52 protein-coding genes (2 of these 52 only partly in view) are annotated in these 57342 nt (G+C 63.3%); 19 read left to right on the top strand and 33 right to left on the bottom strand.

The window, feature by feature from the left end:
- The 6 genes from P3T18_RS31865 to P3T18_RS31890 all read right to left on the bottom strand — a co-directional run.
- A protein-coding gene (locus P3T18_RS31865; protein WP_429304016.1) for a 3-hydroxyacyl-CoA dehydrogenase family protein crosses the window boundary here: on the bottom strand, window positions 1–136 show its 5' end (the start). It extends 740 nt beyond the left edge of the window; only the first 136 of its 876 coding nucleotides appear in the window; its start codon is at window positions 134–136; its stop codon lies off the left edge, out of view.
- 200 nt (window positions 137–336) lie between these two features.
- Entirely contained in the window at window positions 337–630 is a 294-nt protein-coding gene (locus tag P3T18_RS31870) for a hypothetical protein (RefSeq protein WP_429303948.1), read from the bottom strand.
- Between the two features lie 447 nt (window positions 631–1077).
- Window positions 1078–1236, bottom strand: coding sequence for a hypothetical protein (locus tag P3T18_RS31875; RefSeq protein ID WP_429303949.1), 159 nt, complete (start codon window positions 1234–1236; stop codon window positions 1078–1080).
- Window positions 1237–1425: 189 nt separating this feature from the next.
- A complete protein-coding gene (locus P3T18_RS31880) occupies window positions 1426–1734 on the bottom strand; it encodes a hypothetical protein (protein WP_429303950.1) in 309 nt (102 codons plus the stop codon).
- A gap of 199 nt (window positions 1735–1933) precedes the next feature.
- Entirely contained in the window at window positions 1934–3295 is a 1362-nt protein-coding gene (locus tag P3T18_RS31885; RefSeq protein WP_429303951.1) for a hypothetical protein, read from the bottom strand.
- A gap of 132 nt (window positions 3296–3427) precedes the next feature.
- Window positions 3428–4114 (bottom strand): MgtC/SapB family protein, encoded by a 687-nt coding sequence (locus P3T18_RS31890; protein WP_429303952.1) that lies wholly within the window; start codon window positions 4112–4114, stop codon window positions 3428–3430.
- Between the two features lie 139 nt (window positions 4115–4253).
- Between P3T18_RS31890 and P3T18_RS31895 the strand changes: the two genes are divergently transcribed.
- Window positions 4254–5354: an AGE family epimerase/isomerase gene (locus tag P3T18_RS31895; RefSeq protein ID WP_429303953.1), complete on the top strand. Its 1101-nt coding sequence runs from the start codon at window positions 4254–4256 to the stop codon at window positions 5352–5354.
- A 95-nt stretch (window positions 5355–5449) separates the two neighbouring features.
- Here P3T18_RS31895 and P3T18_RS31900 read toward each other — a convergent pair whose 3' ends face one another.
- Complete coding sequence (locus P3T18_RS31900; RefSeq protein WP_429303954.1) at window positions 5450–5725, bottom strand: hypothetical protein; 276 nt, start codon at window positions 5723–5725, stop codon at window positions 5450–5452.
- A 231-nt stretch (window positions 5726–5956) separates the two neighbouring features.
- On the opposite strand from P3T18_RS31900, the gene P3T18_RS31905 reads away from it, so the two are divergent.
- Window positions 5957–6160: a cold-shock protein gene (locus P3T18_RS31905; protein WP_007178724.1), complete on the top strand. Its 204-nt coding sequence runs from the start codon at window positions 5957–5959 to the stop codon at window positions 6158–6160.
- 112 nt (window positions 6161–6272) lie between these two features.
- Here P3T18_RS31905 and P3T18_RS31910 read toward each other — a convergent pair whose 3' ends face one another.
- Window positions 6273–7895, bottom strand: coding sequence for a methyl-accepting chemotaxis protein (locus P3T18_RS31910; protein WP_429303955.1), 1623 nt, complete (start codon window positions 7893–7895; stop codon window positions 6273–6275).
- Between the two features lie 268 nt (window positions 7896–8163).
- Between P3T18_RS31910 and P3T18_RS31915 the strand changes: the two genes are divergently transcribed.
- Both P3T18_RS31915 and P3T18_RS31920 read left to right on the top strand, forming a co-directional pair.
- Window positions 8164–8598 carry a PaaI family thioesterase gene (locus P3T18_RS31915; protein WP_429303956.1) on the top strand — a complete coding sequence of 145 codons (435 nt, stop codon included), beginning with the start codon at window positions 8164–8166 and terminating at the stop codon, window positions 8596–8598.
- A gap of 90 nt (window positions 8599–8688) precedes the next feature.
- A complete protein-coding gene (locus P3T18_RS31920; RefSeq protein ID WP_429303957.1) occupies window positions 8689–10041 on the top strand; it encodes a pyridoxal phosphate-dependent decarboxylase family protein in 1353 nt (450 codons plus the stop codon).
- 99 nt (window positions 10042–10140) lie between these two features.
- Here P3T18_RS31920 and P3T18_RS31925 read toward each other — a convergent pair whose 3' ends face one another.
- The 9 genes from P3T18_RS31925 to P3T18_RS31965 all read right to left on the bottom strand — a co-directional run bounded on the left by P3T18_RS31925 (window position 10141) and on the right by P3T18_RS31965 (window position 19223).
- The gene (locus P3T18_RS31925) at window positions 10141–10989 is read right to left on the bottom strand and encodes an ureidoglycolate lyase (RefSeq protein WP_429303958.1); all 849 of its coding nucleotides are present in this window, start codon (window positions 10987–10989) and stop codon (window positions 10141–10143) included.
- An 89-nt stretch (window positions 10990–11078) separates the two neighbouring features.
- A complete protein-coding gene (locus P3T18_RS31930; protein WP_429303959.1) occupies window positions 11079–11822 on the bottom strand; it encodes an SDR family oxidoreductase in 744 nt (247 codons plus the stop codon).
- Window positions 11823–11876: 54 nt separating this feature from the next.
- Window positions 11877–12707: an amidohydrolase family protein gene (locus P3T18_RS31935; protein WP_429303960.1), complete on the bottom strand. Its 831-nt coding sequence runs from the start codon at window positions 12705–12707 to the stop codon at window positions 11877–11879.
- Between the two features lie 7 nt (window positions 12708–12714).
- Window positions 12715–13755, bottom strand: coding sequence for an aldo/keto reductase (locus P3T18_RS31940; RefSeq protein WP_429303961.1), 1041 nt, complete (start codon window positions 13753–13755; stop codon window positions 12715–12717).
- A gap of 132 nt (window positions 13756–13887) precedes the next feature.
- Window positions 13888–15201: a UxaA family hydrolase gene (locus tag P3T18_RS31945; protein ID WP_429303962.1), complete on the bottom strand. Its 1314-nt coding sequence runs from the start codon at window positions 15199–15201 to the stop codon at window positions 13888–13890.
- 42 nt (window positions 15202–15243) lie between these two features.
- Entirely contained in the window at window positions 15244–15567 is a 324-nt protein-coding gene (locus P3T18_RS31950) for a UxaA family hydrolase (protein WP_429303963.1), read from the bottom strand.
- A 38-nt stretch (window positions 15568–15605) separates the two neighbouring features.
- The gene (locus P3T18_RS31955) at window positions 15606–16655 is read right to left on the bottom strand and encodes an ABC transporter permease (protein WP_429303964.1); all 1050 of its coding nucleotides are present in this window, start codon (window positions 16653–16655) and stop codon (window positions 15606–15608) included.
- Window positions 16645–18165, bottom strand: coding sequence for a sugar ABC transporter ATP-binding protein (locus P3T18_RS31960; RefSeq protein ID WP_429303965.1), 1521 nt, complete (start codon window positions 18163–18165; stop codon window positions 16645–16647). The genes P3T18_RS31955 and P3T18_RS31960 overlap by 11 nt, the downstream gene beginning before the upstream one ends.
- Before the next feature lie 8 nt (window positions 18166–18173).
- A complete protein-coding gene (locus tag P3T18_RS31965) occupies window positions 18174–19223 on the bottom strand; it encodes a sugar ABC transporter substrate-binding protein (RefSeq protein WP_429303966.1) in 1050 nt (349 codons plus the stop codon).
- 362 nt (window positions 19224–19585) lie between these two features.
- On the opposite strand from P3T18_RS31965, the gene P3T18_RS31970 reads away from it, so the two are divergent.
- Window positions 19586–20374 carry an IclR family transcriptional regulator gene (locus P3T18_RS31970; protein ID WP_429304017.1) on the top strand — a complete coding sequence of 263 codons (789 nt, stop codon included), beginning with the start codon at window positions 19586–19588 and terminating at the stop codon, window positions 20372–20374.
- Window positions 20375–20476: 102 nt separating this feature from the next.
- Window positions 20477–21022: a hypothetical protein gene (locus P3T18_RS31975; protein WP_429303967.1), complete on the top strand. Its 546-nt coding sequence runs from the start codon at window positions 20477–20479 to the stop codon at window positions 21020–21022.
- Window positions 21023–21102: 80 nt separating this feature from the next.
- Here the strand turns inward: P3T18_RS31975 and P3T18_RS31980 are convergent, their stop codons facing one another.
- A complete protein-coding gene (locus P3T18_RS31980) occupies window positions 21103–23541 on the bottom strand; it encodes a GNAT family N-acetyltransferase (RefSeq protein ID WP_429303968.1) in 2439 nt (812 codons plus the stop codon).
- Window positions 23542–23892: 351 nt separating this feature from the next.
- Here P3T18_RS31980 and P3T18_RS31985 point away from each other — a divergent pair, with 351 nt between their 5' ends.
- The gene (locus P3T18_RS31985) at window positions 23893–24762 is read left to right on the top strand and encodes a LysR family transcriptional regulator (protein WP_429303969.1); all 870 of its coding nucleotides are present in this window, start codon (window positions 23893–23895) and stop codon (window positions 24760–24762) included.
- A gap of 79 nt (window positions 24763–24841) precedes the next feature.
- Here P3T18_RS31985 and P3T18_RS31990 read toward each other — a convergent pair whose 3' ends face one another.
- From P3T18_RS31990 to P3T18_RS32055, 14 genes are all read right to left on the bottom strand, one after another.
- Window positions 24842–26443 (bottom strand): peptide chain release factor 3, encoded by a 1602-nt coding sequence (locus P3T18_RS31990; protein ID WP_429303970.1) that lies wholly within the window; start codon window positions 26441–26443, stop codon window positions 24842–24844.
- Window positions 26444–26754: 311 nt separating this feature from the next.
- A complete protein-coding gene (locus P3T18_RS31995; RefSeq protein ID WP_429303971.1) occupies window positions 26755–27732 on the bottom strand; it encodes a fimbrial protein in 978 nt (325 codons plus the stop codon).
- Between the two features lie 14 nt (window positions 27733–27746).
- Entirely contained in the window at window positions 27747–30437 is a 2691-nt protein-coding gene (locus P3T18_RS32000) for a fimbria/pilus outer membrane usher protein (protein WP_429303972.1), read from the bottom strand.
- Window positions 30438–30599: 162 nt separating this feature from the next.
- Window positions 30600–31295 carry a fimbria/pilus periplasmic chaperone gene (locus P3T18_RS32005; protein ID WP_429303973.1) on the bottom strand — a complete coding sequence of 232 codons (696 nt, stop codon included), beginning with the start codon at window positions 31293–31295 and terminating at the stop codon, window positions 30600–30602.
- A gap of 125 nt (window positions 31296–31420) precedes the next feature.
- Window positions 31421–31987 (bottom strand): fimbrial protein, encoded by a 567-nt coding sequence (locus tag P3T18_RS32010; RefSeq protein WP_429303974.1) that lies wholly within the window; start codon window positions 31985–31987, stop codon window positions 31421–31423.
- Between the two features lie 365 nt (window positions 31988–32352).
- Window positions 32353–33741, bottom strand: a complete 1389-nt coding sequence (locus P3T18_RS32015; protein WP_429303975.1) for an MFS transporter — start codon at window positions 33739–33741, stop codon at window positions 32353–32355.
- Between the two features lie 143 nt (window positions 33742–33884).
- Entirely contained in the window at window positions 33885–35324 is a 1440-nt protein-coding gene (locus tag P3T18_RS32020) for an NAD-dependent succinate-semialdehyde dehydrogenase (protein WP_429303976.1), read from the bottom strand.
- A complete protein-coding gene (locus P3T18_RS32025) occupies window positions 35321–36358 on the bottom strand; it encodes an aldo/keto reductase (RefSeq protein ID WP_429303977.1) in 1038 nt (345 codons plus the stop codon). The genes P3T18_RS32020 and P3T18_RS32025 overlap by 4 nt, the downstream gene beginning before the upstream one ends.
- A gap of 46 nt (window positions 36359–36404) precedes the next feature.
- Entirely contained in the window at window positions 36405–36929 is a 525-nt protein-coding gene (fae, locus tag P3T18_RS32030) for a formaldehyde-activating enzyme (protein ID WP_429303978.1), read from the bottom strand.
- A gap of 600 nt (window positions 36930–37529) precedes the next feature.
- Window positions 37530–37820, bottom strand: a complete 291-nt coding sequence (locus P3T18_RS32035) for an H-NS family nucleoid-associated regulatory protein (RefSeq protein WP_429303979.1) — start codon at window positions 37818–37820, stop codon at window positions 37530–37532.
- Window positions 37821–37902: 82 nt separating this feature from the next.
- The gene (locus P3T18_RS32040) at window positions 37903–39102 is read right to left on the bottom strand and encodes a serine hydrolase domain-containing protein (RefSeq protein WP_429303980.1); all 1200 of its coding nucleotides are present in this window, start codon (window positions 39100–39102) and stop codon (window positions 37903–37905) included.
- A gap of 238 nt (window positions 39103–39340) precedes the next feature.
- Window positions 39341–39553, bottom strand: a complete 213-nt coding sequence (locus P3T18_RS32045) for a hypothetical protein (RefSeq protein ID WP_429303981.1) — start codon at window positions 39551–39553, stop codon at window positions 39341–39343.
- 528 nt (window positions 39554–40081) lie between these two features.
- Window positions 40082–40354: a hypothetical protein gene (locus tag P3T18_RS32050; protein WP_429303982.1), complete on the bottom strand. Its 273-nt coding sequence runs from the start codon at window positions 40352–40354 to the stop codon at window positions 40082–40084.
- 84 nt (window positions 40355–40438) lie between these two features.
- Complete coding sequence (locus P3T18_RS32055) at window positions 40439–41926, bottom strand: sigma-54 interaction domain-containing protein (RefSeq protein ID WP_429303983.1); 1488 nt, start codon at window positions 41924–41926, stop codon at window positions 40439–40441.
- Between the two features lie 318 nt (window positions 41927–42244).
- Here P3T18_RS32055 and P3T18_RS32060 point away from each other — a divergent pair, with 318 nt between their 5' ends.
- The 7 genes from P3T18_RS32060 to P3T18_RS32090 all read left to right on the top strand — a co-directional run bounded on the left by P3T18_RS32060 (window position 42245) and on the right by P3T18_RS32090 (window position 47960).
- Window positions 42245–43645, top strand: coding sequence for a GntP family permease (locus P3T18_RS32060; protein WP_429303984.1), 1401 nt, complete (start codon window positions 42245–42247; stop codon window positions 43643–43645).
- 297 nt (window positions 43646–43942) lie between these two features.
- Window positions 43943–44293, top strand: coding sequence for a hypothetical protein (locus P3T18_RS32065; RefSeq protein WP_429303985.1), 351 nt, complete (start codon window positions 43943–43945; stop codon window positions 44291–44293).
- Window positions 44293–44511: a hypothetical protein gene (locus tag P3T18_RS32070; protein ID WP_429303986.1), complete on the top strand. Its 219-nt coding sequence runs from the start codon at window positions 44293–44295 to the stop codon at window positions 44509–44511. Before P3T18_RS32065 ends, P3T18_RS32070 begins: the two co-directional genes overlap by 1 nt.
- An 83-nt stretch (window positions 44512–44594) precedes the next feature.
- On the top strand, window positions 44595–45788 hold the full coding sequence (locus P3T18_RS32075; protein ID WP_429303987.1) for a phytanoyl-CoA dioxygenase family protein: 1194 nt from the start codon (window positions 44595–44597) through the stop codon (window positions 45786–45788).
- Window positions 45789–46030: 242 nt separating this feature from the next.
- Window positions 46031–46522 (top strand): hypothetical protein, encoded by a 492-nt coding sequence (locus P3T18_RS32080; RefSeq protein ID WP_429303988.1) that lies wholly within the window; start codon window positions 46031–46033, stop codon window positions 46520–46522.
- Window positions 46523–46545: 23 nt separating this feature from the next.
- Complete coding sequence (locus tag P3T18_RS32085; RefSeq protein ID WP_429303989.1) at window positions 46546–47490, top strand: alpha/beta hydrolase family protein; 945 nt, start codon at window positions 46546–46548, stop codon at window positions 47488–47490.
- A gap of 68 nt (window positions 47491–47558) precedes the next feature.
- On the top strand, window positions 47559–47960 hold the full coding sequence (locus tag P3T18_RS32090) for a RidA family protein (protein WP_429303990.1): 402 nt from the start codon (window positions 47559–47561) through the stop codon (window positions 47958–47960).
- Here the strand turns inward: P3T18_RS32090 and P3T18_RS32095 are convergent.
- Window positions 47957–51394 (bottom strand): ATP-binding protein, encoded by a 3438-nt coding sequence (locus P3T18_RS32095; RefSeq protein ID WP_429303991.1) that lies wholly within the window; start codon window positions 51392–51394, stop codon window positions 47957–47959. The genes P3T18_RS32090 and P3T18_RS32095 overlap by 4 nt on opposite strands.
- Before the next feature lie 300 nt (window positions 51395–51694).
- Between P3T18_RS32095 and P3T18_RS32100 the strand changes: the two genes are divergently transcribed.
- The 5 genes from P3T18_RS32100 to P3T18_RS32120 form a co-directional block, all read left to right on the top strand.
- Window positions 51695–53356 carry a methyl-accepting chemotaxis protein gene (locus P3T18_RS32100; protein ID WP_429303992.1) on the top strand — a complete coding sequence of 554 codons (1662 nt, stop codon included), beginning with the start codon at window positions 51695–51697 and terminating at the stop codon, window positions 53354–53356.
- Between the two features lie 460 nt (window positions 53357–53816).
- Complete coding sequence (locus P3T18_RS32105) at window positions 53817–54068, top strand: hypothetical protein (RefSeq protein WP_035560791.1); 252 nt, start codon at window positions 53817–53819, stop codon at window positions 54066–54068.
- A 291-nt stretch (window positions 54069–54359) separates the two neighbouring features.
- The gene (locus P3T18_RS32110) at window positions 54360–55352 is read left to right on the top strand and encodes a DedA family protein/thiosulfate sulfurtransferase GlpE (RefSeq protein WP_429303993.1); all 993 of its coding nucleotides are present in this window, start codon (window positions 54360–54362) and stop codon (window positions 55350–55352) included.
- A gap of 92 nt (window positions 55353–55444) precedes the next feature.
- Window positions 55445–57160, top strand: coding sequence for an FAD-dependent oxidoreductase (locus P3T18_RS32115; protein WP_429303994.1), 1716 nt, complete (start codon window positions 55445–55447; stop codon window positions 57158–57160).
- A 34-nt stretch (window positions 57161–57194) separates the two neighbouring features.
- Window positions 57195–57342, top strand: partial view of a winged helix-turn-helix domain-containing protein gene (locus P3T18_RS32120; RefSeq protein WP_429303995.1) — the 5' portion only. It continues 1076 nt past the right edge of the window; only the first 148 of its 1224 coding nucleotides appear in the window; it begins with the start codon at window positions 57195–57197; its stop codon lies off the right edge, out of view.

The following is a 57342-nucleotide window of genomic DNA, read 5'->3' on the forward strand; positions in this document are numbered from 1 at the left end:
TGCGGCCGGCGTCGATCAATTCGTCGAGCACGGCTTCGGCTTTTGGCGCGACACTCGCGAGCCGTGCGGGATCGACGTCGTGAACGATTGTTCGATGCCCGTGCAACGCGCTTTGCGTCGCGATGCCGACGCCCATCAGTCCCGTGCCCACTACGCCAATCACTGCCTTGTCCACGCTGCTCTCCCGCTTTCCCGATGAAAGCTTTCAAGCATAGCGCAGGGCGCGCGTTTCCCGTTGCGAATGCAACAAAGCCGGTCTTCCGTGAGGAAGGACCGGCTTCGTGGACTTCACGCCGCTCGACGATTGGCGAGCGGCGCCGTCAGATGCACGCCAGCTTAGTAGCGCGGCGGCGGACGATGGTCGTCGTGGTGGTGCGGATCGTAGTCGTGCGGGTGATGACGCATCCAGTCGTCATGAGCCCAGTAACGATGGCCATCGTAGTAACGATCGCCATGCCAGCCGATGTTGATCGACACGCCGACCGGCATCATGTGCGGCTGACCATATGCGGCCGAGCCGTTATCGATGAACACACGTTCCTGCGCGACGGCGCTGCCCGCTGCGAGCAATGCACCGCCAGCCAGCAGCGTTGCGAGAATCGAGCGCGATGTCTTGTTAAAGGTTTTCATAGTGACCTCCCATCAAAGTTTTGTATCAAGCCAGCGTCGGCTGAAGAATCAGCGCCGAACCGCGGTTTGGGTTCGAACGACGCCGTACGCTTGAGACCAACTTTAGCGGGGCAGACCTTGCGAATACGTGAGCACTTGTAAGCGCACATTTCAGAGATAGAAAGCCGTACGCGGACGGCATTTTTGCTCAAGGGCGCCGTCTGGCGGGGCTTGCGTCCAGAAAGGCGCGATGGCGGCACAGCGGGATTGTCAGCCGCCGTTACATTCATTTCGGCCAGGAAATATTCGGGACAGACAGCTTACGAATCGGAATCGAAAGCCGGCTCACCAAAAACAAAAGCCACGGCACGCTTTCGCGAACAGTGGCTTCTCAATGAGGCGACGTACCTGATGGCGCGCGCCCGTGTACGGCAAACGCCGCACGTAGACTTCTAAACAGCTGACTTCTTAGTCGCTCAGCTTGATGCCGAACAACGTGCTTTGCGCACGGCGCACACGCTCTGCTTCGCGGCTACGCGCTTCGTACGAGTAGTCCGAATCCAGCGGCAGATGGGGCGACGCAAAGAGGTCGCTGACCTTTTGGAACAGTGCAAAAATGAAGCTCATGGCGACTCCCGGTTGGTTACTGCATTAGCTAGGGTTTTCCCTTAAGAATGATTATAGGGTTTTCCCTAGGCAAAAGCTAGTGCAATGCAGCAAAAACTCGGGTGTGGTGCGTTGTCACAGGGTTTAAGTGAATGGTGCGTCGCAGCATTACAACGTCCCTATTTTTCAGATTCGGGGTCAAAAGCGCGGTTACTGGAGCGTCGTTGCCCGCGGCTTGCGCGTGGGCGCCGGTCTCGCGCTGGGCGCCGGCTTGCGCGGATTGACCACGGCGGCGTCCACCGCGCCGGCTGCCGTGCTCTCTGCCCGTACCAGCGTCGCGCTATTCATCGACACGATCAGTCCCGGCAAAGTCAGCGTGGAATCCGTTTGCGGTTTGACGGCCGCGCCGGTCGCCGAAAACTCGACGTTCAAGGCCCAATGGCCTTCGTGGATGCCCTGATCGCGCAGCAGCGCGCAGAGCAGTTCTTCAATCGAAAATTTATGTGCGCTCGTCGGCATGGTGGTGTCGGTCAGAATTTGCGCTGGCGTATCCGGTCCGGCTTCGCAGCAGCATGCAGAGTGTAAAACGCGTGCATTGCGCTGCGACCGGCCGTGCCTTACGGCATCTATCCGAAGAACGTGACGAGGAATGGAAGACTGCGCGAGTGGCAGGCAGCGCCGCGGCCGGCTTGCACACCGGCGCGGCGGTCAGTGACGATCAGTGGGTAATAGCCGCTTTGGGCTTATGCGCATGCGGCGCGCGCACGAGTCGCTTCGGATGCGTCGGCGCGAGGGCTTGCGGTTCCGCAGGCGTCGACGTCGCGGGCGCAGTCGGGCTCGTGGCGCTATTCGTCGAGCCGCTTGCTGCGGCGTTCGCCATGGCAATGTGCGTGTCGATCAGACTGGCCATGGCGGCCTGCTGGTTCTGCATCATCTGCTCGATTCGGTGTTGCTGCGCCGTGGTTTCGCGCGTCAGACGCATCAACAGCATGGTTTGCGTGATGCCGATGGCAACCGTCACCAGCAACGCGCCCACCACGATCGACAGCATCCACTTCATGCGGCGCGAATGATCGGTGGCGGCGTGGCGCTGGTCGGCGATCACGCCATACAAGGCGTCGACGGTGTCGGCGAATGCGGTTGCGCGAGCGCGATCGAGTTCAGGCGTCGTGCGAAGCACCGCGGCTTCGGCGCGGCGCGTTTCCTTGAGCGACGGCGACGTCGCGGGCGTGTTTCCGTCGGCGGTGATAGCGGCGGGCACGGCGTCGGCCTGGTTCGCGGACGTGGTCACCGCCGCCATCGCGTCGTTTTGCGCGCCGGATGCTGGCGTCGCGTCCTGCCCGGCGGACACCGCGCTCGCTGCCGATGCCGGAGTTGTCGTCGCCTCGGCCGCCACGGCCGCAGCCTTGGCGAAGGTCGTCGCGAAACGCGGCGTCTGTGCTTTCGCGCCGGCCGCGCCTGCTACGCCTGCCGGCGTCGACGTGGCACCGGGCTCGGCCGCCTGACGCAGCGCCGTCACGCTGCGCGCGACGGTCGCCGCGGCCATCGCCGGCGTAAGTGGCGTGCCGGGTTCGGGCGTCGAATCTATCGTCTTGTCGCCGCGCGGTGCATCCGGCGCTTGCGACGATTCCTGCGAACCCGGCTTGTCCGACGGCGAACCGGTCGCCGATTCGGTTTCGGGTTCGATTTCCAGGCCGCTCAACAGCGCGTTGACCGGCACGGGTGCGTCGGACTTCGCCACGCGCGGCGCGCGGCGCGCGGCCTTCGCGTCGATGGGCGCGCCGTCGGCGTCGATGGCACCGACGGCGGCGAGCACCACGTCCGGCAACTCGAAACCGTGCAGCGTGCCTTGCCGCACGTCGATGTTCATGGCTTCGAGCGTGGCGCGTGTGGGATCGTCGGGGAACAGGTCGAGCGTGCTGTCGTCGCGCGAAAGGTCGCTTAGTTGCGCGAGGCGTTGAGCCGAGCGCGCGGCGCGCGCCAGCTTGTTTTCAGTTTCGGTCGAGACAGTCGCCTGGCGACGCTTCTTCGAAGCGGCATGCGAAGGCCGGGACTGTGTGGATGCTGCGGAATCTGCCATAGGGGAAAAAGCGGTCGTCGCCGGAAAGCGGGCGCCGAACTCCGCTCGTCAATGCCGTTGAAATTTTTTGAGACCGCATTGTCGCATGGCCGCGCGCCCCGGCCGAAGCCATTCACCGACGTTTTCCGCTTTTCAGGAACTCGCGTCGTCCTGCCGGAACTGCTTGACGCCGGGCAGGTCACGCAGACGCGAGCAGATCGCCTGATATTCGATATTCGACACGCGATGCAGCGTGATCATGACTTCGTCGCACTCCGGCGCGTCGTCGCTCTGCTGCATCACGAACTGCTTCACGCGCGGGCTGGCCGCGCCGAGTTCTTCGTGCAGCGAATGGAACGTCATGGTGCCGCGCTCGACGATCATCGTCAGCTGGCGCCGTTGTTTGACGGTGATGAAACGGCGTTCGAGCGGCTTGATGCCGGCAAGGATAATCAGAATGATGATGGTCGCCGCGATCGACGCCGTGTACAGCCCGCCGCCCACCGCGAGTCCGATTGCCGCGACCGACCAGAGACTCGCCGCCGTGGTCAGGCCGCGCACGATCTCGCCGCGCAGCAGAATCGAACCGGCGCCGAGAAAGCCGATACCCGAGACCACCTGCGCGGCCATCCGCGACGGGTCCAGCACGACGTGTTCGCTGTTCAACACTTCGGCAAATCCATATGCCGACACGATCATGATGAGCGCCGAGCCCACGCAAACCAGCATGTGCGTGCGCAACCCCGCGGCCCACGAAAGCCGTTCGCGCTCGAATCCGATGACGCTGCCGAGCGCGGCGGCCAGCACGAGTCGAGCGATGAGTTCGAGGTTTCCCAACATTGCTTTTCCTCCAGGCTGAAATTTTTGGAAGTGAATTCGCCACCGGCGTTCGGATGCCAGCCGCTGCCGTTTGCTTTATGCTTGCCCGCACATTGACGTGAGGCTTCCGCCGCGTCCGACTCATTGAATTCCGCAGAGCATGAACCCATCCGCCGCTTCGTCGATTCCTCTTGCCAACGCCTTGCGCGAGCACTTCACTCGCGTGGTGCTGCCGCTATGGCGTGGACCGGGTTTCAATCCCGAACTGAACCTGCCCTACGAAGCCATGAACGCCGCGAACGCGCAGCCGCTGCCGGTTGAGCGCTATCGCGCCATGGCCTGCGCGCGGCAATTGTTCGTGTTCTCGCAGACCGGCGACGAAGCCCACGCGCGCGTACTGTTCGATTCATTGATGCACACCTTTCGGGACACGCGCAACGACGGATGGTTCTATAGCGTGGACGCCGCGGGCGCACCGCTCGACACCACCAAAGACCTGTACACCCACGCCTTCGTCGTGTTCGCGTGCGCCGTCTACGGCGGCCGCTTCGGCAATCGCAATGCGCTGGACATCGTGCACGGCACCTCGGCGCTGATCCAGTCGCGCTTCGCGGCCGACGACGATCTGTTCAACGCCGCCCTCGGCGCAGACTTCAGCGCCGTGACCGCCACGCCGATCCAGAATCCGCTGATGCATCTGACCGAAGCGTGGCTCGCGGCGCGTGAAGCCACGCGCGACAACGCCTTCGACGCCGCCTTGAGCCGCCTGGCAAACGCGATCGCACGCAACTTCGTGCACACGCCGACGGGCTGCATTGCCGAATTGCCGATCGGCGCCGATGACAATCGCCTCGAACCGGGACATCAGTTCGAATGGTTCTGGCTGGTTAGGCAAGGCGGCGCCTTGTTCGACAGTTCGGGGCTCGCCGAAGCGCTGGACCGCGCGTTCCGCTTTGCGCAGCAACATGGCGTGGACGCGGTCACAGGCGGCGTATGCGCGTCGCTCGACGAAAATGGCGCAACCAAGGACGCCACCCAGCGCATCTGGGCGCAAACGGAGTATCTGCGCGCCCTCGCGAGTCACGACGACGCCGCGACCCTCGCCAGACTGCCGGACCAGATTGCGCTTTTCGAGCAGCGTTTCCTGCGTCCGCAAGGCTGGTTCGAGTGCAAGACGCCGTCCGGCGAGGTGGCGCGCGGCGAGATGCCGTCCACCACGCCGTACCATCTGCTGACGGCATTCGACGCCTTGCCGCGCTGAGCATCGCGCTGAGCACGAAGTTCGTGCGCGCTCCAACGGATTTTCGCGTCGGCACGAAATTAAATGCTCAACGCATTAACCGACCGTGCGGCCGATCAATATTCCTCGCGTTGCCAGGGTCCCCAGTCGGCGTCGGCGGATTTAAATCGTGTGTAAGTTGCGCTGTGGCCCGTAGGGGTTTCCGGCGCTTCACCGTGGGGTGTCTGATCGGTGACGTGAAGGGCGAAAGCCTGGTGATTTTCCGTGTCGACGGTGATGCGGCCGACCGGGTCCAAGGTGCCTTCCTGAGGTGATTTAGACTCCAATATCGCGAGATAAGGGGTCAAACGGCTCCAGAACGAGGTGAGTTCTTCCTGCTGATAATGTGTCAATGTTTTTCCTGGAAGCGTAATACAACCAGTTTACCCTACCAGTCGGCGCAACCCGCCAAAACGCTTCGGCGACCCCCAAAAGGGCCTCAAAACAGCCGGGGAGCGGGAATACCCGAATACTTGTTGATTGGCGTCCATCATAAAGACGTGATACAACTCGTACTTCGCGCTCGATCTCGTGTTGAGAAATAGCGGTCGCGAATGCAACACACAACATTTACTGGATCAAAAATGGCAACAGGTACTGTGAAGTGGTTTAACGATGCAAAGGGCTTTGGCTTCATCACGCCGGACGACGGCGGCGAAGACCTGTTCGCGCACTTTTCGGAAGTTCAAGGCAGCGGCTTCAAGTCCCTGCAGGAAAACCAGAAAGTGACGTTCGAAGTCAAGCAAGGCCCGAAGGGCAAGCAAGCTGCGAACATCCAGCCGGCCTAAGTTTTCTTAGGTCCGCTCAGGCAACATCAGGCGCTCGCGTCTGATGCAAAATGGCCCGCTTCGGCGGGCCATTTTCTGTTTACCGACGCACTCTTTTTGAGCGCGATCACGTTCAAATTGCGCGCATCTCCGAGATCGCAAACTCGGCTTCACGACCGCGCGGCTCGTCGAAATGTTGCGTCCGCAACACAGATTCCGAAATTTCGAAGACCGAAACCGCCGCCTTCAGTTGCTGAGTCTGTTGATGCAGCGAAGACGCCGCCGCCGCCGCTTCCTCGACCAATGCCGCGTTCTGCTGCGTCATCTCGTCCATCTGCACGACGGCCTGATTGACCTGCTCGATGCCCGTGCTCTGTTCGAGCGATGACGCGCTGATCTCGGCCATCATCTGCGTGACACGCGAAATCGACGCGGAAACGTTGCTCATGGCCTCGCCCGCATGCTCGACCAGCGCCGAACCGCCTTGAATCTCGGCCACCGACTCGCTGATCAACGTCTTGATTTCCTTCGCCGACTGCGCGCTGCGCTGCGCCAGCCCGCGCACCTCGCCGGCCACCACCGCGAAACCGCGGCCCTGCTCGCCGGCGCGCGCCGCTTCCACGGCGGCGTTCAGCGCGAGAATGTTGGTCTGGAAAGCGATGCCGTCGATCACCGAAATGATTTCGGCGATCTTGTCGGAGCTTTGCGCAATGCCGCGCATCTTGTGAACCACCTCGTTGACCACTTCGCTGCCGCGCGAGGTGGCGTCCAGCGCCGTCTCGGCGAGCGCGTTGGCCTCGCGGGCGTGCTCGGCGTTCTGACGCACGGTGGCGGTCAGTTCCTCCATGCTCGACGCGGTTTCTTCGAGCGAAGCGGCCTGATTCTCCGTACGCGCCGACAGATCCGCGTTGCCGGTGGCGATTTCATCCGCGCCGAGGTGGATCGAGTCGGCGGATTCGCGCACGGTTTGCACCGTACGGGCGACGCTCGCCTGCATCTTCGCGAGGCCCGAGAACAGTCGACCGATTTCGTTGGTGCCACGCGAGGCGATCGGCTGATCGAGACGGCCCTGCGCAATGCGGTCGAAGTGGCGCCCGGCTTCTTCCAGCGGCGCGACGACGCCACGGCGCAGCGCGGCGTAGACCGCCAGCGTGCCCGCCACCAGTACGACCAGAATCACGAGGCTGACGGAGCGGAACATCGTCATGCGGGCGTCGATCGAATCGATGGACGCGCGGCTCGCGGCGTCGCCGAATTGCACGAAGTTGCGCGACTCGCCGAGGTAAGCGTCCTGGAAACCCTGCGTAGGCTGGTCCAGAAACGCCTGGATGTTGTTGGAGTCGAGAAACTGCGCCAACTCCGTGAGCGCATCGTGCAGGGTCTTGTAGCGCGCGGCAAGTGCCGTGGCGCGGGCGCTGTTGTCGTCGCTGGTCTTGGGGGCGCTCATGAACGCGGCAAACGACTGGTCGGCCGCCGTGAGCTGTTCGCGGGCGTGCTGGACGATGTCGGTCGGCTCCGCGCCGCCGCGCACCATGCGCGTACCGGCGCGCGAGAGGTTGATCCGCGCGTCCATCAGATGCTGGGTCGTCTCGTTCACGGCATCGACCTGCTTCAACGCAATATTCGACAGATCACCCACGTCGTCATGCGTGCGGGTGAGCGACCAGAAGCCCAATCCCACGGTGACGAGCTGGAAAACGCAAAACGCGACCAGAACACACAACAGGCCGGAAGCGACCTTGATCTTGCTGAACATCGTGAACACCTGAAGGCAAAGAATGACGGGAGCTACGTCAGGGTTAACGGCAAGCCGTCACGCTCCTTGAGGGTCAACTACGCCAAAGATCGTCTTACAGCCCCTTTTCATCGGCCAACTTCGAGATTCCAATTAAATTGCGCAACAATCTCTTGCGCGTTCGTCCGATTGACCTTGACGCGGTGCGTCAGCGCTTCCTAGAGTGGGTAGGGACTGCACGACGCACGCCAGTGCAGAGACCACGCGGGCCACGCCCGAAGGAATCACGATGACCGATCTTCTCGACCGGGCGCGCGGCGCACTGCACGCCCAGCCGTTCAGCATGCTGTTAGGCGCCGAGTTGATGCATACCGGCACCAGCGAATTGACGCTCTGCCTGCCGATCCGCGACGAACTGCGGCAGCAGCACGGCTTCGTGCACGGCGGCGTGATCAGTTATCTCGCCGACAACGCGCTGACATTTGCCGGCGCGCTCTCGCTGGGCCCGAAGGTCGTGACGGGCGAATACAAGATCAACTATCTGAGGCCGGTCGTGAACGGCACGCTGATCGCGCGCGCGAAGGTCGTGTACGCGGGCCGGCATCAGGCGACCTGCCAGTGCAACGTCTACGTGATGGACGGCGATCGCGAGAAACTCGTCGCGGTGGCGCAGGGCACGATCAATCGTATCGGCGAAAGCGGCGAGCACGAACCCGCGGGCTGAGAAGACCCGTCACCGGTGGGGGGAAGCCCGGCAGTAACCGGGCTCAGGCTGTAAGCTGGCGTGCTCAGTCACTTCGCCGCCAGGACCTCCATGGACGAACTCGCTCTCGCCGCCGACGCCGACCGGCGCGCCCACGCCTATCTCGCCGGCGTGGCCACACGCCGCGTCTTTCCGGAGGCCGCCGCGCTCGCGCGCCTCGCCGATTTCGACGAACCCTTGCCGCAACACGGCCATGCCGCCGAAGACACGCTGCGTCTGCTGGATGAAAGCGGCTCGCCCGGCACGGTGGCCTCGAACGGCCCGCGCTACTACGGCTTCGTGATCGGCGCGGTGTTGCCGGCGGCCGCCGCGGCCGAGCGTCTGATGGGCGCGTGGGATCAGTGCGCGTCGACATTCGACAATTCGCCGGTCGCCGCCACGGTCGAAAAAATCGCGACGCGCTGGGTGCTCGACGTGCTCGATCTGCCGCGCGAGTCCGCCATCGGCTTCGGCACCAGCGCGACGGCCTGCACGATGGTGTGCATCGCCGCCGCGCGACGTGCGCTGCTCGACCGTCAGGGCTGGGACTTCGACAACGACGGCCTGTTCGGCGCGCCGGGCGTGCGCGTGGTGATTTCCGAAACCGCGCACATCACCGTGAAAAAAGCGCTGCGCGTGCTCGGCTTCGGCATGAAGCACGTGATTTTCGCGCCGGTCGACGAACATGGCCGCGTCGATCCCGCCAGGCTGCCGTCGCTCGACGACTCGACCATCCTCTGTCTGCAAGCGGGCGAAGTGAACGCCGGCGAGTTCGATCCGTTTGCCGAACTGATCGCGAAGGCCAGGGCGGCGGGCGCGTGGGTTCACGTGGACGGCGCATTCGGCCTGTGGGCGCGGGCGTCTTCCCGACGCGCGCTGACCGAAGGCATCGACGGCGCCGACAGCTGGACCACCGACGGCCACAAGTGGCTCAACACGCCCTACGACGGCGCGATGGCGATCTGCCGCGACGCGCAGGCGCTGTCGGCGGCCATGAATAGCGACGCGGTGTATCTGAGCGGCGCGCACGATTCGCAGAAGAACCTGAATCTCGAGTTCTCGCGTCGTCCGCGTGGCATTCCCATCTGGGCCGCGTTGCGCTCGCTGGGCCGCGAAGGCGTGAAGACGATGGTGGACCGGCATTGCGAACAGGCCACGCGAATCGCGGACGGTTTGCGCGCGGCGGGCTTCGATGTGCTGAACCGCGTGGTGTTGAATCAGGTACTGGTACGCGCCACCACCGACGCGCAAACGGTGGCGATTCGCGAAGCGGCACAAGCATCCGGCGAAACCTGGTTTGGCGGAACAGTGTGGCAAGGCCGGCCTGCGTTTCGCATCAGCGTGTCGTCGTGGCGCACGGAAGATCAGCACGTCGATCAGCTGGTGGCATTGCTGACGCGTCTGATGGCCCAACATCGGCCCTGAGGCGAAGCCTCCGGCTGCGGACGTAAAAAAGCCGTTCCCGCGTGAAGCGAGGAACGGCTTTGTTTTTCGCGGCTACAAGTCTGCCGCAGACAGCGCGACTTATTCCGCCGCGTAAGTTTTTTGCGTCTGTTCGCCGAGACCTTCGATGCCGAGGCGAATCGTCTGACCCGGCTTCAGGTACACCGGATTCGGCTTCACGCCCATGCCGACACCCGGCGGCGTGCCGGTCGAAATCACGTCGCCCGGTTGCAGGCTCATGCACTGCGACACGTACGACACCAGTTTCGCGACGCCGAACACCATGGTCTTCGTGCTGCCGTTCTGATAGCGATGGCCGTCCACTTCGAGCCACAGGCTCAGGTTCTGCGGATCGGCGACTTCATCGCGCGTGACGACCCACGGACCGATCGGACCGAAGGTGTCGAAGCCCTTGCCCTTGTCCCACGTGCCGCCACGTTCGATCTGCCATTCACGCTCCGACACGTCGTTGATCACACAATAGCCGGCGACGTAATCGAGCGCGTTGGCTTCGTCGACGTATTTCGCGGGCTTGCCGATCACGACGCCGAGTTCGACTTCCCAGTCGGTCTTTTTCGAGCCGCGCGGAATTTCCACGTCGTCGTTCGGGCCGCTGATCGCGCTCGTCCACTTGTTGAAAATGACCGGCTCGGCCGGCACCGGCAGATTCGATTCCGCCGCGTGGTCCGCGTAGTTCAAGCCGATACAGATGAACTTGCCGATCTTGCCGACGCACGGTCCGATGCGCGGATTACCGTCGACCACCGGCAACGAAGCCGGATCGACCGCGCGCAGTTTCGCGAGGCTCTCGTCGCTCAGCGCGGCGCCGTCGATATCGGCCACCACGCCCGACAGATCGCGCAGCTTGCCTTGCGCGTCGAGCAAACCCGGCTTTTCCTGGCCTTTCGGTCCATAACGAAGCAGTTTCATCTTTGCACTTCCCTCTACGTTCAATGTGTTCGGTTCGAGATTCGGCGTTGATGCCAGCGTGATGCTGTGGTGTGACTCAGTGCAACTCGTCAGTTCGACCAGCCGCCGTCGATCACGTGCGCATGCCCGGTCGTGAACGACGATTCGTCGGACGCCAGATACAGCGCGAGCGCCGCGATTTCTTCCGGCTTGCCGATGCGGCCCATCGGCTGACGCGCGACGAACGCCGCCTGCACGGCTTCGAGCGATGCGCCCTGCGCCGCAGCCTGGTCGACGATCCGCTGTTCGAGCGACGGTGACGACACTGTGCCCGGGCAGATCGCGTTACAGCGTACACCACGCGTGATGAAGTCGGCAGCAACGGACTTGGTCAAGCCGATCACCGCGGCCTTCGACGCGCTGTAGGCGAAGCGGTTCGGCACACCCTTCACGCTCGACGCAGCCGACGACATATTGATGATCGAGCCGCCGCCGTTCTCCAGCATGGCGGGCAGGAAAGCGCGAATCATGCGGTACATGGCTTTCGCGTTCAGGTCGAAGGCGAAGTCCCAGTCTGCTTCGCTGCATTCGAGAATATTACCGGCGTGCACGAAGCCCGCGCAGTTGAACAGCACGTCGATCGCGCCCAGCTCGGCGGCCAGCGCCGCGATTGCCGCGCCGTCGAGCACGTCGAGCTTGCGCGCCTCGACCGGCTTGCCGGCGAGTCCGTCGATACGGATATCCGTGGCGATCACGCGCGCGCCTTCGCGCGCGAACAGCTCCGCGGTGGCAAGGCCGATGCCCTGTCCTGCCGCGGTAATCAAGGCCGTCTTGCCAGCCAGTCTTTGTGTCATCTACGACTCCAGTTGAATGGACCTGTTTTCTCTTCGCAACTCGACAGCTTCAGTTCAAAGCCGGTAAAACGCAGCGGCATTGCCGCCGAAAACCGCTTCGCGCTCGGCGTCGGTCAAGGACGCGAGCAAGGTGTTCGACACCGAATGCCAGAGCAGATAGTCGCCGTTCAGATCGAGTACGGGCCAGTCGCTGCCCCACATCAGCCGCGCAGGACCGAACGACGCCAGCAGATGATCGACATACGGCTGCAAGGTCTCTTCGGTCCAGCCGGGCGACGCTTCGGTCACGAGCCCCGAGAGCTTGCAATGCACCTGCGGCAACTTCGCCAGCCGCGTGATCGCGTCGGCCCACGTCTGCCAGCCCGCGCGGCCGTAGCGGATCGGCGGCTTGGCGCCGTGATCCACCACGATGCGCAGCGCGGGAAAGCGCGCCGCGAACGTCTCGAACGGCTCCACGTGACGCGCGTAGATCAGTGCGTCGAACGCGAGATCGTGAGCGATCAGCGCATCGACGGCGGGCGCCAGATCCGGATTGGCGATCCACGTGTCGTCGGGCAAATCCTGCAACATCGGACGCACGCCCTTGAACTTCGGCTCGTGCGCCAGCGCGCCGATCACGGCCGGCGCGGTAGGCAACAGCAACGGCACCCAGCCGACCACACCCGCGATCGACGCCTCGTTGCGCGCCAGGTCCAGCAGATAGCGCGTTTCGTCGATGGTCGGCGCGGCCTGCACCACCACGGTTCGTTCGACGCCCGCCGTTTCACGCAACGGTTTCAGATCCGCCGGACCGAACGGCCGGTACAACAGCTTCAGTTCCGGCGTGAGCCACTCGTAGTCGCCGCGAGCGGGGTCCCAGTAGTGCTGGTGGGCGTCGATATGCATCGTCGGGTCAATCCTCTGGCGCGGGGGCGCGCGAGTCGAGCAAGCCTTCGTCGCGTAACGCGGACCACAACGTCGCGGGAATCGGCTGCTCGAACGACGCCACGTTCTCGCGCAATTCGTCGGCACTGCGCGCGCCGGTCAGCACGGTGGCGACCGCCGGATGCGCATACGGAAACTGCAAGGCGGCCGCAGCAAGCGGCACGCCATGCGCGCGGCATACTGCTTCCAGCCGCGCGACGCGCTCGATCACTTCACGCGGCGCGTCGCCGTAATTGAATTTCAGATCGCCTTCGACGCCGCGCGCCAGAATGCCGGAGTTGAACGCGCCGCCCAACAGGATGCTGACGCCGCGCTTTTCACATGCTGGAAGCAGATCGTCGAGTGTGGTCTGTTCGAGCAGCGTATAACGGCCTGCAAGCAACGCGCAATCGATATCGAACTCGGCCATCGCATCGAGAATAGCCGCGCCTTCGTTGACGCCGAGGCCCACGGCCTTCACGGCGCCCTTCGAACGCAGCGTATCGAGCGCGCGAAAACCGCCGCCTTCCGTCAATTGCCGCCAGTAGTGCAGATGTTTGTCGCCATGCGTGACGCGGCCGATGTCGTGCACCAGCAGAATGTCGATGTCGACGATACCGAGGCGCTGCTGGCTGTCTTCGAACGAACGGAGAATGCCGTCGTGGGTGTAGTCGTAGATCGCTTCGAACGGCAGCGGATTTTGCCAGCCGTCGCGCGGATCGTACGGCGTGGTGCGCGGCACGAAGCGGCGGCCCACCTTGGTGGAGAGTACGTAGTCTTCGCGCGGATAGCGGCGCAATGCGTCGCCCAGACGATGTTCGGCCTTGGTGTTGCCGTAATGCGGCGCCGTATCGAAGTAACGCACGCCAGCGTCCCACGCGGCGGCGATCGTGGCGTGCGCTTCCTCGTCGGACAGATCGCGATAAAGACCGCCGAGCGGCGCGGTGCCGAGGCTCAATCCGGTGAGTTGCAATGCGCTGCGGCCGACGCCGCGCCGCTGTCCGATCTTCGAACCGATCGTTGCCATCATGAAGCGCGTCTCCTGTCGACCGGCGTGATGCCGGTCGCTGCTGTTTTACCGTGTTTTAACACGCGACGACGATGTTTGCCCCGATGTCTGCCCACTATCCGGCAAGTCTTCCGCCGACGCGCGTCCGGCACTTCAATGCGATTCGATCGCCACCATGCGCTGCAACGGCGCGGCGCCCGAGGGCAGACACGCCGGCCCGACCGGCTCGAAGGTCTTGTACGTCAGGATGAATTCCTGATGCCCCAGCATCTCCGACTTCGACGCCGCGCCGAGCGACACCTCGACCGTCCGGTCGAACACTTCGCGGCCGACTTCGTCGAGCGTGCCGCGGCCTTCGAGAATGCGGCCGGCGTCCACGTCCATGTCGCCGGACAGGTTGCGGTACGTGGCGGGATTCGCGCACACCTTGATGACCGGCGAGATTGCCGAGCCGACCACCGAGCCGCGCCCGGTCGTGAAGAGAATCACGTGCGCGCCGCATGCGATCAGTTCGCCGATCTCCGCGTTGTCGCTGATGTTGGGAAAGCCGAAGCGCGGCTCGCCGTCCGGCACGACGTCGAGCAGATAGAGGCCGCCCGTCGGCGGAACATCGCCCGGTTTGACGATGCCGACGATCGGCGACGCACCGCTCTTCGCATACGCGCCCAGCGACTTTTCTTCCTGCGTGGTGAGGCCGCCGTCCGCGTTGCCGACCGCGAAACTGCCGTGACCGAGAATCGAGTAATAGCGCGCGGCCTTTGCCACGCAAGCGACGATTTCGTCGCCGAGTTCCGGGCGCGCAGCGCGCGTCTTCATGTGAAATTCACAGCCCACCAGTTCGCCGGTTTCCTCGAAGATGCAGGTCGAGCCGGCCTCGATCAGATGGTCGAACGCGCGCCCGACCGCCGGATTTGCGGTGATGCCGCTCGTGCCGTCCGAGCCGCCGCAGATCGTGCCGACCACCAGTTCGCTCAGCGCCATCGGCACCTTGCGCTGCGCCGCCAGTTGCCGGCGCGCGCCGCGAATCCAGTCCACGCCGTATTGAATCGTGCTGCGCGTGCCGCCCTTCTCCTGAATGGTCAGCACTTCGACGGGACGGCCGCTCGCGCGCACCACATCGACGAGATAGTGCTTGTTCATGCTTTCGCAGCCGAGCGAAACGAACAGCACCGCGCCGACGTTCGGATGCGTAGTCAGGCGCTCGAGCATTTTTTCCGCGTAACCGTTCGGATAGCAGCCCGGAAAGCCGATCAGATGAACGGGCGGTTCACGCTCGGCGGTGGGATCGTCGAACGCGTCGAGCGGTTCGCGAAACTGCGTCACGATCTCGCGCGCGACGTGATGCGCGCACTCGACCAGATACGCGACCGCGACCACGTTGCGGATGCCCTTGCGGCCGTCGCTGCGCAAATAGCCTTGCAATGCGGGCGGAGTCGATGGCGCGGATGCTACGGAAGTGTCAGTCATGATCGTTCCAGCGCGGCGCGAGGCCGCGTCGTTATGCCCAGTTCAGTGGTGGACGAACTCGTGGCCCGCGTCGTGCGTGTAGGTCGGCAAGTAGTCGCTTTCGAGGTTGTGCGTGTGCAGATGCTCACCGCGCGCCACCGGCCCGGTCACGTGGCCGATCACGGCGCCATAACGCAGCACCTTGTCGTCTTTCGCGAGTTCGCGGCGCGCGACCTTGTGACCGAGTTCGATGGTCCTGGCGAGCGTGACGCGCTCGCCTTCTATCTGTACCTGAGTGCCCGCTTCGAGACGCGCCGCTGCGATCAGGCAGTTGTCGGCGGGACTCAGCAGAATCAGGCGGGCGTCGGTCGGTGTGGCGCTATCCATGGGGCGGCTCGAAGTAGGTCTTTCGTCGTGCGTGGGCATCAGTTCTGTCCTTCGCCGCTTGCCAGCCGCGCGACCATCAGCGAGCCGAGGATGATGGCGCCGTAGATCGCCTGAATCCAGAACGACGGCACCTGGGCGAGCGTCAGCAGGTTCTGCACGACGCCGAGCAGCAGCACGCCGGAAAGCGCGCCGAGCATGGTGCCCTTGCCGCCGTCGAGCGAAATGCCGCCGATCACCGCCGCCGCGAACACGGTGAAAATCATGCCGTTGCCCTGATTGGCGTTGATCGCGCCAACATAGCCGGTCACGATCAATCCGCCCACCGAAGCCAGCACGCTGCCGAGCACGAATACGCCCCACGTGATGCGTTCGACGCGAATACCGGCCGCGCGCGCCGCCTCGGGATTGCCGCCGATCGCATACAACGCGCGGCCGAGCCGGTGATAACGCAGCACGAAGGCGGCGATCGCGAACGCCACCGCCGCGAGCCAGACCGACAAGGGCAAGCCGAGCACGATCGTCGTGGCGAGCATGAAGAACGACGGCGGCATGTCGAACAGCGTGCCGCCCTTGGTGGCGCCCACCAGCATGCCGCGTAGCACGATCAGCATGGCCAGCGTCACGATGAAGGCATTCAGCCGCAAACGCACCACCAGAAAGCCGTTGATGAAGCCGATCACCGCGCCCACCACGACGATGGCGAGCAGGCCCGCAGCCGCCGGCCATTGCATGCCGAATCCCGCGGACGCCGCCGGCATCACCAGCATTGCACCCACTGCCGGCGCGATGCCGACGGTCGATTCGAGCGAAAGATCGAACTTGCCGGTCAGCACGATCAGCGATTCCGCGAGCACCACGAGCGCCAAGGCCGCGGACGCGCCGAGCACGCTGATCAGATTCGCCCGCGTGAGAAAGCTCGGGCTCACGAACGCGCCGATCACGATCAGCAACGCGAGCGCGGGCAGCAAGGCGAGTTCACGCAGCCGGGCCAGTTCGGAGCGCGCGCGTTTGCCGCGCGTGGCCGGAATGGTCTGCTGCGGCTGCGCCTGCGCAGTGCCGAATGCAGGGCTGGGCACACTATTCTTCATGGAGACTGACTCCTTCAACGGATGCGATCAGATCGTGGTCCTGCCAACCGGCGGGAAATTCGGCCGCGACTCGGCCACGGAACATGACCAGCACGCGGTCACAGGTGCGCAGATCGTCGAGTTCGCCGGAGACGACGAGCACGGCCTTGCCGTCCTCGCGCACACGGTCCACGACGGACAGCAAAGCCTCTTTCGATTTCACGTCGACCCCGGCCGTGGGATCGATCAGCACGAGCACGTTCGGGTCGGTGGCGAGCGCGCGCGCCATCACCACTTTCTGCTGATTGCCGCCGGACAGTCCCGATACGACGTGTTCGGGACCCTGCGCGACGATGCCGAGCGCGTCGATCATCTTCTGACCGAAGGCGTTTTTCTTCGCGGGCGGCGCGATGCCGAATTTGCCGAGCAGACGCGCGATCGTCATCGACGCGTTTTCCGCCACTGACTGCGTCAGCACGAGACCTTCGTGGTGGCGGTCTTTCGGCACGCAGCCAACTCCGTGCGCGAGCGCGGCGGGCACGTCGCCGGGCGGCAGCGTCGCGCCGTCGACACGGATCGTGCCGCGCTTCGCCGCGCGCAAACCGGCGATTGCTTCGGCCACGCTGGTGCGTCCGCTGCTGGTCGCGCCGGTCAGGCCGACCACTTCGCCACGCTTGACGGTGAACGACACGCCTTCGTAGTCGGAGCCCGCGAGTTCGCTGACTTCGAGCGCCACCGCCGTGCCGTCGGGCAAGGCGTCGCGCGCGGCGGCGTCGGCGACGGCGAGGCCACCGCGTTCGCCGGTCATCGCTTCGATCAACTGCTCGCGCGGCAGTGCGGAAACCGGCGCACTGACAATGTGCCGTGCGTCGCGCAGCACCGTCACGGCCTGGCAGATTTCGTAGACTTCCTGCAGATGGTGCGAGATGAACAGGAAGGTCACGCCTTCGCGTTGCAATTCGCTGATGCGGCGAAACAGCCGCTTGATTTCGTCGCCGTCGAGTTGCGCGGTCGGCTCGTCCAGAATGATGAAACGCGCGCCGTACGACAACGCCCGCGCAATCTCGACGAGCTGGCGCGCCTCCACCGTCAGATCGCCCGCGCGCGCGTCTTCGCGCACGTCGATCTTCCAGTGGTCGAGCAACGCGCGCGCATCGCGGCGCATGGCTTGCCAGTCGATCATGCCGCCGCGTGACGGCTGCCGGTTGATGAACAGATTCTCCGCGACGGACAGATCGCGGATGATCGTCGAATGCTGATAGACGCAAGCCACGCGTTCGCGCCACGCGTCGCGGTCCGCGATCGACGGCGCAGCCGCGCCGCTGAAACGCACCTCGCCGGTGTCGGGCTTGCGCAGGCCCGTGAGTATCGACACCAGCGTCGATTTACCCGCGCCATTGCGCCCGACGAGTGCATGCGACTCGCCGGGCATCACGCGGATGCTCACGTCTTTCAGCGCCGCCGTGGAGCCGAAGCGTTTCGTGACTTCGAACGCTTCGACCACCGGCACCGAGGGCGTCGGCTCGCTCATTTGACTGCTCATTTAACGGTATTGCCCCACAAGGCTTTATCGTCGACATTCGACTTGGTCACGAGCGGCGCGGGCAACTGGTCTTCGAGAATGCCCGGTGCCAGCTGAATGATGTTGCTGCCGTGATCGGTCGGGCCGGTCTTGAAGGTTTGTCCGGCCAGCGCGGCCTTGATGTAGAACAGGCCGTATTTCGCGTACGAATCCGCTGGCTGGGAGACGGTTGCGTCGATGTCGCCACGGCGGATTGCTTCGAACTCCTGCGGAATTCCGTCGTTGCTCACGATCACTACGTGCTTGGCGTCGCCGGCCGGAAACAGCATCTGTTTACGACGCAGCGTTTGCAGTGTCGGCGAAAGATAAACGCCGCCGGCCTGCATGTAGATGCCCTTCACGTCGGGATTGGCGGTGAGCAGACTGTCGAGCGCGGTCGCGGCCACGTCGCCCTTCCACGCAGCCGGAATCTCCAGCACGGAAATGCCCGGATAGCCCTTCATGCAGGAGCGGAATGCTTCCGAACGGTCACGTCCGTTCACCGACGCCAGATCGCCCATGATCTGCACGACCTTGCCCGACTTCACGTGATCGCCGATGTATTTGCACGCTTTCTCGCCGTAAGCGCGATTGTCGGCACGCACCACCATCGCGACCTTGCCCTGAGTCGGCGCAACGTCGACAGCGACGACCGGCACGTTCTTCGCGGCGGCGGCATCGAGCGCGCGGCTGATCGCCGCCGAATCCAGCGGCCCGACCACGATGCCCTTGGCGCCGAGATTGAGCAGGTTGTTCATGTCCGTGATCTGCTGGACCGGATCGCCGTTCGAGTTGACCGGCGCGAGAATATCGATGCCCATGTCCTTCGCGTACTTGGGCAGATAGTTGTTGTACGACTGCCAGAACGGCGAGGTGAGTAGCGGCAGATCGAGACCGATCTTGCCGGTGTCGGCGGCCTGTGCGGCGCTGCTTGCGCCAAGCGCGGCGACGCACGCTGCCGCGGCTGCGGCAGTCAGGGAACTGCGGAACCAGCGGCGGGCCGTGTGCGGCCTTTTAGCGAACGACATGCTTGTCTCCTGTGTCGGTCCGGAGTGTGTCTTCAGGCTCTCGACCTGGGTCCGCGTGTCGGCGCGTCACCTGATCTCGTGCCTGGCGGCCGCTCCGGCTCCATGCAAGGTAGTGCGTTGTGGGAACTGCGTGAACCGGCTTTCAAGTCCGGCACTTTCGTCCTGCGCTTTCTTATTGAGTATTGGTGTGCGTTCATTCACCAATGAACGTATTATTCATATACGGACTTTTCGAAGTCAAGATAAGTGCACTGCACCAATCGTCCGTGTTTTCCCTGGACAGGCCCGCATCGCACCAGATTCGCCCCGCACTTACACTCACGCGCCAGATAATGAGAACAGCACACGGAACCTTGCTCACGATGGACGCAGACGACAAAGACGACGCCGACCGCTACCGCGCGCCCGCGCTGGACAAGGGTCTCGATATCCTCGAACTGCTCGCCGAGCAGAAGGAAGGACTCACGCGCGCCGAAATCACCAAGCTGCTGGGGCGCAACGCGAGCGAGATGTACCGGATGCTGGAGCGGCTGGTCGCACGGCAGTACGTGGTGCGCTCGGCCGCCGGCGACCGCTACTCGCTGAGTCTGAAGCTGTATGCGCTGGCGCATCGTCATCCGCCGATGAACCGTCTGATCTCCGAAGCGCTGCCGCTCATGCAGCGTTTTGCCGATGCTGCCGAACAATCGTGTCACCTTGTCGTGTACGACCGCGGCAATCTGCTGGTGATCGCGCAGGTGGACGGCCCCGGCACGTGGGGCATGTCGGTGCGGCTCGGTTCGCGCGTCGGCCTTGTCGACACCGGCTCGGGCCGCGTCATGCTCGCGTTTCAGAGCAACGAGCAGCGCGAACACATGCTCGCCGAGCACACCAAGGTGAAGGGTGAAGTGACCATCGACCGCGACGCGCTGGAACAGGCATGCGAAAAAATTCGCGCGGCGGGTTTTTCGCAGAAAGACAGCCAGCAGACATTCGGCGTGACCGACGTCACGTTTCCGATCCTGGGACCGTCGGGTCAGGCGATTGCGGCGCTCACGAGCCCGTACTTGCGGCGCATCGACGAATACGTCGCGCCGACGCTGGAGGCCGCCACGGCGCTGCTGCGCGAAACCGTGCAGGCGCTTTCGATGTTCCGCGACGCGATCGACTGACCGCGCGCGGCGAAATCGGCCGCATCTTCAGATGGTTTAGAATGGCGGCCCTTCCAAAAATCACGCCGCATGAGCCCGCTCGTGCGCGCCTATCGACAAGCAATGGCGAAACTTCTGACCGATTCCGAATTCCAGCGTTTTTCCGAACTCCAGCAGAAGCAGTCGAGCTTCACGATCACGCCTGAGGAAGCCGACGAACTGCGCGACATCGTCGCGCATGCGCAAAAGCGCCGCGACGATCGCGCGGCGGCAATGAAGAGCATCGAAACCTTCATCCAGCAATTCGACATCAGCCCGGACGAGCTGTTTTCCGCCGAGCAGATCGGCGACGCGGCGCGCACCTTCGGCCTGATTCCGGCCGCGAAGAAGGAACGCGTGCTGCCGCCGCAATTCACGTTCAACGGCAAGCCGTATCAGTGGACCACGCGCCCGCTACCCGACGACATCCGCATTCCGCTGTTCGACGCCTTCAAGGCGGGCGAATCGGTGAAGTCGTTCATCGCGACCTTGAAGGACGCGAACCGTTGCGCCACGACTATCGCCCGGCTCGAACGCGAAACCGGCGCGGTCTATGCCGAAACGCTGCTGGAAGAACTGGCCGTGACGCGCGCACAGGTCGACGAAGCCGCGGCCAAACTGCCGGCCTGATTGACCGCGAGGCGACCTTCGCCTCGCGCGTCGCCTTCGATTGCTGCCGCGGCTGCCTTCACGCGCCGGCAGCAGTCGCCTCACCTTCCTGACGCCGCGCTTTCCGTCGCTTCGTCCAACGCCATCCTGAACCCGACCACGCCGGGGTCTTCCGTCGAGGTGATGGTGAAGCCGCACGATCGCGCGAGCGCGATCATCGGCGCATTTTCCCGCAACGCTTCGCCGACCAGCCAATGGATGCCGCGCGCCCGCGCGTATTTGATGATGCGGTCCATCAGCAGTTGTCCGAGACGGCGGCCTTTCTGATCCGAGCGGACCGCCGCGGCGAATTCGGCTGTTTCGTTGTCGGGATCGGCAACGGCACGCACCACGCCCAGCGTGCGCGTAAAACCCTCTTCGCTCGTGACTGTCGCGATCAGCGCCATCTCGCGGTCGTAGTCGATCTGCGTCATGCGCGCGAGTTGCGAATGATCGAAGCTGCCCACCGCGCCGAAAAAACGCAGCCGCAAATCTTCCGGCGTCATGGCTTCGACGAAGTCGTGGTGCGCGGCTTCGTCTTCGGGACGGATCGGCCGGATCGTTACGCGCAAACCCTGCCAGTCGAGCGTTTCCTCGAAGCGGCGCGGATACGGCACGATCGCGAGCCGGCTGCGCGTCAGCGCTACGCTCAGGCTGGGATCGACCACGACGACGTGCTCGCTGTACACGCGCAGCGTCAATCGAAGCCCCACGATTTCCTTTACGTCGCAAACGGCTTGCGACAACGCGGTCAATGCCGCCAGCGCGGGCTCGGGCGAGATCAGGCGCGCGTAGCGCGAACGCGTGACGATGTCGCGCGCCAGAATCGGATTGAGCGGCGGCAGGCCGAAGACGCGCAACGGCTCGGTGACACCGTCCGCCGAGGGCGCCGTGAAGCAGAAAACCGGGCCGAAGTTGTCGTCGTCATGTAACTCGACGGCGAGGTCCACCACGGGTTTGCGCGCCTGCTGCGCGGCCGCCTGTTCGGCGCAGTCGCCCGGCGGCGTCGAGACGCTGATTTCCGACGACGCCGGCGCCTCGACCTTCAGGCCGAAACGCTCCAGAAACTGCGCGGCCGCTTCGCCAGTCAACTCGTGCTTGCCGGCGTCGATGGCGGCGCGCGCCTGCGCCTGAGCCGCGTCGATTTCCTGCGGGATCTGCGCGGGCAAACCTTCCGGCGTCTGCATCAGCAGTTCGCGGCCCATCCGGTAATCGACCAGACGCGCGAACGCGCGCGCAAGACGCTGCGGCGTGGTGTGGACCGGTATGCCTTGCGCGTGCAGCGCGTCGCGCGTCGCGGCATCGACGCCGCCGAAGAAGCACGCCAGCAGTCCGCGATACGCGTAATGCTGATTCTCGATCAACGCCCGCGCGACGTCGCCGACCGGCGCGCCATGCGTCGACGCGTGGACCACGAATGCCGTTCCGCTGCTGCGATGTTCGGCGAGCAGTTTCAGCGCGGTGCCGAAATGCTCGGGACGGGCGTCGTCGCCGAGTCGGAGCGGATTGCCTGCCTTCGCGTGCGGCAGCGCTTCGCCGAGCGCCGCGTCGGCTGCCGTGGGCCATGGCGCGAGCGTGTCACCGGCGGCGGCGAAGGCGTCGCAGGCAAGAGTGGCGAGTCCGCTGTCACTGGTGATCAGGGTGGCGGTTGCGCCGGCGGCCACGCGGCCGACGCCGAGCGTTTCGATTTCGTCGAGCAGGTCGTCGAGCGCATCGACGCGGACCATGCCCGCGCGGCGGAACGCCGCCGTATAGAGCGCGTCGGCGGGATCGGCGCGGCCCGAGCGCAGGGCCAGCACCGGCTTGTTGCGCGCCGCCGCCCGCGCCGCCGACATGAACTTGCGGGCCGCGCGCACGGTATCCAGTTCGAGCAGGATGGCGCGTGTGCCGGGATCGCTCGCCAGATAGTCGAGCACGTCGCCGGCGTCGACGTCCGCCTCGCCGCCCAGCGCGACTGCGTGCGAGAAGCCGAGGCCGCGCGCATGCGCCCAGCCGAGCACGGCATTCGTCAGCGCGTTCGACTGCGATACCCACGCCACGCCGCCCGCCTTGACCGTGCACGACGGCGCGCCGAAATGCGCGCGTAACGCGGGCGACACCACGCCGAGACTGCCTGGACCAAGAATGCGCAGAAGATGCGGCCGCGCCGCCGACAGCGCGTGTCGCAGATGCAGACGGTCTTCGTCGCTACGCACTTCGCCCACGATGATTGCCGCGCGCGTGCCCAGTCCGCCGAGCTTGTGGACGATGCCCGGCCACGTCTGCGGCGCCGTGCAGATCACCGCGACGCTGGGCGCCTCGGGCAGGTCGCCGACGTCGCCCGTCACCGCATGACTGCCGAGCGTCTCGTACTTCGGATTGACCGGCCAGACGGGACCGCCGAAGCCGCCTTCGAGCACCCGCGCCCACACCATCGCGCCGGTGCTGCCGGGACGCTCGGATGCCCCGATCACGGCGACGGATTTTGGTCGGAACAGGGCATCGAGATTGCGAACGGTCACGGGCGCTCCGCACAGTGGGAATGCGCGCATTGGAAGCGCGCGTCATCGTCAGGATAGGCGAAGTCGCGGGCTTGTGCGGCGCTTCTGAAAGCGTCCGCGAAACGCAGCGACAGGCAGCCCGACAGAGACCAGCGCAAGGCAGAATTTTTTTAGCGTACTCAAGCAAAAACGTTAGCCGAAATGCGACAATCCTACAGATGCCGAACTGCGCTTTCGCCCCGGCACGCAAGGGCTGAGCGAGGCGTGGCATGGCGCGTCGGAGACAACGCGCGGCATGAACATGGATTGCGCAAACAGACGCGCAACACAGCCGGTTCACACCGGATGAAACAAAGAGACAGAAGGTGATTTATGCGGCGCTTGCCATCGCTGATCGCGTTGCGCTTCTTCGAAGAAACAGCCCGGCACATGAGCTTCAACCGCGCGGCCATCGCGCTGTGCGTCACGCAAGGCGCAGTCAGCCGTCAAATCAAGCTGCTCGAAGAGTCGCTAGGCGCCAAACTGTTCGAGCGCGATCACAAAGGTATCCGGCTGACGCCCGCCGGCCTGCAATTCCTGCCCTGTCTCTCCGACGCGTTCGACACCATCGAGCGCGGCTTCCGTCAGATCACCGCCGCCAAAGGCCGCCGGCGTCTCGTGGTCGCGCTGCCGCCCACGTTCGCAACACAATGGTTCTCGCCACGACTCGGCGCGCTGGCCGAGGAACTGCCCGATGTCGAACTGTCGGTGCGCACGTCGCTCACCGAAGACTGTCACTGCAACATCCGCTTCGGCCGCGGCGCCTTGAACGGCGCGCATTCCGAACTGTTGCTGATGGAGCGTCACGTGCTGGTCGGCGCGCCGCGTCTGCTCAGCGAACCGCTCGACATGGTGCTCGAACATATGCCCGCGTTGCACGTCCTGCACAACGACGCGCGGCTCGATCTTTGGCCGAACTGGCTGGCCACGGCAAAGCTGCCGTTGCGCTACGCCGAAAACGGCATCGAATTTTCCACGCTGGAACAGGCGATTCGCGCGGCGCGCAAGGGCGCGGGTCTGGCCGTGGTGGATCGCAACATGATCGTCGAGGAACTCGCCGACGGCAGCCTCGCGCAGTTTTCCGAGGTCGAAGTCAGCGGGCCGTATGGCTATTGGCTCGACATCGCGCAACACCACGCGGCGCTCGAACATGTGCAGGCATTCGCAGGCTGGATGCGGGAAGAGGTCTTGAAGATGATGTGAGCCGAGCTGCGCCGTGCGAATTGATAGGCCATAAAAAAAGCCCCGTTTTTACGGGGCTTTTTTTGCATTCAGCAGCGGATTACATCGACTTCTTGAACGGCGCGCCCGAGTGTTCGCGCAATTCATTGAACACGATCTTCGGCCACGCTTTTTGCGCCACTTCGATTTCCGACACGTGCGAGGCGAGATACGTCGGCGCGTCCGATGCATCGAGTGCGATTCGCGCGGCGTAGGAGTCGGTGAAACGGCGCAGTTCGGCGGCGTCGTCACACGTCACCCAACGCGACATGCGATAGCGCGCCGGCGCCATGCGCACATCGACCTTGTATTCCGTCGACAGGCGGTGCGACACCACTTCGAACTGCAGTTGACCGACGGCGCCGAGAATCATCAGGCCGCCCACTTCCGGACGAAACACCTGAATCGCGCCTTCTTCGCCGAGTTGCTTGAGCGCTTCGCCGAGTTGCTTGGCGCGCATCGGATCGACCACTTCGACCGTCTGGAAAATTTCCGGCGCGAAGAAAGGCAAGCCGACGAATTGCAGCATTTCGCCTTCGGTGAGCGTGTCGCCCAGGCTCAGCGTGCCGTGATTCGGAATACCGATGATGTCGCCCGGATACGCCTCGCTCACCGTCTCACGACGCTGCGACAGGAACGTCACCACGTTGTTCGCGCGGAACGTCTTGTTCGTGCGCGTGACCTTCACGGCCATGCCGCGCTCGAAATGCCCCGAACAGACGCGGATGAACGCCACGCGGTCGCGGTGCGCCAGATCCATGTTCGCCTGCACCTTGAACACGACGCCGGTGAATTTCGGCTCGTCCGGCGACACCGGACGTTGCACCGTCATACGCATCGACGGCGGCGGCGCCAGATCGACCAGCGCGTCGAGAATTTCCTTCACGCCGAAGTTGTTGATCGCCGAGCCGAACAACACCGGCGATTGCTGCCCGGCAAGAAACTGCTCGCGGTCGAAATCGGGCGATGCACCGGTGATCAGGTCGATCTCTTCTTTCGCCTTGATCCAGGCGTGGCCGAAACGGCGCTCGCCTTCTTCGTTGCTAAGACCTTGCAGGGTTTCGACTTCGCCGCCGGCCTTGTCCTGGCCGGCGCGGAACAGGCGCACCTGATCGCGCTGGATGTCGTAGACGCCCTGGAAATCTTTGCCCATGCCGATCGGCCACGTGAACGGCACCGCGGCCACGCCGAGATGCTGCTCGATTTCGTCGAGCAATTCGAGCGGCTCACGCACTTCGCGGTCGAGCTTGTTGATGAACGTGACGATCGGCGTTTTGCGGCTGCGGCACACTTCCAGCAGCTTGAGCGTTTGCGCTTCCACGCCGTTCGCGCCGTCGATCACCATCACGGCGGCATCGACCGCGGTGAGCACGCGATACGTGTCTTCGGAGAAGTCTTCGTGGCCCGGCGTATCGAGCAGATTGATGACGGCGTCGCCGTACTCGAACTGCATGACCGAGCTGGCCACCGAGATGCCGCGCTGCTTTTCGATCTCCATCCAGTCGGACGTCGCGTAGCGGTTGCTCTTGCGGCCCTTGACGGTACCGGCGATCTGAATCGCGCCCGAAAACAGCAGCAGCTTTTCAGTAAGCGTGGTCTTGCCCGCGTCCGGGTGAGAAATGACCGCGAACGTGCGGCGGCGTTTGAGTTCGGAGACTGACATCGGGTCTGGCGGTCACGGATAGGGGTTCGGGCGGTTCCCAGCGGCTTGTGGCCGCTGATCTGCCACGTCGGGCGCGGCGGCGTCGGCTGCGGGAGTTGGGCGCAAGCCCGCGTCGCAAGGCGACTCGACCGCATCCGGAACAGGTCACGAACGAGCGTTCGACAAAGCGGGAATCGCCAGCGCAGAACAGCGCAAGGTGCGAATGATACACGTCATGGGGATAGGAGGCTTGAAATGACAAACGGTGACAGCCCTCGCGGACTGTCACCGTTCATGTGAAACGCTGCCTGACTGGGCGTATTCCGCGCCGCTTATTGATAGCTCATCGTAAAGATCGAGGCTGCGCGGACGGTGCCGGGCGTCACGTCTGCCGCGCCAAGCCGATAGTATTGTCCGAAGAATTGGAACGACGCGTTACCCGTCGTACCCGCCGACAGTTGAAGCGGCGTATCGAGCTTGACCGGCGTGCCGGTCGTATCCAGCAGTTGCACGCCGACGCCCGTCGCGCTGCCCGTCGACGCCAATACCGAGTCGATACCCGAATTGCCCGACGCGGTGCTGAACGTCACGGCCACTTTTACGCCCGACTCGCAGTTCAGGCCGATCGAAAACGGCGTCTTCGCTTTGACGCTGGCAGCGCTGGGCAGTAGCGCAGGGCTGATCGTCGCCATGGAGATGGTCTGGTTGGCGGTTGCGGAGGTGACGGAGCAGGTGACGGGTTTGACTGCTGTGCCGCTGGCGACGTACAGATAGGCGTTGCCGTTGTTAAGTACAACGCCGGTGCCCAAAATGCCTGATTTATAAGAAGAGGCGTTGCCAATTGTGCCCGCGGTGATTGGACCCGTTTTGACTAGTTCAAAAGTGCCGGACACGTTAAAGCTACCGTCTGCGCCAGTATTCCCGAGAGAGGAGGTTGCGGCGCAACCGCCCGTTCCAATGAGCCCGATCCCGCTGCTGTTGCGCATTCGCATCCCCACACCCGAAAGTTCGGTCGTGTAGACATCTGTCGTCCCGGGAACCAGAGTTGCTGAGGATGGGCATGCCACGACGGGCTTGTTAAAAGTACTAGAGGCCGTACATTGCCCGGAAAGCGTGAATGCCTTGACAGTCCCCGGAATCACGGAACCAACCGGGAGACTGTTCGAGACGGCTATTGAACCATACGTAAAAGTCATGGGCAATTGCGGTGTCGGGCAGTCGGCCCGTGCACTCGTCGTGATACCCAAGCCCAACGCGGCCAGAAGAAGCGTGCGGATAAGCCAGCGAAACGCGATTGTCGATCGAAACATCGTACTCACCTATTTCAGTTTAAAGATTCAGCGCTCACGGCCGGAGCCGCATCGAGACCTGCTGTTTTCAGATTGCCGATGCAATGTCCTTCGAAGGACAAATACGCCGCTCCCGCCTTGCCCGTCGACTTCGGCAACACATAGTCGATCCGGCACGTTTCCGATGCCGCCGAACCCCACTTCACGAACAACGCGCCCTGGTCTTCCAGACCGCGCGCAAAAATCCGGCTGTCCTGCGCGACGACGCCGACCGTCCGGCCGTTGTTGTCCACGACATCCACGCCGAACGGCAGCGCCTTGCCACCGAGCTGGGGCGCGTGTATCAAGGCCGCGCGACCGTTCACCGTCTTGTACTTGATCATCACCACCGAACCGAGACGCGGCACGGCCTGCTCCGACGTCGACTGGAATTCGACATCCGTCGACGAGCCCTTCGGATCGATATCGACCACGTTGACGCCGTACGGCGTGAGATACGGCACGACGGCGAATCCGCGGCTGTTCAGCTTGACGCCCGGCGAACTGGTCACGCTCCCGCCAGCAGCGCCCGGCGCTTCGACGATGCCGAAGGTATCGCCGACGGTCTGCGAGAACGTCACGCCGCCCGGATGCGCGACCACCGTGCCGCTCATGCCCGCCGAGACCTGCTTCGAACCCGATCCCGCGCTCGCGGACGCTGTCATCTCTGCGAACGGTGCGCGCCATGCGCCGCTTACGCCGGTGTTGCCAGTGTGACTACCGTTGCCGCTGCCATAAGTTCCATAGGCGTTATACGAGTACTGGTTCGCGTCGCCGAGCGAGCCGCTCAGATTCGTTTGCAGACTGCTGTTGCCGCCCGAAGACGACAGGTTGGTCGACAGCAACGGCGCACGTGTGCTCTTGCCGAGCGGAAGCGTCGTGCTGACCATGAACTGATTCGACATCGTGCCGTTGGCTTCGCGGGTGCGGCCCGCCGTGACGCTGTAGGTGCCGTACTTGAAGCTGTTGGAATAGCCGGCCTGATAAAACATGTCGTTGCCGTGATTCCAGTATTGCTGCGACGACGCGCTCAGAAAAACGGTTCCGTGATTCTTCAGGTTCTGGTTGACGGTAATCTGAAAGCGGTTGCGTTGCCGGAACACCGAGTCCATATCGCCGCCGCGCATGGCGAGATCGCGCACCGACGCCGCATCCGCCAGATTCAGAAAGCCTGCGGTGGAATATCGGTACGCCGCCACCGCAATATTCGTATCCGTCGGATCGATGAACTTGCTGTAGCCGATCCGCAGGCTCGTGCCTCGCTGGGAAGCCTGATCGGGAATCTGCGTCTGCGCGGCCGTGATGTCCGCGGAAAATGCGCCAAATTTCGTGTTCAATGCCGCGCCGCCGTTCGCCGCCAGATAGCCATTGGCGGCAACTGCGCCGCCGTAAGCGGTCACGAGATTGGTCAGGCCGCGTTGCACGGTGAACTGCGCGAAGTTCGGCTTCTCTTCGAGCGAGTCGTTGCGCAATTGACCGGCAGTGACCGAGAAACGCGTCGTGCCAGGCCGCAGCGACTGGCTCACCGCGGCAAACGGCACGGTGAAGGTCTTCGTGCGTCCGTCGGCTTCCGTCACGGTCACGTCGAGATTGCCGCCGTAGCCCGTTGCATACAGGTCGTTGATCTCGAACGGACCGGGCGAGACGCTGGTCTCATAGAGCACCTGGCCGTTCTGACGAATCGTCACACGCGCGTTCGACTCCGCCGTGCCGCGCACCACCGGAGCATAGCCGCGCAGGGATTCGGGCAGCATGCGGTCGTCAGTCGCGATTTGCGCGCCTCGAAACTGGACGCTGTCGAACACTTCGCCGGTGGTGTAGCCGTCGCCCAGCGTTACCTGCGACTTCAACGCCGCGATATCGCGCTGTACGTAGGTTGCGATGTTGTCGAACTGCGTACCGCGACCAGTTTCCTGCGACACCGACGACTGATGGCGAAAATGCCACGCGCCGATATTCACGCCGGCGTTCAGGCCAAGATAGCTTTGCGTCGACTCCATCCCCGCGCCGCTGGTGCGATAGGTGTTCGCGTTGTAGCTCAGGAAGCCGGCGTTGACACCCGTCTGCCACATCTCTGGCGGTACGTAACCGCGCGCGGCGTTACGCATGTATTTCTGCGGCACGCTCAGCGTGAGCTTCTGTTCGGAGAAGTCGAAGTCGGACGTCGCACCCGGCACGATGGCTGCAAGGTCGACGCATTCGTCTGCGTCCGCCGATGTCTGTGCGTCTTTCGAAACCGTTGCTTCATCCGACTCGTGCGAAGGCGCCTTTGTGCCGGTGTCCGCGCCAACCTTGGCGAAGTCGACGCCGAGCGTCGTCAGCATCTTGCGGCTGAAGCAGGCCTGCGAGCCATTTCCATTGCGTGTGGCGACGAAACGCACGTCCTGCCGAGCGACCCGAATGTCGTTGACCCAAAGATCGACGTTGTACACGCCCGGCTCAACCATATTCCCGCGCGCGAATCGGCTCACGTCCACCGTCTGCTTCGGGTCCGTGCGCAAAAACGTCGAATCGAACTGGACGGCCGCGACCGTTTCGTCGCTTTCCGCCGCTAAAGCATTCGCCGATTGCGCGCCGCCAAGCACCGCAAATACAAACAGGACGACAGCCGAAACGGGTTTCAGGCAAAACGGATCCGCGTATTCGCTGACGTTAGCCGGGGATTGCCGACGGGGTGAACATTTCATGATCTGACCGAGTTCTGATGTTTGCAACAGACGTGCGTTGTCGCTGTGCGTTGCGAATGCAACGCACGTCGGGTGCGAAAAGGGGTCTGCTAGGGTAGAAAAACTGAAGCTGGGAACTAAGCGCTCGATTGTCGAAGACCGCAGCCCGGTCCCAGCCTGACGTTATTGACCGAGCGTCGCGTCACCATTCAGGGCTGCGCCGTAGTCGCTAATTGCGATGTATTTGACTTTCGCGCCTGCGCTCACGCCGTTCATCTTGGCGACAGGCAATACCGCCGACGCATGTGGCGCGACCATTCCGCCCTGTTCGTTTTTGAAAGTCTGACCGGCGCTTTCGACATCAACTTCGCTGAACGACACGTAATAAGGCGTCGGATTCGACACGCTGATCGACTGACCCTTGCCGTCCGGAGCCGCGGTGATTTTCCAGCTGAGTTGCGCGTGCGCGTCTTCAGGTTTGCCAGCCAATTTGGACGGGCGCACGAATACCTTGATGCGGGTGCGGTAGGCCAGTTGCAATGTATTCACGCCCGATCCGGTATCGGCCTTCGGCGGAATATCCAGCACATTGAGCCAGTAGACCGATTCGCGGTCCTGCGGCAAAGCTTCGCCGGTGTACATCATGCGCAGCGTCTGTGCCTTCTTCGGATCCATGCGGAAGATCGGCGGCGTAATGACGAACGGTACTTTGATGTCGCCGGGTTTTGCATCGGCGTTACCGTCGTCGATCCACACCTGAACCAGCGAAGGATTGACGCTATCGTTGTCCAGCTTAACCGTGACTTCGCGTTGCTCGATCGGATACACCACGCGCGTACCGCCAATCGTCACGCTTGCCTGTGCGCTGCCTACGAGCATTGCACACGCGAGACCCAGTCCTATCGTGATTCGTCCGAGCAACTTCATCATCACACCCTTTAAGATAATCTTGAAATTAAGCTTTAAAAAAGGCGTTCGCCTGAGCAAACGCCTCGGTTTAATGCTTACTGATATTGCATCGTGTATTGCACCGACGTGTTCACTGCACCCGCCGTTGCTGCGCCGGTGGAGTAGTACTGGGCGAAATACTTCATGTTCGCTGCGCCGGCGGCGATCGTCGAACCGTTGGTCGCGATGTCGTTGTTCGAATTGGTCGTGATGTTGATCGGTTGCAGCGAAGCATTCAGCAGACGCACCTGAACGTTGGTAGCGGCACCGGTCGTTGCCTGGTTGTTCAGATAACCGCTGGTCTGGTCGACGGTCGGGCCGTTTTCAAAGCTTGCAATGGCTTTGGTTGCCGTGCCCGAGCAGCCGCTCAGCGCGAGCGCCATGTCGGTCGGGGTCGAGGTACCAGCAACCGAGCCAGCCGCCTTCAACGAACCTGCCGAAACGGTCGGCAGCGTCACTGCGACGTTGGCGGGGTTGCCCGTTGCCGAGCCATTGATCGAGCACGTGGTATCCGACACGGTACCGGTGAACGTGATCGTGCCGTCTGCTGCGTGGGCGCCGAACGAAGCAAGACCCAGCAGGCTGCCGGTTGCGATCGCGATTGCGGGGAGAATTGACTTCATGATTGCTGTTCCAATGAATTGAAAAAAATTGAATCAAAGGCGACGAGAGATTTGATGAGCAACTCGCCACGAGCCTTCCGGTCTTCCAACGTTCCACACCGGAAAATTCGGCGGTTACTGCTTGGAACGATTGGCCTATCGATCAGGCGCAACGAAATATTAAAAGTCGTCACGACGCTTGTACGTAGGATCATTCCTATTTGCGCTGGATTAACCTCTGCACGGCAGAGAAAATTCGAGCATGACGTCGTGCTTTTAATGGACAGAAATAAGACTTTTCTTAAGAACTTTGTCGCGGACCAAGACAAAAACCCGCCGCACCGTTGCCGGTGCGGCGGGTTTCTATGAAAACGACGTGTAGGCGGTTAGGCGCCGCTGGCTTCGTTTAGCGTTAAATGTTTTGTTTCGGGTGCCCAGGCAATCGACACCACCATGCCGACCAGCAAGACTGCCGCAAGCGCCATCATCGTGGCATGGAAGCCGAGATGGAGAATGCCGAGCGGCAGCAGGAACGTGCCGACCGCGGAACCCAAGCGGCTGCAAGCGATCGCCAGTCCGACGCCGCATGCGCGAACTTCGGTCGGAAAGCACTCGGGCGGAAATACGCCGACGAGATTCGAAAACGCGGACATAGTCAGCGTAAAAATCCCGAACGCGACGATCATCGCCAGCGAAGCCGACTCCGGCAACACGCTCAGCGCAACCAGCGAAAGACATGTCACCGCAAACGAGCCGATCAGAAACGCGCGACGCGACAGCTTGATCGTGAGCCAGATTCCGATCAGCGCGCCGAGCACGAGAAAACCGTTGAGCAGGAAGTCGGCGCCCGAGCCGTCGTTCAGATGGATCGCTTTGAGGATGGTCGGCAAAAACGTGTAGACGGCGAAGTACGGAATCACCAGACACACGAAAAACGCGCAGTTGAAAATGGTACGGCGAATCAGTTCCTTGCTGAAGAGCCGCGCGAAACCCGCGCGTCCCGGCGCGGCGTGTTCGGTGTCGGCGCTGTCCAGCGTCACATTGGGACCGAAGTGCTTGAGCACGACGGCTTTGGCTTCGGCAACGCGCCCTTTTCCGCTGAGCCAGCGCGGCGACTCGGGTGTACCCATGCGCAAGATGAGCACGATCAACGCGGGCACGCCGGCGGACGCAAGCAGCCATCGCCATGCTTCGGGCGAGGCGTCCGCGTATTGCAGTCCGAGCACGTTCGCCACCACGTAGCCGACGGTCCACACCACACTGAACGATCCCAACAGTGTGCCGCGATGTTTGCGCGGCGAAAACTCCGCAAGAATGGCGTGCCCGACCGCAAAATCGCCGCCCATGCCGAAACCGATCAGCACACGCAACGCGCACAATTCCAGCGGTGACCGCACGTAGAACTGCGCAAACGCCGCCACGGTGATGATGAGAAAGCTGAGCAGGAAGATTTTCTGCCGCCCCAGACGATCGGACAACCAGCCGAACACGAGGCTGCCCACGAAAATGCCCATCAGCGCGGAACTGCCGATCATGCCCATCCAGAACGCGTCGAGCGGCATCTGCCGATTGAGCGAGGCGAGCGCGTAGCCGATCGTTCCAAGCGCGAAGCCTTCCGTGAAATGCGCGCCGAACGTCAGCCCGGCGATCTTCACGTGGAATGCGTTCAACGGAACGTCGTCGAGCGGAATGGGGGCGTGCGCGGGTGTCGCCGTCACGGGCGATAAAGCCGGGGCAAGGCCGAGGGTGGCCGTCTGGATATCCTGATTGCTCACGCTGTCTCCTTCGTTTGAGTAGTCCGCTCGACATCGCCGGTTTGTGGTCGGCACGTCGAGCGGTTGCTGCGTCTGCGTTCCCGCTTGCGTAGGCGTCGGCGCAGGAATTGGGCGACACGCGCCGGCAAGCGCGCGCATGAAGATCAGCTTCCGAGGCCGCCCATCATCATGTATTTCAGTTCGGTGTACTCATCGAGTCCGTACTTCGATCCTTCGCGTCCGAGCCCCGATTGCTTGACGCCGCCAAAAGGCGCCACCTCGGTCGAAATGATTCCTTCGTTGATGCCGACCATGCCGCTCTCCAACGCTTCGGCCACGCGCCAGGCGCGAGCCAGGTCACGCGTGTAGAAATACGCGGAGAGCCCGAATGGCGTGTCGTTCGCAGCGGCAATCGCTTCTTCTTCGGAGTCGAAACGGAAGCAGGCGGCCACTGGACCGAACGTCTCTTCTCCGGCAATCAGCATCGAGCGATTGGCGTCGACCAGCACAGTTGGTTCGTAGAAGGTGCCGCCGAGCGCATGCGGCTTGCCACCTGTCAGCGCCTTCGCGCCTTTTTTCAGCGCGTCCGCGACATGCGCTTCGACCTTGCCCAGCGCGGCCTGATTGATCAGCGGACCCTGCTCCACTTCGCCCTGCAACGCATTGCCGACGCGCATGCGTTTCACCGCAGCGGTCAACGCCTGCGTGAATGCGTCGTAAATGCCGGCCTGAACGTAGAAGCGATTCACGCACACGCATGTTTGTCCGGTGTTGCGGAACTTCGATGCAATCGCGCCTTGAACGGCGGCGTCGATATCCGCGTCGTCGAAAACGATGAACGGTGCGTTACCGCCGAGTTCGAGCGAGAGCTTTTTGAGCGTATCCGCCGACTGCTTCGCCAGCAATTTGCCGACACGCGTGGAGCCGGTGAACGAGAGCTTGCGCACGACGTCCGACGCGGTCAGCGCGCCGCCGATCGCCACCGCGTCGCCGGACACGATGTTGAACACGCCCGGCGGAATGCCAGCCCGCTCGGCCAGCACCGCGAGTGCGAACGCCGACAAAGGCGTTTCCTCCGACGGCTTGAGCACCATCGTGCAGCCCGCCGCGAGCGCCGGCCCCGCCTTGCGGGTAATCATCGCCAGCGGGAAATTCCACGGCGTGATGGCGGCGACCACGCCGACCGGTTCGCGCGTCACGATAATTTTCGCGCGCGGATTCGGGCTCGGAATCACGTCGCCGTAACTGCGTTTCGCCTCCTCGGCGAACCATTCGAAGAAACTGGCCGCGTAGGCCACTTCGCCGCGCGCTTCGGCGAGCGGCTTGCCCTGTTCACGCGTCAGCAGTTCGGCAAGCGCATCGCGATGCTCGAGCATCAGTTCGCCCCAGCGCCGGACGCGCGCACCGCGTTCTTTCGCGGTCAGCTTGCGCCATGCCGGGAACGCGCGCTCGGCAGCGGAAATCGCTTGCAGCGTTTCCGCCGTGCCGCCTTTTGCCACCTGCGCGACGACTTCGCCCGTCGCGGGATTCAGCACGGCATACGTGGTCGCGCTTTCGTACCACTCGCCGCCGATGTAGTGTCCGGTCCGCAGAAATTCGCTCATGCCGCCTTCTCCAGTTCTTCGACGAACGTGCCTTGCGCGAGACGCGCTTCGCGGGCAATCCGTTTACCGGCCGTGTAGTCGTTGATCAGATCGCACGGCGTGTAATTGCGTTCGAGTTCGAAGAGTTCGTCGTCGGTGAGTTTCGTCCCGAGCGCGGCCACTGCGCTGTCGAACTGAGCCGGCGTGTCCGCGCCGACCAGCATGCTCGACACGCCGCCATGATTGAGCACCCACGCCTGGGCGATCTGCGCTGCCGACACACCGCGCCGCGCCGCCACTCTTGCCACCGACGCGGCAATGTCGCGCGAAGCCATGTCGCCGTACATTTGCGCCGTGAAAAAATCGGTCTGATTGCGCGTCGAATTCGGATCGCAGGTCAACAAACCGCGCGCCAGCGGACTGAATACCGACACGCCGACACCCTGATCCTGGCAATACGGAATCATTTCGCGCTCTTCCTCGCGATAGGCGAGGTTGAGCTGCAATTGCATGTTGATGGGCTTGTGCCAGCCGTTGCGCTCGCAGACCTGCATGATTCGCGCAAACTGCCACGTGTACATCGTCGACACGCCGATGTAGCGCGCCTTGCCGGCTCGCACGATGTCGTTGAGCGCGCCCATGGTTTCCTCGACGGGCGTGTTCACGTCGAAGAAATGCAGCATGTAGATATCGACGTAGTCCATGCCGAGTCGCGTCAGCGATGCGTCGATGCCGTCCATGATGTGCTTGCGCGAATGGCCGCCCGCGTTCTGATAAACGCCCATGTCGTAGCCGACCTTGGTCGTCACCACGATTTCCTCGCGGCGTGCCAGACGCTTGAGAATGCGGCCGACCACTTCTTCGCCGACACCCGTCGAATAGAAATCGGCGAGGTCGATGAAATTGACGCCGGCGTCGAGCGCGTGCCGCACGATCGGCTCGCTTTGCGCTTCGTCGAAAATCCACGGCTTCCACTGCGGCGTACCCATGTTCATCGTGCCGAGGCACAGGCGCGAAACCTTCAGACCCGACTGGCCGAGGCGGATGTATTCCATTGCGTTGTCTCCTTCCAGATCTCGATTGCTCAATTCACGCCGGCGATCAGCGTTGGTTCGGGGTGTAGAACGGGTTCGATACGTCGCGCGCGGCGGCGAAGACTTCGTCGCGATGCGGCAGGCCTTTCATCGCCGCGAGAATCGCGTTCTTGCACGCGCGGTAGTTGTTCATGAACACGGCGTCGAGGTCGTCGGTTTTCGGATTGACCCAATTCGCCGACACCACCACCCAGTCGTTTTCCGCTTCGGGCGGCAGCGTGCCGTTTTCGAGCGACTCGGCCACCGCCTTGGCGATGCCCGCTTGCGAAGCGCCCCAGGTCGCGTTGCCGTGGAAGTCGCCGTCGATCTGCGCCTTGTTCACGTACAGCGTCAGCGGTTTGGTCGGCACGCCCGGCCGCGCGATCACGACGAACGGCGCGTGGCCTGCGGAAGGCGTCGCGAGCGCCGTCGCGAAGGCCTGCCCGGCCGGCCCGTTACGCGGACCGACCAGCACGTTGATGTGGGCGAGGTTGACGCCGGGGCCTTCGAAGCCTTCGCCGATAAAGAGTTGTTTGTCCGTCGATGCGCTCATGGTCTTTCCGTCGAAGTTGAGTGGATGACCGATTGTGCGGCGGCGTTTCGACGAGCCTGTATCGATGAGTTTTGATGCGGGGTATGAGGCGAACTCAACTCCGGGTTTCTCCCAACCACGCGCGGCATGACGCACCTGCACGCAAAGGTGAGAGTTTTCGGGAGAGGGACGGCGACGCTTCGCGGCAAGTGCAAAGGTGATCGCGATGCAAAACGTTCGCGCACCTGCCGCGCGCTGTCGAAAGCGATGCAACTGTCCGCGAAATGACGGATGCAAGCTCGCCGAGGCCGGCGCCGCGATGCTTCGCACAGCCTGGAGACACCCGTCAGCAAAGGCTGACGCGGCTTTAGCGGAATTGAGGCGGATGAGTGACGAGTGCGACGGGCGACTGCCGGTCAAGGTGCGCGGCGCGCCAGCGCCAGGCTCACCGAAGGAACGCAGGGGTGATGGATCGTCGCCAGAGATGCGCACCGCATCAGCACGCCTGACTCGAAAGGTGAGGGTTTTCGGGACTTCGCTGCGGTGCGGAAAACAGTTCGCGCGGCTTCACTTCAGCGCCGCAGGCACGCCGCAAACGTGCTCGCGCTGCATGGCGTGAGGTTAAGCGTCGATCAGGAAGCGCTCGCGATTCTTGCCTTCCAGCCACGCCGGCGAGCGCCCGCGACCGCTCCATGTCTCGCCGGTTTTCGGGTTTCTGTATTTGGCCACCGACGGCGCTTTGCGCGCCGCCTTGGGCTTGCTCGAAAAGCCCAACTCTTCGGCGGTCAGATCGTATTCGGCGACCTTCTGTTTGATGTCGGCGATCGCCTGCGCGATTTCCTTTTCGCGCGCCACCGCGACTTCCTTGTGGAGCTTTTCGAGTTGCGCGGTCAACTGCTTGTACGAGGCCATGGCGGATGCTCCGGATGAAATCTGTTCCTGTCACGCACACTATCAGACGATAAAAGTGCCGGATAGAGCCGGCACGACACGCTCAATCGTCAATGGAATCGTACACGCGCCGCTCGAAGTCGACTGCCATCGGAAACGCTTCGATCGACCGTCGCTGGATCAGCATCAATCCGATCATGTTTTCGACGGGATCGGCGAACCAGCTCGTGCCATATGCGCCGGGCCAGCCGAACGAACCCATCGAGCGATAGCCGTGCGCGAGCTGCTGCGCCGGATCGTCGACGATCGACAAACCGAGGCCGAAGCCCTGTCCCGCCCATAGAATCTGTCCGAAGGCCGGCACGCGACGCTGGTCCCGGCTCAGGAAATTCGTACGCATCAGATCGACGGAGCGATGCGAGAGCAAACGCGTCGCGCCGACACGCCCGCGCCCGAGCAACAGTTGCGCGAATTGCAGATAGTCCTGCGCCGTCGACACGAGACCGCCGCCGCCGCTCTGAAAACGCTCGGCGTTGGCCCACCGGCTTCTCGACGGATGATCTTCCACCACGCGCTGGCGCGTACCCGGCTCGACGGCATACGCGGTGGCGAGTCGCGCCAGTTGAGCGTCCGGCACCCAGAACGCCGTATCGCGCATGCCGAGCGGTTCGAAGATGCGCGTGCGAAAGAATTCGCCGAGCGACATGCCGCTCACGCGCTCGATCAACACGCCGAGAATATCCGTCGCGATGCCGTAGTGCCAGCGCGTGCCGGGCTGGAACATCAGCGGCAAGGCGGCGATGCGCTCCAGCCATGCATTGCTGCCGCCATGCGCCTCGATGCCGTTGAAGGCGGCGGCGTACGCCTTGGCCAGCGGTCCGGTTGCCGTGAAGTGATAGGCGAAGCCTGCGCGGTGCGTCAGCAGATCGAGCACCGTGAGCGGCGCCTTGACCGGGTCGGTTTGATCGAGCGGACCGTTGGGATCGCGCAATACGCGCGGCGCGGCGAGTTCCGGCAGCCACAGCGAGACCGGCGTATCGAACGCGAGACGATCTTCTTCGATCAGCATGAGGATCGCGGCGCTGGTGACGGGCTTCGTCATCGAGGCAATGCGAAACAGCGTGTCGCGCTCCATCGGCAGTCGAGCATTTTCGTCACGCGATCCTAGCGCTTCGAAATAGCCGATTTCGCCATGCCGCCAGACCAGCGACACGACGCCCGCCACTTCGCTTCGTTCCACATAGCCTTGCAAAGCGTGAGTGAGCGTCGCCAACCGGGCTGCCGAGAGTCCTGCAGGGTACATGATCGTCCAGAGTGATGGTGACCGGCAGGCGCCGCGCCGAAAGCCGTCATTGATCGGAAGAATAGGATAAAGACAGAAGCGCCGGCAAATGCGTGCGGCAAACTCCCGGCCGGATTCGCGGACAGAACCCGCGCGGGCCGAACCGAGATTTCCTACGATTTGGGCACTGCGCGGCGACGTTCCGTTGCTGCGATCGGAACGTTACCCGATCGCCAGGAACATGCACCGCATGAGTGGATCATGCGGCGGCCGCTTTTTGACGCGCTTCGAGCGCGGAAAGCGCGGCGTTCAGACGTTTCACGCGGCTGGCTTGCGCCGGTACGAGAGTGGCGCACGACATGGAATCGATGCGGCTGCGCCAATAGGACAACGGAATGCGGTCTTCAGCGGAAATATGCGTAATTACGTGCTCAAGATGTTCGATGTCTTTTTCGAGTTGGTGGTGATTCATTGTTTTCCCCGGAATTACTCGTTGAACTGGTCTTAAAAGCATAAAACGTGCCGTTCCGCCCTATTCCTTATAAAGCGGAAATTGTTCCTTGACTTCCTAAAACGCCATTCTGTAAATCGGAAAAACCGTCTGCCTCTTGATGGGCTTGCTTTAATACGAGGATACCGCCGCTGAAGTTCGCGTTCCGTTAGGCGCCGCACCGACTTCGCGTATTGGCATCTCGAACTCACGAGTACGCCTCACGCGCTATACGCGGTAAGGGCTCGTAATAACTTTGCTGAAAATTCAATATGCATCTTAGCGTGTTTAAAAATCCAGATTAGCGTCATGGATTTATGACGACCATGCGCTTTCGCAAACCATCAGATAAACGATGACGACAAGCCGACACGCAGGACGTGCCGCCATGATTTAACCGATAAAAGACGCAAGAAAATGCGCAGGCGCATCACGGGGATAACGCCTGAGTCGAGGAAGAGAAGAAGGATTTATGAAGTGTGAAGCGCCAGCGCAACGGCTGGCGTCGAGCTATTTTGTCTTGCAGGCGTAAAGCAGGCTGAGGGTGCCGTTTTCGTTCGACTGGCGGACGGTATCGAACGCGCCGCCGCAACTCGCGGTGGCTTGCTGCGAACAGGAATCGGAACCGCTCGGGCATTGGACCAGCGTGGTCGCACGGCCGTCCGAAAGAAACAGCGGCGCGCTGCTGCTGCAACCGCTCAGCAAAGCGACTCCGCCAACGGCCAGCGATGCTGCCAGCGCGGCGCAGGCCTGGCGCGCGAGAGACGAATGTCTGCGTTTCATGTGCAACCCCGATCACGTCTTGTTTTTCGATGACGCGATTGTGCCACGCGGCAATTGCGCTGCGTCACTCGCTGCCACGCTTTGTCACAAGTCGATACCGTGCGCCGCAATCTTCTTGTAAAGCGTCGCGCGGCCCATGCCGATCTGCGCCGCCGTTTCGATCACGCGACCGCCGTTCGCGCGCAACGCGTCGGTGAGAAAGCGTTTTTCGAAGTCGGCCATGGCGTCGCTCCAGAGCACGCCGGCTGGCAGCGGCGTGTTTTCCGGCGACTCGTCGCGAGCCGTCGCCGTCGCCGACGCGGCCAGGCGCTGCGCGTTCGATCGACGCGCGGCATGGTCGTGGGCCGGACTGATGAACGGAGCCAGCGACCGCGCGTCGATACGCTCGCTGTCCGACAACATCACCGCGCGCTCCAGCGTGTTGCGCAACTCGCGCACGTTGCCGGGCCAGTCGCAGGAACACAGCAGGCGCACCGCATCGTCCTGCAACTCGAAGTGACTCGCGCCGCGCGACTGCGTGAGATCTTCGAGCATGGCGTAAGCCAGCGCCTCGATATCGGTCAGTCGCTCGCGCAACGGCGGCGCATGAATCGTCAGCACGTTGAGCCGATAGAACAGGTCCGCGCGAAACCGCCCCGCTGCGACGAGCGCGGGCAGATCGGCCGAAGTCGCCGCGATGATCCGCACGTCAGCGCGCACGATACGGTTCGAGCCGAGCGGTTCGAACTCCTTGTCCTGCAAGACGCGCAGCAGCTTGCCCTGCAACGGCAACGGCATGTCGCCGATTTCGTCGAGAAACAGCGTGCCGCCGTTCGCCAGTTCGAACTTGCCGACACGGCCTTTACGATCCGCGCCGGTGTAGGCGCCGGGCGCGGCGCCGAAGAACTCGACTTCGAGCAACGTGTCGGGCATGGCCGCGACGTTGACCGTCACGAGCGGCTGCGCGGCGCGCGCCGAACCGCCGTGAATCGCGTGGGCCAGCAATTCCTTGCCGGTGCCGGTTTCGCCGAGCAGCAGCACGGGCGATTCGACCAGCGCCGCCCGGCGCGCCTGACGCTTGACTTCGAGGCTGGCCGCGCTCGTGCCGACAAAACTGCCGAAGGTGTATTTGGCGCGCCGCGCTTGCGCCAGCGAGCGGCGCGTCGCGATCAGCTCTTCCTGCACGCGCGAGTAGTGCGAAAAGAGCGGCGTCAGCGCTTTGAGTTCGTCGAACAACGCGAAGCCGACCGCGCCGACCGTCTCGCCGGCATCGTCCTTGAGCGGCAAACGCGTGACGACCAGCGGCTCGCGATCCGTCTCCAGCACGTCGAGCAGAATCGGCTTGCCGGTGGTCACGACCTCGCGCATCAAACTATTCGGAATCACCGCTTCGCAATCGCGGCCGATGGCCTGCTCGGGGTCCGAGAAACCGAAACGCGCCGCGTAGCGCTTGTTGATCCACACGACGCGAGCCTCGGCGTCGACGATGAACGTGCCTTCGCTGAAATTTTCGAAAGTGCGGAAGAGCGAATCCATCGCACGGCGCAGCACGTCGCCGTAGGTGGCGGGCAAACCTGCCCAGTCGTTCATCATGGTGTCGCTGTCTCCAACTACTGTTGTATTTATACGTGTCTCGTTTCGTAGACAATCTTATCTCATCGACGAGACGGCCAGCAGGTCCACAGCATAGGGGTTTAACCTCATTTCCGGCCAGATTCGGCCTTTTTGCGTCCCGTTTTAGAGACGTTTGGGTACAATCGGGCGCATCGCGTTCGGGGCGTTTGCCGGGGAAATCAGCGGGCAGGCGGCTGCGAACGTTATGGCATGGAACCTGCAATTTGGGGCGCCTGCCGTGGCCGCGTGGAAACGGCGTACCTGTAGAAGTAGAACAACCAAGCCTTTGGAGACTTAATGTCCTTTGTCATCGTCCTCGCCGCATTGGCGTTTCTGATGTTCGCCGCCTATCGCGGCTACAGCGTCATTCTGTTCGCACCGGTCGCCGCGCTCGGCGCCGTGCTGCTCACCGACCCGTCTGCCGTCGCGCCGGTGTTTTCCGGCATCTTCATGGAGAAGATGGTCGGCTTCGTCAAGCTGTACTTCCCGGTGTTCCTGCTAGGCGCCGTGTTCGGCAAGGTCATCGAACTGTCGGGCTTCTCCGAAGCGATCGTCGCTGCCGCCATCCGTTATATCGGACGTTCGCGCGCCAACGCGGTGATCGTCGCGGTGTGCGCGCTGCTCACCTACGGCGGCGTTTCGCTGTTCGTGGTGGTGTTCGCGGTCTACCCGTTCGCCGCCGAACTGTACCGTCAAAGCAATATTCCGAAGCGCCTGATGCCGGGCGCGATCGCACTCGGCGCGTTCTCGTTCACGATGGATTCGCTGCCGGGCACGCCGCAGATCCAGAACATCATTCCCACCACGTTCTTCAAGACGACTTCGTGGGCGGCACCGGCACTCGGCGTGATCGGTTCGCTGTTCATCATCGTCGTCGGGCTGACGTATCTGGAATGGCGCCGCCGCGCCGCCATGGCAACCGGCGAAGGCTACGGCACGAACCTGGTCAACGAACCGGAACGCGTGGAATCGAAGCAGTTGCCGCATCCGTTGCTGGCGGTTGCACCGCTGGTGGTGGTCGGCGTCGCGAACTTCCTGCTGACGCGCTGGATTCCCAACTGGTACGGCACGTCGTACACGATCGCGCCGGAAATCCTGCCGGGCATCCATGCGCCGGTCACCACCACGATCAAGAGCGTCGTCGCCATCTGGGCGGTCGAGGGTGCGCTGTTGCTGGGTATCGTGATGGTCGTCATCACGGCGTTCGGCCGGGTGCGCGAGCGTTTCGCGGTCGGCACGAAAGCGGCCGTGGCGGGCGCGTTGCTGGCTTCGCTGAACACGGCATCGGAGTATGGTTTCGGCGGCGTGATCGCTGCATTGCCGGGCTTCCTGGTGGTCAGCGACGCACTCAAGAGCATTCCGAATCCGCTCGTCAACGCTGCGGTTTCCGTGAGTTCGCTCGCGGGCATTACGGGCTCGGCGTCGGGCGGCATGAGTATCGCGCTCGCTGCCATGTCCGACACGTTCATCAAGGGTGCGGAAGCCGCGCACATTCCGATGGAAGTACTCCACCGGGTCGTCGCCATGGCGAGCGGCGGCATGGACACCTTGCCGCACAACGGCGCGGTGATTACGTTGCTGGCCGTGACGGGTCTGACGCACCGTCAGTCGTATCGCGACATTTTCGCGGTCACGGTCATCAAGACCATGGCCGTGTTCTTCGTGATCGCGGTTTATTACGCAACCGGTCTGGTGTGATCGCCGTTTGACCTGAGTTTGAAGCTTGAAACGGCTACCGTGACGTCGCCTCGACGAACCTCACGGTAGCCGGCAGTCGAATTACCCAACGCTCGCCGGCCACTCCGGCGACTGCGCACCGCGCCAGTAGCACATCTTCCGGTTTCCGTCCCAGCTTCCCTCGATAAATATTTTTGCTTTGCGCCCAGGCGCCGGGTCAACATCGGCTGCCAAAAAGCCTGTATATTCATACAGTGGGGACGCGCTCGCAACAGCGCGGCAACAATGGCTGAAACGAACTGGCGGCAAGGAGATTTCGTGAAACAGATTGGACTGGCTTTGATGATCGCGGCGCTTTCGCCGGTGGCCTTCGCGGCTGGCAGCTACACGGAAGTCTGGAACCCTCCGGAGGCGCGCGCCGCGGCGCCCCGTCGTCCGGGCAATCTCCATCGGCTCGCCACGCATCGTCACGCGTCGGCGCATACGGTGAAGTTCCATGCGCGGCGTGCGCCAGCTTCCGCGCCCAAGCTCATGGTCAAGCAGAACCGCATGCAAGACGCAGCGCCGTCCACCGAACCGGACATGTCCGACATCCCGCGGCAAATCACGCCCGAGGGCAATGTGCTGCGCGTCACCACGCATGGCGCAACCGCCCAAGTCACGCGCTGATGGAATCGCAGTCTTACCGCGGCTACAGCGTCTGGGGACACGCCATCCTGCAGCAGGAAGGCATTCTCGAGCCGGAGCGTTTCGCGGCGAGCGGCACCATCACCTCGACCGGCAAGCTGGTCGAAGCATCGGGCATTCTGGGCTACTTCGACACCGAAGAAGAAGCGCAACACGCGGGGCTGGAATGGGCCCGCGCATGGATCGATAGCCACAGTTAAGCATTGCGCAAGCGCTCGCCGGAGCGCTATTGTTGGTCGAACGTTGGCTCAACCAGCGTCGCGCAACAACGGGAGGCGACACCATGAACGCAAGCCATCCACAGTGGGACGAGCGGTTCCATCAATGGTATCGGGAGCAGGACTGCTCGCTCCAGGCATTCGCCAGTGTGCTCACACCCAGCGCGGAAGACAATAAACTGCGCTACGCCGCTGAGACACATCACCACATTCCCGTTTTCGATCTTCGTGAGTTGGGCGACGTGCTCGACGATCCGTCACAACGCGCACGGCTCCAGGCCGAGTGGGCGACCGTTTTGAAAGCAGGCGCGGGTGTGCTCGTGCTCAAATACGCTTACGCCAACCTGCAAGCTGTCGACGCGGCCACGGAAGTCTTCGAATCGATCATCCGCGAAGAACGGCAAAGCGGCGTCGCCGCTGCGGACCATTTCGCCAAGGCCGGTGCGAACGACCGCATCTGGAATGCCCAGGAAAAGTTGTGCTTGCGCGCACCCGGCGTGTTCGCCCGCTACTTCGCCAATGCCGCCGTCCGCACGGTGGCCGAAGCGTGGCTAGGTCCGCATTTCCAGATGACCTCGCAAGTCAACGTGGTGCGCCCCGGCGGTCAGGCTCAGCAGGCGCATCGCGACTACCACCTAGGTTTTCAGACGGTGGAGCAAGCTGAGCGCTATCCCGCGCACGTCCACGCCATGTCGCCGTTTCTGACACTGCAAGGCGCAATCGCTCACAGCGACATGCCGGTCGAAAGCGGACCCACCAAACTGCTGCCGTTTTCGCAACGTTACGCGCAGGGTTATCTCGCCTGGCGTCGTCAGGATTTCCGCGATTACTTTGAAACGCACTTTGTTCAACTGCCGCTCGAAAAAGGCGATGCGGTATTTTTCAATCCCGCGCTCTTTCACGCGGCCGGATCGAATCGGACGCAGTCGGTTCAGCGCATGGCCAATCTTCTGCAAATTTCGTCGGCGTATGGACGCGCAATGGAAACGCTCGATCGCGTGAAAATGTGCGAGGCGCTGTATCCCGTGCTATTGGAACAATTGAACGCAGCCAGCATGACGGCGGAAGAAGCCGATGCCGCCATTGCATCGTGTGCCGAAGGTTATCCGTTTCCGACCAACCTCGACCGCGATCCGCCACAAGGCGGCCTGGCGCCGGAAAGCCAGCAAGCATTGTTTCAACGCGCATTAGCGCAAAGGTGGAGCGCGGCGACATTTATTGCGTCGCTCCAGGAACAGGCCGGGAGAAGGGAGGCGTAGCCGCGCCATGTCAATGCAGGTACGTCGAACTTAAACCGTTCTGCATAAAAAGTAATTCGTGTCGTTCGTGTATTGCGTTTCAGCAATACGTTTTGCTTGCGTCTCGCTTACCAATAAATTTAAAAGATCAAATTTGATTGCAGTGTGCTTGACCCCGAATCGTTCCAGTGTTTTGATCTGAACGCGCCACATTAAACGCGCAGAAAAACACGAGAAATAACCAATACAAATCGGGGCACCACATGATCAGAAAAACCATGGCGACGCTCGTCCTGCTGGGCGGGATGCTGGGCGCGCAGTTCGCAATCGCACAAACGTCACCGCTGCCGCAACTCGGCTTCAAACTGGGTGACGATGTCGCTACCGTCAAAGCCGCGCTGAAAACCAGCGCCGACGTCGAACCCATGCCGCGCAATCCGCTTCTGCCGACAAATGTGCCCGACATGAACAAGGGCAAATCGATTCTGCATTTGCGGACCAAAGGCATCTGGGTATTCTTCAATGCCGCGGGCACGGCCGAAACCATCCGGCTCGACGCGCCTTTCTCCGGTGACGTCATGGGCGTGACGATCGGCGAAGACATCAAGAAGGTCACCGCGAAGCTGGGCAATCCGATCAGCAAACCGAATACGATCCTGACGATGCAAACCTATCGCTACGTGCTCGACGATTCCGCCTATGTGACGTTCAACGCCAACGATGACGGCGTGCAGGTCATCTTCATCACGAAATGACAGCGCATCGCGTCACCTCGGCCGTGAAACGTTCCCGGCGTTCCGAAAGCGTGATCGCCAGGACGCTGTGTGCGGCTGCTTTGGTCGTCGCGGTCATACCGCACGCCGACGCCGACGAACGCGATCCGATCGCCGACGATTTGCACGAGACGGTCGTCGCCGTTCCCATGACCGAGCACGGCCTGTTCGGCGACCACACCCGCAATATCGTCGCCACCACGTACATGCCCGTTGGCGCCGGGCCGTTTCCGCTGATCGTGCTGAGTCACGGCAGCCCGCCCAATCCTCACGACCGCTTCAAGATCGGCCGCTACCGCAAGCTCGCGCAGATTCGGCAGTTCGTGAACCTCGGTTTCGCCGTGATCGTGCCGATCCGGCGCGGCTATGGCGCAACCGGCGGCAGCTATGCGGAAGACATCGGTTCGTGCCAGAACCCCGATTTCGAACGCGCCGGACGTGAAACAGCGCAAGACCTGCTCGCGACCATCGCCTTCGCCAACACCTTGCCGCAAGTGGACCCGAACAAAGTGGTGCTGGTAGGTCAGTCGGCGGGCGGCTTCGCGTCGCTCGCAGCGGCCAGCTATGCGCCGAAGGGGCTCGTGGCGGTGGTCAATTTCTCCGGCGGACGCGGCGGCAATCCCTCGCGTCATCCCGGCGCGCCGTGCGGGCCGGACAAGATGGCGCAGACCATCACTCACTTTGCGTCGACCACGCGAGTCCCCGTCCTATGGCACTACGTCGAAAACGATCAATACTTCGCGCCCGATGTCGTGAAAAGCTGGTTCGCGGCGTTCCAGTCGGCCGGCGGACACGGCGAATTCGTACTGGAACCGCAATTCGGCCGCGACGGCCACGGCATGTTCGCGGTGGACCGTTCGATCCCGATCTGGCTGCCGCATGTCGAGCAGTTTCTCGCGCCGATCGTGCCGCTCAGACAAAGCACGCCCCCAGCCAACTCGAACTCATGACACCTCGCCCACTTTTGATCGGTTAGGCTAGCAACCCGACTTTCGAAAGGCATAAAGGCGACCGCATCATGACCTCAAGTCCAACCTTCTGGATGGTTCCTTCCGCGCCGACACCCGTCGGCCCGTTTTCTCACGCCACGGAAAGCGACGGCTGGGTCTTCGTGACCGGCCAGATGCCGACCTCGCCCACCGACGACGACGCGCCGCTGCCGGAAGGTGTGGTCGCGCAAACGCAGCGTGTCATGGACAACCTCGTGCTCGTCCTGCAAGGCGTCGGGCTCGGTTTGCAGCACGTCGTCGCCGCGCGCATTTTCCTGACCGAGTTCAAGCGCGACTACGCTTCGATGAACGCGATCTACCGCGCCTATTTCCCCGCCGACGCACTGCCCGCCCGCACCTGCATCGGCGTGACCGGCCTCGCCCGCGACGCGCTGGTCGAAATCGACTTCATCGCAAAACGACCAGCCTAATGCGTCGACGCTTCGTCGAGTCCGAAGCGGTCACATAGCGCTTCGTGCAGCGAGATGGCGCGTTCGTCCATCTCGGTCGTCCAGCTTTCGCTGCGGTCGCACAGCCTTTGCAACTCGCGGCATTGGTGGGCGAACTGCGTCTCCTGCACGACCATGAACGCACCGGACGCGCTGTGCGCCCAGTCGCGCAGCGACTGCTGATTTTCCTCGTCGACGATGGTCAGCAGCTTCGGCAGATCGCTTTGCAAATGCGTGCGCAGCATCGCCGTGAAGCGCGCCTTGTCGTGCGGATTCAGCGCGGTGGCAGGCTGCGCAGCCTCGGCTGGCGATGGCGTGCGTCCCGCGACGACGGCCAGCAGCGCCGCTTCGAGTTCGCTCAGCGAAGCGGGCTTGGCGACGCAGCCGTCGAATCCGCGCTCGAGCCATCCTTCGTTTTGCCGCTGATCGGTCACCGCCGTGAAAGCCAGCACCGGCAAACCGGCATTCAGCCGATGCAGCGCGTCGAGCAACTCATGGCCGTCCATGAGCGGCATGTGAATGTCGGTCAGCACCACGTCGAAGGTGGCCGCGTCGAATGCCGCCAGCGCCTCGCGCCCGTCCTTCGTGATCGTCGGCGCGCAACCCAGCGTGTCGAGTTGTTCGACGATCAACGTCTGGATCAAAGGATTGTCTTCTGCAATCAGAACCTTCAAACCTCGCAGCGCGGGATCGAACGCCGGCGGCGGTGGCGGCGCGCGCTTGCCGCTCTCCGACAGGTCGGCGTGGTCCGTGAGGTTTGCACCGGAAGCCGCCAGTTCGACCGCCGCGAGAATTGCCGCGTGACTGAAGCTCGTCACTTCCAGCACACCGTCTGCCCGCACGACGGGCCGATGCGGACCGCTGCGCGTGATCCACGCGACGCCGGTCGCCTGGACGGCGCGCAGTTCGGCAAGCTCGTCGAGGGAATATTCGCCGGTCATCACCAACGCGTCCGGGCGGCTCGCTTGCAATCGTGACCGCGCGCTGTCCACCGATGTCACCGCATGCGCCGTCCAACCGGCACGCTGTAGCCATTCGCCGATCAGTTCACCGGCGTCGGGTTCCTGACACACCACGAGCACGGACCCGCGATGCGCGGGCGCGTCGGATGCCACCTTCGCCGACGCGTCATGCACGGCCGTCAGCGGAATCGAGACGCTGAACGCGCTGCCGACGCCCGCCACGCTTTCCACGTCGATATGGCCGCCCATCAGCTTGCACAGCCGTTCGCAGATGGACAGCCCCAGGCCGGTGCCGCCGAAGCGGCTCGACGTGCCCGGATCGCCTTGCTCGAACGGCCTGAAAACGCGCGCGACCAGCGCCTGATCCATGCCGATGCCCGAATCGCTGACCCGGCATACGAGAACCGGACGTCCATGGGCATCGTCTTGCAGTTGCGCCGTCAGAACGATCTTGCCGCGCAGCGTGAATTTGAATGCGTTGCTCAGCAGGTTATTCACGATCTGCGCTATGCGCGTGCGATCGCCCTGCATCACACAATCGAGCGTAGGCGACAGCAAGGCGTAGAAGCGGATCGCCTGATCGGCTTTGATCGGCGCGTAGGACAGCGCGATGTTCTCGAAGGCGTCGATCAGACGGAACGGTTCGCTGACCAGCTTCATCTCGCCCGCGTCGATCTTCGAGAAGTCGAGAATATCGTCGACGATGCGGCGCAATGCGTCGGCCGCGACGTTCAACGTGCCGAGCCGCTGCGCGTGGGCGTCGAGTCCCGGCGTGCGGGCGAACAGTTCGAGATTGCCGAGCAACGCATTCAACGGCGTGCGGATTTCATGACTCATCGAGGCGAAGAAATTCGAGCGCGCGCGCAGCATTGCGTCGCTGGTCTGCTGCGCGAGGCGCAACTGCTGTTCGAGTTCGTGTTGCGCGGTCACGTCGAGAATGGCGCAGAACAACACGTCTTCGCCGGCATAGCGCGCCGGCGCGTAGGTGAACTGCAGGAACCGGCCGCCGCCCGCCGCGCTGTCGCCGGCCGGCAAAGCTTGCGCGGGCGCGACGAATGCCGTCATGGTCGTCAGTTCGGCGCTCGAAGCAGGATCCTGCGCATGGGCTGAAAACTCGCCGACGATATGCGCCGGCAAACGCGCGCCGCCCGGCTCCAGCTTCAACAGCGCAACGGCCGGCTCGTTGGCGGTGATGATCGAGTAATTGCCTTGCCGCACGATGCACAAGCCGACCGGCGTCGCGCTGACGAGCACATGATTCAGGGTCTCGCTTTGCAACGCGCGCGACGTCTCCTCAAACGTCTTGCGCAACAGACGCAGCCCCCAGAAGCGCGACATCGCCGCGATCGCCAGCAGGATCAGCAGCGCCGCGCCGGCCAGCAAGGTCAGCTGGCCGCTGAGTATGGCGAGCATCGAAGGCCACGAGATGTAGCCCACCAGCGAGCCGAGGCCGGTCGTCAGCGGCTCGCTGAGCACGACGCCGTCGCGCGTGTAAAGGTACTTGCCGGAAGGAGAGCGCGCCGCCAGATCCAGCAACTTCGCTTCGATCACCGCGCCTAGCGGCGGCGACGCAACCACCAGCCGATGAGCGGCCGTGGTCAGCAGAAGCGAACCTTCGTGCGTGGGCCGCTCCAGATGCGCCGCCAGCACGTCCACCGGAATGCTCATGACGATCAGCACGCTGGGTCGATCGCCGTCGTAGTAGACGCTGACGGCCGAGACGACGCGCCGGCCTTGCAGCGGATCGCGATACGGACCTACCCAGACTTGCTCGCCCTTGCGCGGCAGACGCTCGCCGGTTTGCGCCAGCAATTCGCGTTCGACGCCCTCGCGCAGCGTGCCGATGATCGCCGGCCGCAGCGGCGGCGGCGAACTCGCGCCGCCGTTCGTGGCCTGCCCGAGCGACGGCATGATTGCCGCGTAGTTGCGCGTCAGTCCGATCAGCATCGCGCGACGCGCCGGTTCGTCGGAGAGCTGGCTGGTCAGCGTGGCGCGCGTGGCTTCGTAAAGCCGCCAGAGGTTCGTGCCCAGTTGCGGGCCCCATGCCGCGCGCGTGGCGTCGTCCACCAGCAGATCGAACGAGGCATCGAGCCGGTCGACCGTGCCGCGCGCATAGCCGTCGCGCCGGATCGACGCTTCGATGCCGTTGTCCACCGGCAGCACGTTGGCAGTGTCGTGGTAGTAGTCGAGCGTGAATTCCGCGTTACGCAGACGCAATGCTTCGCGATGCAGAAGGAGGGAAATGTCGCGGGCGTTCTGAATGGCGATGACGCGCCGGTAGTCGAGCTGATTCTTCGCGGCCAGCGCGGCCAGCAGCAACGCGACGATCACGACCAGCAGCATCAGCGCGCCGGTCGCTGCCAGATACGCACGCCGCTGACGTTTCGCGCTCTCGGCAAGCGACGCGAACGCGTTTGCCAGCGACGCTGTAGTGCGATCGAGGACTTTCTGCATCGGCTCGCCAGGAGGACGGGTGCACCGGCAGACCGCTGTCGTCGACGGCACGAAATGCGTCTGCAGGCCTTATACCGGCGCAGTGTAGCGCTTTTGACGCACCGGCGCGACGCGTCGACTGGCGCTCGTCTGCGGCCGGCGGCGATGCGAAAGATCCGGAAAGCAACTCTGCATTAACGGCGCAAAGACGGCTAAACCTGAGTGGTTTACTGGGAAACCCTAAAGTGCTGGGGGTTATTGCCGTTAATCCTTGCATAGCTGTAAGGACCGCGTTCGCGCGGACGCACTGCAAGGAAAGCCATGCGCAACAACCAGCCCGTCAGCGGGCAAGAATACGAATTCCCTTCGTCACAGATGCTGGTGTCCGCCACCGACCTGACGGGCCGCATCCAGTACTGCAATCCGGCCTTCATCGCCGTCTCCGGTTTTTCGCGCGAAGAGCTGATCGGTCAGCCGCATAACCTGATCCGTCATCCGGATATGCCGCGCGAAGCCTTCGCCGACATGTGGGCAACGATCCGCGACGGCCGCCCGTGGACCGCGCTCGTCAAGAACCGCCGCAAGAACGGCGATCACTACTGGGTGCAGGCCAACGTCACGCCGGTCGTCGAGAAAGGCGCGATCGTCGGCTATCTGAGCGTACGCGTGAAGCCGCAACGCAACGAGGTCCGCGAAACCGAGGCGCTGTACGCGCGAATCCGCAGCGGCGAATCGCGCGCGTTCCGGCTGCGGCGCGGCGTCGTGGTGCGCACGGGCGTGCTGGGGCGATTGCAATCGCTAATGCGTCTGCCGGTCGCCACGCGCGCCGCGCTCGGCTATGCCATCACGCCGCTGGCCCTGCTGCTGACCGGCCTCGCCGGCTGGCGCGGCGCGCCGCCCGCGCCGTTCTGGGCGGCCTTCGGCGTCACGGCGCTGTTCAGCCTGCTGTCCTGGCGATTGCTGGCCCGTCAACTCGGCGCGCCGATCCGCGATATGTCGGGCTTCGCCACCCGCCTCGCCGCGGGCGATCTGACCGCCGATCTGACGATCGAGCGTCACGACGACCTTGGCGACGTACTGCAGGCGCTCAACCAGCTGAAGGCGAATCTCGCGGCCATCGTCTACGACGTGCGCGCGCAGATCACCGGCATGCTCGACAACGCGCGGGAAATTTCGAGCGGCAATGTCGACCTCGCGCGGCGCACGGAATTGCAGGCGGCTTCGCTCGAAGAAACAGCCGCCACCATGGACGAACTGACCACGACCGTTCAGGCCAACGCCGACGCCAGCGTGCGCGCGCTCGATCTGGCGAAAGACGCGCAAGCGGCAGCGGCGGAAGGCGGCAAGATCGCCGGCCAGGTCGAGCAGACCATGGCCGGCATCACGGCCGCCTCCAAACGTATCGCGGATATCACCGGCGTCATCGACGGCATTGCCTTCCAGACCAACATTCTCGCGCTGAACGCCGCCGTCGAAGCCGCGCGTGCCGGCGAAGCGGGCCGCTCGTTCGCGGTGGTCGCGGGCGAAGTGCGGATGCTGGCGCAACGCTGCGCGGCGTCGTCGAAGGAAATCAAAACCGTGGTCGAGGCAAGTGCAACCGAAGTGGCGCTCGGCACCGAACTGGTTGCACGGACCACCTCGCAAATGCGCGTGATCGACGAAGCCGTGAGCCGCGTGTCGTCGATCATCGTGGAAGTGGCGAACGCGAGCAGCGAGCAGGCCGAAGGCATTCGCCAGGTCAATCAGGCGGTCTCGCATCTGGACGGCGCCACGCAGCAGAACGCCACGCTGGTCGAGCAGGCCGCGGCGACCGCGCAACGTCTCGCGGAACAGGCCGACGTACTCGACGAGGCCGTGCGCCTGTTCACCGTCGCCGACGCAACGCCCGCACGCGCGGCCGCCACTCCGCCGACGAGCGCCGGCATCGCCGCCGCGCGGCTCGCCGCGCCGGTCCGCGAGGCGCAGGAGTCGGCATTGGTCTGATAGATCGGCGTTACTCCCACCTCGACAGTCCAGTATTGGCCAAGCACGATGGAGTGGTCAGCGCCCAACCGTTGGATGGGCCGGCTGACCCGAGTAACAACGGCGTTTAGAAGCCCGTCCCATTGTGGACGGGCTTTTTTTTGAAGCCGCGACCGGCCGTTCCCTAGCCGACGCGCACGTCACCGCCGTGACAGTCGCGCAGGCATACGGTGCACCGCCACGGGGCACGAAAAATGCAGCCGTCGTTTCGCGGAGTCGCGTTAAACTGGATATGACAGTCGGGCGCACAGACCGGCATGCGGCGGCGAGCCGCGCCAGGTAACGCGCTGCGCCACGCACGGAGCGGTAACGGCCGGCAGGCGCCGGCTTCCAGGGTGTGAGCGTCGCGCGACACGCGCCGCGCCTTCCGGGCCGGACGCCCGTACAATGGATCGAACATCAACGGAACGAGGACAACTCGATGCGCACTACCGGGTCTTCCGGGTCAATGGCCCTGCTCACCGAATACGACGACGCAACGGCGCGCGAACTCCGCTCGCTGCGCCTCGAATCGACCGAAGACGGCAAAGGCATTCTTCTGGTCGAAGTCGATGAGCGCAAGCCTGGCATTCACCGCGAAGTGCGCTACGAAATTACGCCGGCAGAGCTGATCGCGGCAATCCGCGCACACGGCGCCGAACTGCCGGGCGAACAGCACAACCATCGCCAGTAAGTTCAGGCAGGCGCCGCTCGCACAAAGCGTCGCGGCGGCGCCCGGCACGCTCGCGCGGGCCTGCGTCATCCGTTGTCAAAACACACTAGAAACTGACAAAAATCCGTAGATCGGCACGGCCTTGCCGGAGATTCAATCCGCATGCCCGCGTGCGCCGGGCTTTGTCCAGCAATTCCCAATCGTGGTCAAGTTTTCGAGTCAGTTGCACGTCTCGAAAATGCGTCCATAATCCTTGCATCTCTTTCGTTTTCCTACCTGCGACGCTCCCGAAAGGGCAGCGGATGTAAGCCGATGCTACATGATCTTGTCGAGCAATATGGGCCGGCGCTCGTCTTCGTCAACGTGCTGGCGGCTTCGCTCGGGCTGCCGGTGCCGGCGATGCCGTCACTGGTGCTGTTCGGGGCGATGGCCGCCATGCATCCCGGTTCCGTCGGCACGCAATTGATGCCGGTTCTGATTCTGTCGATCTTCGCCACGCTGATCGGCGACAGCGCGTGGTATCTGGCTGGCCGCACCTACGGCGGAAATACGCTGAAAACGATTTGCCGGCTGTCGCTCTCGCGCGACACCTGCGTGAAAAAGACAGAACGTTTTTTCGGACGCTGGGGCGTCCGGGTGCTGGCGGTGGCGAAATTCGTCCCCGGCCTTTCGATCGTTTCGATTCCGATGGCCGGTGCAATGGGTACGCGCTACCGCACTTTCCTGACCTACGACAGCATCGGCGCCGCCTTGTGGTCGGGCACCGGCCTGATCATCGGCGCACTGTTCGCGCAGCAGATCGACATGCTGTTCGCCATGGCCGGACGTCTGGGCCGTACCGCCGCGCTGGTCGCGCTCGCGCTGCTGGTTCTGTATGCCGGCTACCGCTGGTATCGCCGCCGTCAGTTGACGGCCACGCTCGCGTCGCAACGCATCGAAATCGACGAACTGGCCACGCTGGTGTCGGCCGGCAAAACGCCGGTGCTGTTCGATATCCGTTCACAGGAAAAGCGTAAGCTCGATCCTTTCGTGATCCCGGGTTCGCAATTCGCCGACGAACGTCAGCTCGACGAGATCATCGCGACCTACCCGCACGATCAGAAAGTGGTGATTTACTGTTCCTGCCCGAACGAGATTTCCGCGGCATGGATGGCCAAGCAGATGAACGAAGCCGGCTTCTCCGACGTGCTGCCGTTGCGCGGCGGCATGGAAGCCTGGCGCGACTCGGGCAAGCCGGTGGATGCGCTGCCCGACACGCCGCCGCCCGAAGTGGCGGTGGACGATATCGCGCCCAAGGCCGTGTAGCGCAGCAGCGCCCCTATTCGCGCGTTTCACGCGCCCGCGCCGCTTCCGCCCACGTGTCGATCAATCAGGATGAACACAGAAGGAGCGGTTCAATGCTGTCGACTCAAGAAGCTGAAGGACAACAAACGGTTGTCGCCGACGCGCCGTTTTCGTCGCTCGCAACACGCATGCATCAGATGTTCCCCGCACTCACCTGCGAAGAAATCAAGCGGCTGCGCAAGTTCGGCGAAGTGGGTCACTGGGAAGCCGGCGAATTGCTGTTCGAAACCGGCTACACCGGCCCCGGCATGTTCGTGGTGCTCGAAGGACGCGTGAAGGTGTACCAACGCGACGGCATCGGGCGCGAAGTCGTGATCGGCGAGCATGGCGCCGGGCATTTTCTGGCGGAAGTCGGTCAATTGTCGGGCCGCCCTGCGCTCGTCAACGGCATGGCCATGAGCGCGGTCGACGCGCTGCTGATCCCGCCGGTTCAACTGCGTGCGCTGATCGTCGCGGAAGCCGAACTCGGCGAGCGCATCATGCGCGCGCTGATCCTGCGCCGCGTCTCGCTGATCGAAAAGGGCGCGGGCGGTCCGATCCTGATCGGCAGCAGCAACGACAGCCGTCTCGTCATGCTGCAAGGTTTTCTGTCGCGCAACGGCCACCCGCATTCGGTCATCGACGAACGCGACGAAGACGCGCTGCGTCTGATCGAACAGTTCGCCGCCGAAAAAGACGACATGCCGCTGGTGATCTGTCCGGACGGCTCGGTGCTGCGCCATCCGAGCATGCCGGAGCTGGCCACCTGTCTCGGCCTGCTGCCCGATCTCGACGACGCCCACGTGTATGACGTGGCGATCGTCGGCGCCGGTCCCGCGGGGCTGGCCACGGCCGTTTACGCGGCGTCCGAAGGGCTCTCGGTGATCGTGCTCGATAGCCGCGCGCCGGGCGGCCAGGCCGGCGCCAGTTCGCGCATCGAAAACTACCTCGGCTTCCCGACCGGCATCTCCGGCCAGGCGCTGGCGGGCCGAGCGTTCGTGCAGGCGCAGAAGTTCGGCGCGCACGTCGCCATTCCGGTCAACGTCAAGGCACTGCATTGCGCGGACTCGCCGCATCGGCTGGAACTGAAATGCGGCGGCCATATCAGCGCGCGCGCCATCGTGATCGCGAGCGGCGCGGTGTATCGCCGTCCGGCGCTCGAAGGCCTCGACCGGTTCGAAGGACGCGGCGTCTATTACTGGGCTTCGCCGGTGGAAGCCAAGCTGTGCAAGCGCGCGGAAGTGGTCCTGGTGGGCGGCGGCAACTCGGCGGGCCAGGCCATCGTCTATCTGGCCACGCACGCCGCCAAAGTTCACGTACTGATCCGCCGCAGCGGTTTCGAGGCGACCATGTCGCGCTATCTGATCGACCGCATCCGTTCGCTGCCGAATGTGTTCGTCCATCCGAACTCGGAAATCGGCCGTCTCGAATCGGACGACAGCGGTCTGTCCTCGGTCGTGCTGAAACGCGCGCTGCCGGACGGCACCGACCACATCGACGCGCGACATCTGTTCCTCTTCACCGGCGCGGACCCGAACACCGACTGGCTGCGCACCTGCGGCGTGGAACTGGACGAAAAAGGCTTCGTGCTGACCGGCACGAACGCCACTGACAACGCCTCGGTGTGCGATCTCGCCACCTCGGTCGAAGGCGTGTACGCCATCGGCGATGCGCGTGCCGGTTCGACCAAACGCGTCGCTGCGGCGGTCGGCGAAGGCGCGGCAGTGGTCGCGCAGATTCATCAACTGCTCGCGGTGTCGGCTGGCGAAGCCGTCGCGCTCGGCGCCTGATACGGCGTCGTCTGTCGACACGTCACGCGCCAGTTTGAAGACGCTACCGCTCTCCGCCGCCCGCACCCTCCATCTGGCCGCGCAAGGTCTGCTGGCGCCGCCACGCCGCAAGGCCGTGAAGGCGGACGTGCTCGACGCGATCCGCCGCATGGCGCAACTGCAGATCGACACCATTCACGTGG

Origin of the sequence: Paraburkholderia sp. GAS199 (assembly GCF_050436585.1) — a bacterium.
GTDB lineage: Bacteria > Pseudomonadota > Gammaproteobacteria > Burkholderiales > Burkholderiaceae > Paraburkholderia.

Coding starts and splice junctions, on each gene's coding strand:
- P3T18_RS31870 (WP_429303948.1), bottom strand. CDS start 630: ATGAAAACCTTTAACAAGACATCGCGCTCGATTCTCGCAACGCTGCTG.
- P3T18_RS31875 (WP_429303949.1), bottom strand. CDS start 1,236: ATGAGCTTCATTTTTGCACTGTTCCAAAAGGTCAGCGACCTCTTTGCG.
- P3T18_RS31880 (WP_429303950.1), bottom strand. CDS start 1,734: ATGCCGACGAGCGCACATAAATTTTCGATTGAAGAACTGCTCTGCGCG.
- P3T18_RS31885 (WP_429303951.1), bottom strand. CDS start 3,295: ATGGCAGATTCCGCAGCATCCACACAGTCCCGGCCTTCGCATGCCGCT.
- P3T18_RS31890 (WP_429303952.1), bottom strand. CDS start 4,114: ATGTTGGGAAACCTCGAACTCATCGCTCGACTCGTGCTGGCCGCCGCG.
- P3T18_RS31895 (WP_429303953.1), top strand. CDS start 4,254: ATGAACCCATCCGCCGCTTCGTCGATTCCTCTTGCCAACGCCTTGCGC.
- P3T18_RS31905 (WP_007178724.1), top strand. CDS start 5,957: ATGGCAACAGGTACTGTGAAGTGGTTTAACGATGCAAAGGGCTTTGGC.
- P3T18_RS31910 (WP_429303955.1), bottom strand. CDS start 7,895: ATGTTCAGCAAGATCAAGGTCGCTTCCGGCCTGTTGTGTGTTCTGGTC.
- P3T18_RS31915 (WP_429303956.1), top strand. CDS start 8,164: ATGACCGATCTTCTCGACCGGGCGCGCGGCGCACTGCACGCCCAGCCG.
- P3T18_RS31920 (WP_429303957.1), top strand. CDS start 8,689: ATGGACGAACTCGCTCTCGCCGCCGACGCCGACCGGCGCGCCCACGCC.
- P3T18_RS31925 (WP_429303958.1), bottom strand. CDS start 10,989: ATGAAACTGCTTCGTTATGGACCGAAAGGCCAGGAAAAGCCGGGTTTG.
- P3T18_RS31930 (WP_429303959.1), bottom strand. CDS start 11,822: ATGACACAAAGACTGGCTGGCAAGACGGCCTTGATTACCGCGGCAGGA.
- P3T18_RS31935 (WP_429303960.1), bottom strand. CDS start 12,707: ATGCATATCGACGCCCACCAGCACTACTGGGACCCCGCTCGCGGCGAC.
- P3T18_RS31940 (WP_429303961.1), bottom strand. CDS start 13,755: ATGATGGCAACGATCGGTTCGAAGATCGGACAGCGGCGCGGCGTCGGC.
- P3T18_RS31945 (WP_429303962.1), bottom strand. CDS start 15,201: ATGACTGACACTTCCGTAGCATCCGCGCCATCGACTCCGCCCGCATTG.
- P3T18_RS31950 (WP_429303963.1), bottom strand. CDS start 15,567: ATGGATAGCGCCACACCGACCGACGCCCGCCTGATTCTGCTGAGTCCC.
- P3T18_RS31955 (WP_429303964.1), bottom strand. CDS start 16,655: ATGAAGAATAGTGTGCCCAGCCCTGCATTCGGCACTGCGCAGGCGCAG.
- P3T18_RS31960 (WP_429303965.1), bottom strand. CDS start 18,165: ATGAGCGAGCCGACGCCCTCGGTGCCGGTGGTCGAAGCGTTCGAAGTC.
- P3T18_RS31965 (WP_429303966.1), bottom strand. CDS start 19,223: ATGTCGTTCGCTAAAAGGCCGCACACGGCCCGCCGCTGGTTCCGCAGT.
- P3T18_RS31970 (WP_429304017.1), top strand. CDS start 19,586: ATGGACGCAGACGACAAAGACGACGCCGACCGCTACCGCGCGCCCGCG.
- P3T18_RS31975 (WP_429303967.1), top strand. CDS start 20,477: ATGGCGAAACTTCTGACCGATTCCGAATTCCAGCGTTTTTCCGAACTC.
- P3T18_RS31985 (WP_429303969.1), top strand. CDS start 23,893: ATGCGGCGCTTGCCATCGCTGATCGCGTTGCGCTTCTTCGAAGAAACA.
- P3T18_RS31990 (WP_429303970.1), bottom strand. CDS start 26,443: ATGTCAGTCTCCGAACTCAAACGCCGCCGCACGTTCGCGGTCATTTCT.
- P3T18_RS31995 (WP_429303971.1), bottom strand. CDS start 27,732: ATGTTTCGATCGACAATCGCGTTTCGCTGGCTTATCCGCACGCTTCTT.
- P3T18_RS32000 (WP_429303972.1), bottom strand. CDS start 30,437: ATGAAATGTTCACCCCGTCGGCAATCCCCGGCTAACGTCAGCGAATAC.
- P3T18_RS32005 (WP_429303973.1), bottom strand. CDS start 31,295: ATGCTCGTAGGCAGCGCACAGGCAAGCGTGACGATTGGCGGTACGCGC.
- P3T18_RS32010 (WP_429303974.1), bottom strand. CDS start 31,987: ATGAAGTCAATTCTCCCCGCAATCGCGATCGCAACCGGCAGCCTGCTG.
- P3T18_RS32020 (WP_429303976.1), bottom strand. CDS start 35,324: ATGAGCGAATTTCTGCGGACCGGACACTACATCGGCGGCGAGTGGTAC.
- P3T18_RS32025 (WP_429303977.1), bottom strand. CDS start 36,358: ATGGAATACATCCGCCTCGGCCAGTCGGGTCTGAAGGTTTCGCGCCTG.
- fae (WP_429303978.1), bottom strand. CDS start 36,929: ATGAGCGCATCGACGGACAAACAACTCTTTATCGGCGAAGGCTTCGAA.
- P3T18_RS32035 (WP_429303979.1), bottom strand. CDS start 37,820: ATGGCCTCGTACAAGCAGTTGACCGCGCAACTCGAAAAGCTCCACAAG.
- P3T18_RS32040 (WP_429303980.1), bottom strand. CDS start 39,102: ATGTACCCTGCAGGACTCTCGGCAGCCCGGTTGGCGACGCTCACTCAC.
- P3T18_RS32045 (WP_429303981.1), bottom strand. CDS start 39,553: ATGAATCACCACCAACTCGAAAAAGACATCGAACATCTTGAGCACGTA.
- P3T18_RS32050 (WP_429303982.1), bottom strand. CDS start 40,354: ATGAAACGCAGACATTCGTCTCTCGCGCGCCAGGCCTGCGCCGCGCTG.
- P3T18_RS32055 (WP_429303983.1), bottom strand. CDS start 41,926: ATGATGAACGACTGGGCAGGTTTGCCCGCCACCTACGGCGACGTGCTG.
- P3T18_RS32060 (WP_429303984.1), top strand. CDS start 42,245: ATGTCCTTTGTCATCGTCCTCGCCGCATTGGCGTTTCTGATGTTCGCC.
- P3T18_RS32070 (WP_429303986.1), top strand. CDS start 44,293: ATGGAATCGCAGTCTTACCGCGGCTACAGCGTCTGGGGACACGCCATC.
- P3T18_RS32075 (WP_429303987.1), top strand. CDS start 44,595: ATGAACGCAAGCCATCCACAGTGGGACGAGCGGTTCCATCAATGGTAT.
- P3T18_RS32080 (WP_429303988.1), top strand. CDS start 46,031: ATGATCAGAAAAACCATGGCGACGCTCGTCCTGCTGGGCGGGATGCTG.
- P3T18_RS32090 (WP_429303990.1), top strand. CDS start 47,559: ATGACCTCAAGTCCAACCTTCTGGATGGTTCCTTCCGCGCCGACACCC.
- P3T18_RS32095 (WP_429303991.1), bottom strand. CDS start 51,394: ATGCAGAAAGTCCTCGATCGCACTACAGCGTCGCTGGCAAACGCGTTC.
- P3T18_RS32100 (WP_429303992.1), top strand. CDS start 51,695: ATGCGCAACAACCAGCCCGTCAGCGGGCAAGAATACGAATTCCCTTCG.
- P3T18_RS32105 (WP_035560791.1), top strand. CDS start 53,817: ATGCGCACTACCGGGTCTTCCGGGTCAATGGCCCTGCTCACCGAATAC.
- P3T18_RS32110 (WP_429303993.1), top strand. CDS start 54,360: ATGCTACATGATCTTGTCGAGCAATATGGGCCGGCGCTCGTCTTCGTC.
- P3T18_RS32115 (WP_429303994.1), top strand. CDS start 55,445: ATGCTGTCGACTCAAGAAGCTGAAGGACAACAAACGGTTGTCGCCGAC.